55 protein-coding genes and 3 pseudogenes (1 of these 58 running past the window's edge) are annotated in these 54800 nt (G+C 72.2%); 36 read left to right on the plus strand and 22 right to left on the minus strand.

The window, feature by feature from the left end; all coding sequences use genetic code 11:
- Nucleotides 1-83 precede the first annotated feature (83 nt).
- Together ACZ6SD_RS00600 and ACZ6SD_RS00605 are read left to right on the plus strand one after the other, a co-directional pair.
- Nucleotides 84-1139, plus strand: coding sequence for a zinc metalloprotease (locus ACZ6SD_RS00600; RefSeq protein ID WP_465314747.1), 1056 nt, complete (start codon nucleotides 84-86; stop codon nucleotides 1137-1139).
- 109 nt (nucleotides 1140-1248) lie between these two features.
- A complete protein-coding gene (locus tag ACZ6SD_RS00605; RefSeq protein ID WP_465314748.1) occupies nucleotides 1249-2427 on the plus strand; it encodes a trypsin-like peptidase domain-containing protein in 1179 nt (392 codons plus the stop codon).
- Between the two features lie 10 nt (nucleotides 2428-2437).
- On the opposite strand, the gene ACZ6SD_RS00610 is transcribed toward ACZ6SD_RS00605, so the two are convergent.
- Together ACZ6SD_RS00610 and ACZ6SD_RS00615 are read right to left on the minus strand one after the other, a co-directional pair.
- Nucleotides 2438-3547: an alpha-hydroxy acid oxidase gene (locus ACZ6SD_RS00610; RefSeq protein WP_465314749.1), complete on the minus strand. Its 1110-nt coding sequence runs from the start codon at nucleotides 3545-3547 to the stop codon at nucleotides 2438-2440.
- Between the two features lie 49 nt (nucleotides 3548-3596).
- On the minus strand, nucleotides 3597-3746 hold the full coding sequence (locus ACZ6SD_RS00615) for a hypothetical protein (protein WP_465314750.1): 150 nt from the start codon (nucleotides 3744-3746) through the stop codon (nucleotides 3597-3599).
- Between the two features lie 129 nt (nucleotides 3747-3875).
- Between ACZ6SD_RS00615 and ACZ6SD_RS00620 the strand changes: the two genes are divergently transcribed.
- The 5 genes from ACZ6SD_RS00620 (at nucleotide 3876) to ACZ6SD_RS00640 (ending at nucleotide 8816) form a co-directional block, all read left to right on the plus strand.
- Nucleotides 3876-4661, plus strand: a complete 786-nt coding sequence (locus ACZ6SD_RS00620) for a hypothetical protein (RefSeq protein WP_465314751.1) — start codon at nucleotides 3876-3878, stop codon at nucleotides 4659-4661.
- Nucleotides 4658-5863, plus strand: a complete 1206-nt coding sequence (locus tag ACZ6SD_RS00625; protein WP_465314752.1) for a beta-ketoacyl synthase N-terminal-like domain-containing protein — start codon at nucleotides 4658-4660, stop codon at nucleotides 5861-5863. Before ACZ6SD_RS00620 ends, ACZ6SD_RS00625 begins: the two co-directional genes overlap by 4 nt.
- 58 nt (nucleotides 5864-5921) lie before the next feature.
- Entirely contained in the window at nucleotides 5922-6992 is a 1071-nt protein-coding gene (hppD, locus tag ACZ6SD_RS00630; protein WP_465314753.1) for a 4-hydroxyphenylpyruvate dioxygenase, read from the plus strand.
- 208 nt (nucleotides 6993-7200) lie between these two features.
- Nucleotides 7201-7863 (plus strand): LppX_LprAFG lipoprotein, encoded by a 663-nt coding sequence (locus ACZ6SD_RS00635; RefSeq protein ID WP_465314754.1) that lies wholly within the window; start codon nucleotides 7201-7203, stop codon nucleotides 7861-7863.
- 23 nt (nucleotides 7864-7886) lie between these two features.
- Complete coding sequence (locus ACZ6SD_RS00640; protein ID WP_465314755.1) at nucleotides 7887-8816, plus strand: pentapeptide repeat-containing protein; 930 nt, start codon at nucleotides 7887-7889, stop codon at nucleotides 8814-8816.
- A 153-nt stretch (nucleotides 8817-8969) separates the two neighbouring features.
- Here the strand turns inward: ACZ6SD_RS00640 and ACZ6SD_RS00645 are convergent.
- Nucleotides 8970-9059, minus strand: a pseudogene (locus ACZ6SD_RS00645).
- A 387-nt stretch (nucleotides 9060-9446) separates the two neighbouring features.
- Here ACZ6SD_RS00645 and lanKC point away from each other — a divergent pair.
- Entirely contained in the window at nucleotides 9447-12020 is a 2574-nt protein-coding gene (gene lanKC, locus ACZ6SD_RS00650) for a class III lanthionine synthetase LanKC (RefSeq protein WP_465314756.1), read from the plus strand.
- A 52-nt stretch (nucleotides 12021-12072) separates the two neighbouring features.
- Nucleotides 12073-12201: a SapB/AmfS family lanthipeptide gene (locus ACZ6SD_RS00655; RefSeq protein WP_465314757.1), complete on the plus strand. Its 129-nt coding sequence runs from the start codon at nucleotides 12073-12075 to the stop codon at nucleotides 12199-12201.
- An 84-nt stretch (nucleotides 12202-12285) separates the two neighbouring features.
- Here ACZ6SD_RS00655 and ACZ6SD_RS00660 read toward each other — a convergent pair.
- A pseudogene (locus tag ACZ6SD_RS00660) lies at nucleotides 12286-12375 on the minus strand.
- Nucleotides 12376-12516: 141 nt separating this feature from the next.
- On the opposite strand from ACZ6SD_RS00660, the gene ACZ6SD_RS00665 reads away from it, so the two are divergent.
- Nucleotides 12517-12975 (plus strand): DnaJ family domain-containing protein, encoded by a 459-nt coding sequence (locus tag ACZ6SD_RS00665; RefSeq protein ID WP_465314758.1) that lies wholly within the window; start codon nucleotides 12517-12519, stop codon nucleotides 12973-12975.
- A gap of 4 nt (nucleotides 12976-12979) precedes the next feature.
- On the opposite strand, the gene ACZ6SD_RS00670 is transcribed toward ACZ6SD_RS00665, so the two are convergent.
- From ACZ6SD_RS00670 to ACZ6SD_RS00695, 6 genes are all read right to left on the minus strand, one after another.
- A complete protein-coding gene (locus tag ACZ6SD_RS00670; RefSeq protein WP_465314759.1) occupies nucleotides 12980-13912 on the minus strand; it encodes a TAXI family TRAP transporter solute-binding subunit in 933 nt (310 codons plus the stop codon).
- Between the two features lie 124 nt (nucleotides 13913-14036).
- A complete protein-coding gene (locus tag ACZ6SD_RS00675; RefSeq protein WP_465314760.1) occupies nucleotides 14037-15404 on the minus strand; it encodes a sensor histidine kinase in 1368 nt (455 codons plus the stop codon).
- Between the two features lies 1 nt (nucleotide 15405).
- Nucleotides 15406-16065, minus strand: coding sequence for a response regulator transcription factor (locus tag ACZ6SD_RS00680; protein ID WP_465314761.1), 660 nt, complete (start codon nucleotides 16063-16065; stop codon nucleotides 15406-15408).
- Between the two features lie 2 nt (nucleotides 16066-16067).
- Nucleotides 16068-17375, minus strand: a complete 1308-nt coding sequence (locus ACZ6SD_RS00685; RefSeq protein WP_465314762.1) for an MFS transporter — start codon at nucleotides 17373-17375, stop codon at nucleotides 16068-16070.
- A 160-nt stretch (nucleotides 17376-17535) separates the two neighbouring features.
- Nucleotides 17536-17709, minus strand: a complete 174-nt coding sequence (locus ACZ6SD_RS00690) for a hypothetical protein (protein ID WP_465314763.1) — start codon at nucleotides 17707-17709, stop codon at nucleotides 17536-17538.
- Nucleotides 17710-17834: 125 nt separating this feature from the next.
- Entirely contained in the window at nucleotides 17835-18815 is a 981-nt protein-coding gene (locus tag ACZ6SD_RS00695) for a LacI family DNA-binding transcriptional regulator (protein ID WP_465314764.1), read from the minus strand.
- Nucleotides 18816-19075: 260 nt separating this feature from the next.
- Here ACZ6SD_RS00695 and ACZ6SD_RS00700 point away from each other — a divergent pair, with 260 nt between their 5' ends.
- The gene (locus tag ACZ6SD_RS00700) at nucleotides 19076-20221 is read left to right on the plus strand and encodes a carboxylate-amine ligase (protein WP_465314765.1); all 1146 of its coding nucleotides are present in this window, start codon (nucleotides 19076-19078) and stop codon (nucleotides 20219-20221) included.
- A 3-nt stretch (nucleotides 20222-20224) separates the two neighbouring features.
- Nucleotides 20225-21289, plus strand: a complete 1065-nt coding sequence (locus ACZ6SD_RS00705; protein WP_465314766.1) for an iron-containing redox enzyme family protein — start codon at nucleotides 20225-20227, stop codon at nucleotides 21287-21289.
- Between the two features lie 9 nt (nucleotides 21290-21298).
- On the opposite strand, the gene ACZ6SD_RS00710 is transcribed toward ACZ6SD_RS00705, so the two are convergent.
- Genes ACZ6SD_RS00710 through ACZ6SD_RS00720 form a run of 3 tightly spaced genes read right to left on the minus strand, consistent with a single transcriptional unit; the run spans nucleotide 21299 to nucleotide 22977 of the window.
- Nucleotides 21299-21973, minus strand: a complete 675-nt coding sequence (locus tag ACZ6SD_RS00710) for a HemK2/MTQ2 family protein methyltransferase (RefSeq protein WP_465314767.1) — start codon at nucleotides 21971-21973, stop codon at nucleotides 21299-21301.
- Nucleotides 21974-22019: 46 nt separating this feature from the next.
- Nucleotides 22020-22265: a CDGSH iron-sulfur domain-containing protein gene (locus tag ACZ6SD_RS00715; protein WP_465314768.1), complete on the minus strand. Its 246-nt coding sequence runs from the start codon at nucleotides 22263-22265 to the stop codon at nucleotides 22020-22022.
- A gap of 58 nt (nucleotides 22266-22323) precedes the next feature.
- Complete coding sequence (locus ACZ6SD_RS00720) at nucleotides 22324-22977, minus strand: TetR/AcrR family transcriptional regulator (RefSeq protein WP_465314769.1); 654 nt, start codon at nucleotides 22975-22977, stop codon at nucleotides 22324-22326.
- 133 nt (nucleotides 22978-23110) lie between these two features.
- On the opposite strand from ACZ6SD_RS00720, the gene ACZ6SD_RS00725 reads away from it, so the two are divergent.
- From ACZ6SD_RS00725 to bla, 7 genes are all read left to right on the plus strand, one after another.
- Nucleotides 23111-23455: a YciI family protein gene (locus ACZ6SD_RS00725; protein ID WP_465314770.1), complete on the plus strand. Its 345-nt coding sequence runs from the start codon at nucleotides 23111-23113 to the stop codon at nucleotides 23453-23455.
- A 1-nt stretch (nucleotide 23456) separates the two neighbouring features.
- On the plus strand, nucleotides 23457-24674 hold the full coding sequence (locus ACZ6SD_RS00730) for an RNA polymerase sigma factor (protein ID WP_465314771.1): 1218 nt from the start codon (nucleotides 23457-23459) through the stop codon (nucleotides 24672-24674).
- Between the two features lie 7 nt (nucleotides 24675-24681).
- Nucleotides 24682-25476: a HipA family kinase gene (locus tag ACZ6SD_RS00735; RefSeq protein WP_465314772.1), complete on the plus strand. Its 795-nt coding sequence runs from the start codon at nucleotides 24682-24684 to the stop codon at nucleotides 25474-25476.
- Nucleotides 25460-25849, plus strand: coding sequence for a DUF3037 domain-containing protein (locus ACZ6SD_RS00740; protein ID WP_465314773.1), 390 nt, complete (start codon nucleotides 25460-25462; stop codon nucleotides 25847-25849). The genes ACZ6SD_RS00735 and ACZ6SD_RS00740 overlap by 17 nt, the downstream gene beginning before the upstream one ends.
- Before the next feature lie 48 nt (nucleotides 25850-25897).
- Nucleotides 25898-26938 (plus strand): TIR domain-containing protein, encoded by a 1041-nt coding sequence (locus tag ACZ6SD_RS00745; protein ID WP_465314958.1) that lies wholly within the window; start codon nucleotides 25898-25900, stop codon nucleotides 26936-26938.
- An 81-nt stretch (nucleotides 26939-27019) separates the two neighbouring features.
- The gene (locus tag ACZ6SD_RS00750) at nucleotides 27020-27649 is read left to right on the plus strand and encodes a nucleotidyl cyclase domain-containing protein (protein WP_465314774.1); all 630 of its coding nucleotides are present in this window, start codon (nucleotides 27020-27022) and stop codon (nucleotides 27647-27649) included.
- Between the two features lie 61 nt (nucleotides 27650-27710).
- Nucleotides 27711-28616 carry a class A beta-lactamase gene (gene bla / locus ACZ6SD_RS00755; RefSeq protein ID WP_465314775.1) on the plus strand — a complete coding sequence of 302 codons (906 nt, stop codon included), beginning with the start codon at nucleotides 27711-27713 and terminating at the stop codon, nucleotides 28614-28616.
- Nucleotides 28617-28675: 59 nt separating this feature from the next.
- On the opposite strand, the gene ACZ6SD_RS00760 is transcribed toward bla, so the two are convergent.
- A complete protein-coding gene (locus tag ACZ6SD_RS00760) occupies nucleotides 28676-29731 on the minus strand; it encodes an alpha/beta hydrolase (RefSeq protein WP_465314776.1) in 1056 nt (351 codons plus the stop codon).
- A 70-nt stretch (nucleotides 29732-29801) separates the two neighbouring features.
- On the opposite strand from ACZ6SD_RS00760, the gene ACZ6SD_RS00765 reads away from it, so the two are divergent.
- Nucleotides 29802-30710 (plus strand): LysR family transcriptional regulator, encoded by a 909-nt coding sequence (locus tag ACZ6SD_RS00765; protein WP_465314777.1) that lies wholly within the window; start codon nucleotides 29802-29804, stop codon nucleotides 30708-30710.
- A gap of 3 nt (nucleotides 30711-30713) precedes the next feature.
- Here the strand turns inward: ACZ6SD_RS00765 and ACZ6SD_RS00770 are convergent, their stop codons facing one another.
- Nucleotides 30714-31160, minus strand: a complete 447-nt coding sequence (locus ACZ6SD_RS00770) for a hypothetical protein (RefSeq protein ID WP_465314778.1) — start codon at nucleotides 31158-31160, stop codon at nucleotides 30714-30716.
- A 120-nt stretch (nucleotides 31161-31280) separates the two neighbouring features.
- On the opposite strand from ACZ6SD_RS00770, the gene ACZ6SD_RS00775 reads away from it, so the two are divergent.
- The 3 genes from ACZ6SD_RS00775 to ACZ6SD_RS00785 all read left to right on the plus strand — a co-directional run bounded on the left by ACZ6SD_RS00775 (nucleotide 31281) and on the right by ACZ6SD_RS00785 (nucleotide 33682).
- Nucleotides 31281-32177, plus strand: coding sequence for a prolyl oligopeptidase family serine peptidase (locus ACZ6SD_RS00775; RefSeq protein WP_465314779.1), 897 nt, complete (start codon nucleotides 31281-31283; stop codon nucleotides 32175-32177).
- A gap of 100 nt (nucleotides 32178-32277) precedes the next feature.
- Nucleotides 32278-32550: a hypothetical protein gene (locus ACZ6SD_RS00780; protein ID WP_465314780.1), complete on the plus strand. Its 273-nt coding sequence runs from the start codon at nucleotides 32278-32280 to the stop codon at nucleotides 32548-32550.
- Nucleotides 32551-33046: 496 nt separating this feature from the next.
- Nucleotides 33047-33682 carry a class I SAM-dependent methyltransferase gene (locus tag ACZ6SD_RS00785; RefSeq protein ID WP_465314781.1) on the plus strand — a complete coding sequence of 212 codons (636 nt, stop codon included), beginning with the start codon at nucleotides 33047-33049 and terminating at the stop codon, nucleotides 33680-33682.
- On the opposite strand, the gene ACZ6SD_RS00790 is transcribed toward ACZ6SD_RS00785, so the two are convergent.
- The 3 genes from ACZ6SD_RS00790 to ACZ6SD_RS00800 form a co-directional block, all read right to left on the minus strand.
- Entirely contained in the window at nucleotides 33679-35622 is a 1944-nt protein-coding gene (locus tag ACZ6SD_RS00790) for a GTP-binding protein (protein ID WP_465314782.1), read from the minus strand. The two genes, ACZ6SD_RS00785 and ACZ6SD_RS00790, sit on opposite strands and share 4 nt — an antisense overlap.
- A gap of 300 nt (nucleotides 35623-35922) precedes the next feature.
- Complete coding sequence (locus ACZ6SD_RS00795) at nucleotides 35923-37005, minus strand: sugar ABC transporter substrate-binding protein (protein ID WP_465314783.1); 1083 nt, start codon at nucleotides 37003-37005, stop codon at nucleotides 35923-35925.
- 174 nt (nucleotides 37006-37179) lie between these two features.
- On the minus strand, nucleotides 37180-37830 hold the full coding sequence (locus ACZ6SD_RS00800; RefSeq protein WP_465314784.1) for a DUF2278 family protein: 651 nt from the start codon (nucleotides 37828-37830) through the stop codon (nucleotides 37180-37182).
- A gap of 341 nt (nucleotides 37831-38171) precedes the next feature.
- Here ACZ6SD_RS00800 and ACZ6SD_RS00805 point away from each other — a divergent pair, with 341 nt between their 5' ends.
- From ACZ6SD_RS00805 to ACZ6SD_RS00865, 13 genes and pseudogenes are all read left to right on the plus strand, one after another.
- The gene (locus tag ACZ6SD_RS00805) at nucleotides 38172-39761 is read left to right on the plus strand and encodes a phage tail sheath family protein (RefSeq protein WP_465314785.1); all 1590 of its coding nucleotides are present in this window, start codon (nucleotides 38172-38174) and stop codon (nucleotides 39759-39761) included.
- A 31-nt stretch (nucleotides 39762-39792) separates the two neighbouring features.
- A complete protein-coding gene (locus tag ACZ6SD_RS00810; protein WP_465314786.1) occupies nucleotides 39793-40224 on the plus strand; it encodes a phage tail protein in 432 nt (143 codons plus the stop codon).
- Nucleotides 40221-40577: a hypothetical protein gene (locus tag ACZ6SD_RS00815; protein WP_465314787.1), complete on the plus strand. Its 357-nt coding sequence runs from the start codon at nucleotides 40221-40223 to the stop codon at nucleotides 40575-40577. Before ACZ6SD_RS00810 ends, ACZ6SD_RS00815 begins: the two co-directional genes overlap by 4 nt.
- A 17-nt stretch (nucleotides 40578-40594) precedes the next feature.
- A pseudogene (locus ACZ6SD_RS00820) lies at nucleotides 40595-40747 on the plus strand (DUF6760 family protein); the annotation flags it as partial.
- Entirely contained in the window at nucleotides 40737-41216 is a 480-nt protein-coding gene (locus ACZ6SD_RS00825; RefSeq protein WP_465314788.1) for a phage tail protein, read from the plus strand. The pseudogene ACZ6SD_RS00820 and the gene ACZ6SD_RS00825, both read left to right, overlap by 11 nt.
- A gap of 1237 nt (nucleotides 41217-42453) precedes the next feature.
- Nucleotides 42454-43200, plus strand: a complete 747-nt coding sequence (locus ACZ6SD_RS00830) for an eCIS core domain-containing protein (RefSeq protein ID WP_465314789.1) — start codon at nucleotides 42454-42456, stop codon at nucleotides 43198-43200.
- Nucleotides 43201-43887 (plus strand): CIS tube protein, encoded by a 687-nt coding sequence (locus ACZ6SD_RS00835; protein ID WP_465314790.1) that lies wholly within the window; start codon nucleotides 43201-43203, stop codon nucleotides 43885-43887.
- Entirely contained in the window at nucleotides 43884-45539 is a 1656-nt protein-coding gene (locus tag ACZ6SD_RS00840; protein WP_465314791.1) for a VgrG-related protein, read from the plus strand. Before ACZ6SD_RS00835 ends, ACZ6SD_RS00840 begins: the two co-directional genes overlap by 4 nt.
- Before the next feature lie 16 nt (nucleotides 45540-45555).
- A complete protein-coding gene (locus ACZ6SD_RS00845; RefSeq protein WP_465314792.1) occupies nucleotides 45556-45945 on the plus strand; it encodes a PAAR domain-containing protein in 390 nt (129 codons plus the stop codon).
- Nucleotides 45946-45950: 5 nt separating this feature from the next.
- Nucleotides 45951-46361, plus strand: coding sequence for a GPW/gp25 family protein (locus ACZ6SD_RS00850; protein WP_465314793.1), 411 nt, complete (start codon nucleotides 45951-45953; stop codon nucleotides 46359-46361).
- Nucleotides 46362-46431: 70 nt separating this feature from the next.
- Nucleotides 46432-48393, plus strand: coding sequence for a putative baseplate assembly protein (locus ACZ6SD_RS00855; RefSeq protein WP_465314794.1), 1962 nt, complete (start codon nucleotides 46432-46434; stop codon nucleotides 48391-48393).
- Nucleotides 48390-48944, plus strand: coding sequence for a phage tail protein (locus tag ACZ6SD_RS00860; RefSeq protein ID WP_465314795.1), 555 nt, complete (start codon nucleotides 48390-48392; stop codon nucleotides 48942-48944). Before ACZ6SD_RS00855 ends, ACZ6SD_RS00860 begins: the two co-directional genes overlap by 4 nt.
- Nucleotides 48941-49402: a zinc ribbon domain-containing protein gene (locus ACZ6SD_RS00865; RefSeq protein WP_465314796.1), complete on the plus strand. Its 462-nt coding sequence runs from the start codon at nucleotides 48941-48943 to the stop codon at nucleotides 49400-49402. Before ACZ6SD_RS00860 ends, ACZ6SD_RS00865 begins: the two co-directional genes overlap by 4 nt.
- A 10-nt stretch (nucleotides 49403-49412) precedes the next feature.
- Here ACZ6SD_RS00865 and ACZ6SD_RS00870 read toward each other — a convergent pair whose 3' ends face one another.
- The 4 genes in view from ACZ6SD_RS00870 to ACZ6SD_RS00885 are tightly spaced (at most 29 nt apart) and all read right to left on the minus strand, a layout consistent with a single transcriptional unit that may run on beyond the window.
- Entirely contained in the window at nucleotides 49413-50900 is a 1488-nt protein-coding gene (locus ACZ6SD_RS00870) for an eCIS core domain-containing protein (RefSeq protein WP_465314797.1), read from the minus strand.
- 4 nt (nucleotides 50901-50904) lie between these two features.
- Nucleotides 50905-52215, minus strand: coding sequence for a COG1470 family protein (locus ACZ6SD_RS00875; protein ID WP_465314798.1), 1311 nt, complete (start codon nucleotides 52213-52215; stop codon nucleotides 50905-50907).
- Between the two features lie 29 nt (nucleotides 52216-52244).
- Entirely contained in the window at nucleotides 52245-54596 is a 2352-nt protein-coding gene (locus tag ACZ6SD_RS00880; RefSeq protein ID WP_465314799.1) for a PKD domain-containing protein, read from the minus strand.
- On the minus strand, nucleotides 54593-54800 hold the 3' end of the coding sequence (locus ACZ6SD_RS00885; RefSeq protein ID WP_465314800.1) for a PASTA domain-containing protein. The gene runs 2144 nt beyond the window's last position; the window shows 208 of its 2352 coding nt (coding positions 2145-2352); its start codon lies off the right edge, out of view; it ends in the stop codon at nucleotides 54593-54595. The genes ACZ6SD_RS00880 and ACZ6SD_RS00885 overlap by 4 nt, the downstream gene beginning before the upstream one ends.

Genomic DNA, 54800 nt, shown 5'->3' on the forward strand with positions numbered 1-54800 from the left:
CTAACCGGTCGGGCGGGCGCGGCGATGAGAACAGGTACGGCAAACAACGGCCCCGGTCGCGTTGGGGCCGGAAAGTAGGAAGCATGAACGCACCGACGAACAGCCGCGGCTCGACGCGGCCCCGAGTGCTGGAATCCCTCCCGGACGAACTCGTCGCGGCCCTTGAGGTGCGCGACCAGTGGCGCGCGCAGGCCGCCGCCGCTGGCGACGGCCTGGAGTTCCTCGTCTCCGACATCGCCCGCTGGCGTCCCGGCTCGACCGTGCGGGTCGCCTTCCTCGACGGCGACACCGCGCTGCACGCCGACGTCGCCGAAGCGACCAAGCAGATCACCGACGCGGCTAATCTGACCCTGGACTTCGGCTTCGACGCCGCCACCGGCGAGTTCCGCCGCTGGCACGAGTCCGACACCGAGCACGCCGCCGAGATCCGGGTCAGCTTCGACCTGGGCGGGTTCTGGTCCCTGGTCGGCACCGACAGCAACGACCCCACCATCGGCTCGCCCGGCGGCCCGGTCGGCGGCGGCCCCGGGCAGCGCAGCCTCAACCTCGGCGGGTTCACCGACGAGCGCCCGGACGACTGGGAAGGCGTTGTGCGGCACGAGTTCCTGCACGCGCTGGCCTTCCACCACGCGCACCAGAACATGCGCGGCCCGTGCGAGACCGAGTTCCGCTGGGACGACGACACGGGCTACAGCCTGACCAAGAACCCACGCGGCGTGTTCATTCCGGACGCGGCGGGCCGCAGACCGGGCATCTACACCTACCTGGCGGGCGCCCCCAATCACTGGCCCAAGGCGAAGGTCGACCACAACCTGCGGGTCAACGAGTCGCCGGAGGTGATCGCGGGGCCGTTCGACAACGACTCGGTCATGCTCTACGCCTTCGAGTCGTTCTTCTACAAGACGAACCCGAGTTCGTGCGCGCCCAGCGGCAACGGGATCGATCTGTCCGAAGGGGACAAACGCGGGCTGGCGCTGCTCTACCCCGAGGCCGAAGAGGACATCTCCGACGTGGTGGTGCGGGCAGAGAACGCGTTGAGCAGGCTGGAAAGCGGCCTTGAGGCCGACACCGGACCGGTTTCGGATTACCAGCGGCGGGTTGTCGAGCTGCTCAACGAGATGGTCGGCACGCGCGCATAGCGGGCGGCGGCCCGACCCGGGCCGCGCGCTCGACTCCGGCCAGGCACGGGGCTGTGGCCGTGGACAACCTGGTCCGTCGCCGGACGGGCCCGCGGGGCAGGAGGCTGCCATGACATTCGCCCATCTCACCCCGAGCGCGCTCAAGGAGGTCCAGCACGCCGCCATCGAACTGGGCTTCGCCGACGACGGCATGCTGGCCGCGCTCACCAGCGGCATCCCGCCCGCGTTCGTGGCCAGCGCCATGCAGGGCGGGCACGGCGTGGCCAAGCTGATGACGCTGACCAGCCGGATGAACTGCACCCGGGTCCTGCTCTCCGGGCAGGTGCCGCTGTTGCAGTGGCTGGACAACGCGGTCCTGCTGGCGGCGGGGCGGCCGGAGGAACTGGTGTTCCGCCGGGCGTTGGAGATCGCCTCCGTTGACGGCGACGCGCCGCCGACGACCTCGCCGGTGGACGAGCCCGCCGCCCCGGTGCCGGACGTGGAGTCGATGCTCGACGCCCAAGGCGCGCTGGAAGTCGTGATCGCCGAGGACGACACGCTCGACGTCGGGTTCCTGCACACCGGGGCGGCGGTGTCCCGCTCGGTGGCGAAACTGGTGGTGCAGCGGCATTTCCATGGCGTGCCCGCCACCCTGGCGGGCAACGCGCCGGACGTCGTCCTCGGCACCGGCTGGATGATCGCGCCGCGGCTGCTCGTCACCAACCACCACGTGGTGAACGCCCGATCGCCCCGGGAGCCGAAGGCGAGCGAAGCCGACTTCGCGCTCCAGGGCGCGTCGGCCACGGCGCTGTTCGACTACTACAGCGCCGCCGCCACCGGCCACAGCGTCGCGGCGGTCGGCTGCGTCGCCCACGACGCGGAGCTGGACTTCGCGATCCTGCGACTGGCCGAGGACGACTCGCCCCGGCCGCCGCTGCGGCTGCGGGCCACCCCCATCGTCCGGACGCCGGATCGCGAGTTGAGCGAGCGGGTGAACGTGCTGCAGCACCCTGGCGGGCACCCGATGCGGCTGGGGTTCCGCAACAACTTCGTCGTCAGCGGTTCACCGGACCGGCTCAGCTACCTCACCGACACCGCGGGCGGGTCGTCCGGCTCGGCCATCTGCGACGACGCCTGGCACGTCGCCGCGCTGCACCGCGGTTTCCAGACCATCGTCAACGGCGCGGTGCACGTATGGGGGCGCACGATCAACCAGGAGAACTACGGCACCCCGATCGGCGCGATCCTCGCCCATCTGGCCGCGCGCGATCCGGAGGTGCACGCCGAGGTGATGGCCGGACAGAGCTAGAAATTTCGTCCTAAGGGGACAGTGTGCTTTCGTTCGGGGGTCGGCAAGCGAGGACTGAGCGGTCGATATCGGCGAGGGTCGGGCGGCCGGTGAGGGCCATGGCCTCGTCCAGTTCTTCGCGCAGGATGGCGAGCACGTCGGCGGCGCCCGCCGCGCCCGCGTGGGCCAGGCCCCAGAGCACCGGGCGGCCGACGAGCACCGCGCTCGCGCCGAGGGCGACGGCCTTGAGGACGTCGGTTCCGCTGCGGACGCCGCCGTCGACCAGGATCGGCACGCGGCCCGCCACCCGGTCGGCGACCTCGGGGAGGGCGTCGATGGCGGCGGGCACACCGTCGAGCTGCCTGCCGCCGTGGTTGGAGACCACGATCGCGTCCATGCCGTGCGTCACCGCGAGCTCGGCGTCCTCGCCGGTGAGGATTCCCTTGAGCGCAAGGGGAAGCGCGCTGCGCTCCCGCAGCCACGCCAGGTCGGCCCAGGTCAGCGACGGGTCGAACCGCTCGCGGGAGTGGCGTTCGATGGCGGAGGTGCCGTCTTCGGCGATGTGGCTGGCGGCCATCACCGGGGCGTCGATGTTGACCGCGCGGATGTCCGCGGGCACGGTGAAGGCGTTGCGCACATCGCGGGGCCTGCGGGCGACCCGCGGCGCGTCGACGGTCAGCACGAGCGCGGAGACGCCCGCGTCCTCGGCCCGGCGCACCACGTCGAGCAGGGCCGCTCGGTCGCGCAGCCAGTACAGTTGCGTCCATAGTGGACCTTTCGCGGCCGCCGCGATGTCGGCGTAGCTCGCGCTGGCGAACATGCTCACCACGAACAGCAGTCCGTTCGCGCCCGCCGCCGCCGCGGTGGCCCGCTCGCCGTCGTCGTGGGCCAGGCGGTGGTAGGCCATCGGGGCGACGCCGATCGGCGCGGCCAGGTCGGCGCCGAGCACGCTGGTCCTCGGGTCGCACGTCGTGACGTCGGTCAACACCCTGGTCCGCAGCGTGATCCGCTCGAACGCCGAGCGGTTCTCCCGCAGTGTCCACTCCGCGCCCGACCCGCCGTCGAAGTAGTCCCACACTCGCGCGGGCAGGGCGGCCCGGGCGAGGTCCGCGTAGTCCGGCACCCGAACTGGTTTCATCATCGGACTCCGTGGTCGTCGGTGAGCCATTCGGCGGAACGATAGCGGGGAATTACGCGGCCACTCGCGCCGTCACCGGAAAGCCGCCGAGAGAATTGTCACGCAGCGCGTTTCCGGTTGCCTTTTCCTGCGCGGGCGGTGACGGCCGACCCGGGTGAATCCCTTCACGGACAGCGAGTTGCGGCCGGATGCGTTCGTCCATGCGAACCAAATTAGCCCTTTCGGGTGACCTTGACGGGCGGTGCGGGATATGTGACTGTTTCAGTCAGTCAGGGTGGTGATCGGCAGCTCATACGGCATTCGGCGTAGCAATCGACGCGAAGGGTCGGCGATGAAGCGCACCCCGGTTTCCGAAGTCGGCCCGGTCGATGCTCATCGAAAATGGGTGGACGAGGTCCTGCCCGACCACCGGCTGACCCAGCGCGAGGTCGACGCGGCGCTGGACCGGATGGCCGCGCGGTTCGCCGTGGCCGCCGCGCGCCCGCGTGGGCACGCCGATGTGGTGGCGCGAGTGTCCGCGCGGGACGGCGACCCGCACGCGCTGGTGCGGTTCAGCCCCGGCTTGACCGGCGCGGCCAAGATGATCGGCCGGACCGCGGCCGACCTGGCGGCCGAACTCGACCGCGACGACCGGCTGGCCGACTACCCGCGCCGCGGCGGGCGGGTCGTGCTGCTCGCGTCCGCGGCGCACATGCTCGGCCTCGTCGGCGGCCTGCTCGACGCGCTGCACGCGGGCGGGAAGCTGGTCATCCCCGAGCGGGTCACCGCGGAGTGTGTCCTCGCCGCGGTCGCCACAGGTGAGACCTCCGCCACCGTGCCGGTCCACGCCAAGCCGCTCACCACGGCTGCGTCCACCGCGCCCCGGCTGCGCCGCATGGTGGTGGCGGGCGAGCTGGTGCGGCCCGAGGTCTCGGTCACCACCGTGCCGCCGACCCGCACCGCGACCATGGTGCGGTCGGCGGGCGACCCCGGTCTCGACCGCGCCGCGCCGGGGCCGAAGGTCGCCGCCGTGCGCGCGGTGGTGGTCGGCGACGACCAGTTTCCGCTGGACCCCACCGGAAAGGTGCGCGAGGTCGCCCTGCGGGAACGGCGCCCGCACGCCCTGGGCAGCCGATGAGGCCCGCCGCGGCGATCACCGGGATCGGGCGGGCCATCCCGGTCGGCCGCGAGCCGGGCGCGGTGTTCGACGCCCTGTGCGCCGGACGCTCCGGCCTGGCCGCCCCGCCGCCGGGGCACCCGCTCGACGCCCTGCTCAACACCGCGGGCATCGACCCGGCCGAGGTGCTGGACGTTTGGCAAGGCCGCGCGGTCGACCGGTTCGCGCCGCCTGCGATGGCGGCCGCGGACGACGCGCGGAGCGCCGTCGGGTCCGACGTGGCCCACGATCGGGTGGCTGTGGTCGTGTCCACCGGCGGCGCCGGATTGCCGACCTCCGAACACTTCTCCACTTTGCGCAGGGAGCACGGCGGACAGAAGGCGAATCCGGACCCGCTGCCCCGGATGCTGGACAACAGGGCGGCGGCCAGAACCGCCATACGGCACGGGATTCGCGGGTACAGTGGGTGTGTCACCACGGCCTACGCGGCGGGTGCGCAGGCCATCGCCGAGGCGCTGCGGCTCGTCCGCGCGGGGGAAGCCGATGTCGCGGTGCGCGGCGGCAGCGACACCGCGCTGCGTCCGATGGTGGCCGCCGCGTTCGCCAACGCAGGGGCGCTCGCCCGGGGCCGGGGCGCCGAGCCCACCGCGGCGAGCAGGCTCTTTGGCAAGCGTCGCAACGGTTTCGTGCTCGGCGAGGGGGCAGGGGTGGTGGTGGTCGAACGCGCGGATTTCGCCGACTCGCGCGGCGTGGCGGCGTACGCCGGGCTGCTCGGGTGGGGCGGCACGACCGACGCCTGCCACCCGGCCACGCCCCGACCGGACGGCGCGGGCACGGAAGTGTTGATACGCAAAGCAATTACCGACGGATTGGGGTTGTCCGATGTGGACTATGTGACTGCGCACGGAACATCGACGCCGTTGGACGATGCCGCCGAGGCGACCGCGCTGCGGGCGGGGTCCGGTGCGGACGGCCCGCCGGTCAGCTCCATCAAGGCCCTGAGCGGCACCTGCTCGGCGGCTCCGAGGCGGTTGAGGCGGCGGCGCTCGCGGTCAGCGCGGGAGTCCTGCCGTCCACCCACAATCCCGAAGACCCGGACCGCGCGCTCGACCACGGGCGCGGCGGGGTGCGGGTCCGCGAGGTCCGCGCCGCGCTGTCGACCTCGTTCGCCTTCGGCGGACCCGATGCCAGCCGCGTCATCGGCGGCCCGAACACCCGACTGACTTCCACCACCACACCCAGCGACGCGACCAGCCCACTCCGGCACACCAGAGGTTGACCATGCACGTATCCGCCATCGAGTATGTCGAGTTCCATGTCGCCGACGCCGAGCAAACCGCCGCCCGCCTGCGCGCCGAATACGGCTTCCGGGCGGTCGGGCGGCTCGCCGACCGGCCGGACCGCCACGGTGTCCTGCTCGCCCAGGGCGACATCCGAGTCCTGGTCACCGAGGGGCGGACCGCCGCCCACCCGGCGTCGGCGTACGTCGCCCGGCACGGCGACGGCCTCGCCACGATCGCGCTGCGCACCGACGACCCGGACGCGGCCCTGGCCGAGGCGGTCGAGCGCGGCGCGGTCGTGGTGGCCGAGCCCGACACCGGGCCCGAACAACCCCGCCGGATCACCGGATTCGGCGACGTCACGCACTCCTTCGTCCGCCCGGACGCGTTGTTGTCCGAGCTTGAGCCGGTCGACCGGAAGCCGGGGGACGACGGGGACGCCCCGCTGGACCTGCTGCTCGCCATCGACCATGTGGCCGCCTGCGTGGAGGCGGGCCAACTGGAGCCGACGGTCCGCTACTACGAGCGGGTGCTGGGCTTCAAGGAGATCTTCGAGGAGCACATCGAGGTCGGCGGCCAGGCGATGAACTCCAAGGTGGTGCAGAGCGTCTCCGGCGCGGTCACCCTGACGCTGCTGGAGCCCGACACCACCGCCCTGCCCGGCCAGATAGACGACTTCCTCGCCGCGCACTCCGGCCCCGGCGTGCAGCATCTGGCGTTCCTGACCGACGACATCGCCACCACGGTGCGCACGCTGTCCGCCCGCGGCGTCGGATTCCTCACCACCCCCTCGGCGTACTACGACACCCTCGCCGAGCGCTTCGCGCACGTCGCGGTGCCCGTCGAGGTGCTGCGCGAGCTAAACGTCTTGGTGGACCAGGACAACGAGGGCGAGCTGTTCCAGATTTTCACCCAGACCACCCACTCGCGACGCACGATCTTCTTCGAGGTGATCGAACGGCTGGGCGCGTCGACCTTCGGCAGCGCCAACATCAAGGCGCTCTACCAGGCCGTGGAACGCGAGCGCACCGGGACGCGAGTGGCCGAGCAGGTCCAGGAGGCCGCCGGATGACCGCTTCCAGCCCGGTTTCGGGCAACTGGCGGAGCACACTCGGATCACTGCCAGGGAAGGCATTCCCTGGTCGACATCGGGTGACCGCCACGCCGCTGGAAGGACATCCCATGTTCCGATAATCGCCCGGGGGCGTGCCGCGATGTGTCGATGAATGCACCCGCTCAGGCGACGGCGGGCGGACAGCCCAGGCCAGTAAGATCGACTTATGCCGTCCTTCTTACGCGTCGTCGCGGCACTGACGGTCGCCGCCGTCACGGTCGCGGGTTGTTCGGCGCCGTCGTCGGCTCCGCCCGAGGCCCAGCGACTCCTTGCCGCCGCCGGTGACGCGATGGCGTCGGTGAAGACGTTTCGGTTCACCGTCGACGTGACCGGTGACCTCACGTCATTGGAATTGCGCCATGCCGACGGTGTGGTCTCCCACGTCGGATCGGCGGAGGGAACGGCCACCCTAGCCGGGGGAGTCACGGCGCGCTTCGTGATCGTTGACGAGCAGGTGCACGTCAGCTTCGACAATGGCCCGTACAGCAAAATGCCGCTGCAGGCCTCGAAAACAGTCTATGACCCGAGTGCTCTTCTCGATCCGAACCGAGGGATCGGGGAAATGCTGCGCACCGCGCGCGACACGCGAGTCGAGGGTCGGGAGAAGATAAGCGGAGAAGAAACGGTCAGGGTCGCCCTTGAACCGACGAAGCTGGCGCTGGCCGCGCTCATTCCCGGCAGCGGTCGAGTGGGTCCGAGTCATGTGTGGCTCGACGTCAAAACCAATCGAATCGTCAAAGCACGGTTCACCTACCCCGACAACGGATTGGCTCTCACCGCGTTCTGCCACGACTATGACGTCCCGGTGACCATCGTCGCGCCGTCCTGATTCGCGAGCACCGGGAGCCATTGATGAGTCCGACCCGAAAAGAACGCGGCAAAACCGACTGGCCGCAACTGATCGCCGCGATCGGCAGTATCCTCGCCGTGGTCGTCGCCGTCTTCGCGGTGCTGGAGAGCAGCGCGGCCAACCGCGAGCAGCAGAGCCTCAGCGAACGAGGCCAGGTCACCGACCGGTTCGGCAAATCGGTCGAACAACTCGGCTCGGACATCCTGAGTGTCCGGCTGGGCGGGATCTACGGCCTGGAGCGCATCATGAAGGACTCGAAGCCGGACGAGCCCGCGATCATCGAGGTGCTGTGCGCCTTCGCCCGCGATCAGTCCCGCGGCCAGTCCCCGGTCACGATCGACATCCAGGCGATCCTCACCGTCCTCGGCCGCCGTCCGCACCCTATGGACCAGGGAAACCGGGTCGACCTGTCCGGCGCCCGCTTGCCCGGAGCCGCACTTGACGGCGCGAACCTGCACGGGGCCAGGCTCAAAGGCACGGTGCTGACCGACGGGACATCGCGCGAAGTGAACCTGGAGAACGCCGACCTCACGGGAGCGACGCTGGACGGGACGAACCTCGGCGCCGCGAACCTGGGGAAAGCAAGACTCGTCAACGCCCGCCTGGTGCGGGCGAACCTGGCGAATACAACCTCGCGGGAGGCCCAATTCAACGATGCGGTGCTCACCGAAGCGGTCTTCAACGACAGCGTGCTGACTGGAGCGATCCTATTCCGAGCCGACCTGAGCGGCGCCCGCCTGATCGGAGCCCGCTTGGACGAGGCCACCCTTGAACGCGCCAACCTGACCGGGGCCAACCTCCGCGGCGCCGATCTCACCAGAGCGAAACTCAACCACGCCGACTTGAGCGGTGCCGACCTCACCGGCGCCAACCTGACCGATGCCGACCTGACCGGGATCATCACCAGTCCGACGACGAAGTTTCCCCGGTGACGCACCGGCATCAGGATTTTCGGCAGGGCAGGCAGATGCTCCCCCGCGCTGCCGAGACCACGGCGACTCGGACCCGCTGACCCGACCGACTGCCCGTCAAGCACCTGCGGCGCTATGGCTCCCCAAGCTTGTGCGCGATCTTCGTTGTCCGTGTGGCGGAGAGGGCAGGATTCGAACCTGCGTGGGCCGAAGCCCTTCCTGACTCGCGTTAGGAACCCGATAAGCCGCTCCGGGCACCTCTCCTTGTTCTCGCTGAGACCAGGATGGCAGGGGTCGTTGACACTTGGCTGAGATCGTCCTGACGGGCGATGACGACGAGCGTTCCCCGCCACACCGCCGCTGATACCCCGTTTGGCGTAGCTGAAATTACTGCGATCGGACTAGTTTAGCGCTGATCGGACGTGCTCGCTTCGTCAAGCGTAGCTCGTCGGGCGTGCGCCACCAGGCGAGACCGCCGGTCGCGCGAAATTGTTGGCGAGATTCGCCAACAATGCGCACAGTGATCATGGTGGCGTATCTTGACACCCTGATGGCGGTTAACGCGCATCGCGTTCCCCATGAAAACTAGGCATTGTTCTAAGCGGTTGAAGGCAGGCGTCAGAGCGATGTCGAAAGGGTCTTTTGCTCCTCATGTCAGCGCAATACGAGGAATACTGTCTCGTTGACCCGGTGTTCTTCGACGTGCCTGCCAGCGTGAACCCCGCGGACAGTTCATACGCCGCCGAGCTGCCGCGCCTCCCGGACGGCTGGGGGTCGCATGAGCGTGATGCCTGGCAGATCGTGTGCCCGCTGGAGTGCGGGCTTCCCAGTCAGGGCTGGAAAATCCACGTCTCCGCCGGGCTGGACAGCGCGTCGCGGGTGATCTGGACGGTGTATGACTATTGCGTCGGCGCCGGGGTGGCGTTCAAGTTCCTGCGAAATCGGCACATCCATCTGTCGAAAAACTCAAAGTACGCGGCCCGGGAATCCAGCGGCAAGCTGGTCACGATCTACCCCCGGGACGAGGCCCAACTCGCCGTCATACTGGCCGAACTGGGCGACCGGCTCGACGGGGAAACCGGCCCCTATATCCTGTCCGACCTGCGCTATGGCTCCGGCCCATTGTATGTGCGGTACGGCGGCTTTCTGGAACAGCCGGTGGTCACCGAGCGCGGCGCGCTGGTGCCCGCCCTGCGGCGGCCGGACGGCGAGCTGGCGCCGGATCGGCGGCGGCCGGGGTTCCACGTGCCGGACTGGGTGCGGCTGCCCGAGTGCCTGGTCCCGCAGCTGGCCGCACGCAACGCCGTCGACTCGGCGGATTTCCCGTACCGGGTGCGCCGCGCGCTGCACTTCTCCAACGGGGGCGGGGTGTATCTGGCCGAGCGGTTGGCCGACGGCGCCGAGGTGGTGCTCAAGGAAGCCCGCCCGCTGGCCGGGCTCGACCGGGACGGGACGGACGCGGTCGCCCGCCTGGAACGGGAGTGGAAGACGCTGCGGCGGCTGGCGGGCGTGGCGGGTGTGCCCGCCGCCCACGACCTGCTCACCTATGGCGAGCACCGGTTTCTGGTGATGGAGAAGATGCCGGGCAGGCCGCTGGGCAAGTGGCTCGCGGGGAACTACCCGCTGAGCCGGGGCGCGGTGACCGACGCGGACCTGGCCCGGTACACCGAGCGCGCGCTCGGGGTGGTCGACCGCGTGCGGCGGCTGGTCGGGGACCTGCACGAGCGCGGCGTGGTGTTCGGCGACCTGCACCCGCACAACCTGCTGGTGGACGACGACGACACCGTGTCGCTGATCGACTTCGAGCTTGCTTCGGACGTGCGGGAAGGGCGACGGCCCGCGCTGGCCGCGCCCGGGTTCGCCGCGCCAGCGGACCGCGCCGGGGTCGCGATCGACGACTACGCGCTGGCCGCGCTGCGGCTGTGGCTGTTCCTGCCGCTGAACGTCATGCTCACCCTGGACGGCGGCAAACTGGACGACTACCTGGACACGGTGGCCGCGCGGTTTCCGGTGCCGCCCGGGTACACCGAGGAGATCCGCGCTGTCCTGCGCCCGGCCGACGGGCCGTCCCCGCGCAGGCGGAGCGTGCTGGACGGGCCAGACCCGGACTGGGCCGCGGTGTGCGACTCGATCGCCGAAGCCATCGTGGCCTCGGCCACCCCGGACCGGCCCGACCGCCTGTTTCCCGGTGACATCGCGACTTTCCACGTCGGCGGGGCCGGTTTCGGGCACGGTGCGGCGGGCGTGCTCTACGCCTTGGCCGCCTGCGGGTTCGGCCGGTTCGAGCGGTGTGAGCAGTGGCTGCTGGACGCAGTGCGGCTGCGGCCACCCCGGCAGGCGGGGTTCTTGGACGGCGCGCACGGCATCGCCCATGTCCTGGCCCGCTTCGGCCACCGCGAGGCGGCGGGCGCCCTGGTGGCGGAGTTCGCCCCGGCGCTGCCGCGGATCACCGAGCACAGCCTGGCCACGGGCCTGGCTGGGATCGGGCTGAACCTGTTGTCCCTGGCCGAACTATGGCCGGACGAGGATCACCTGGCCGCCGCGACGCGGATCGGCGCCCGGCTGGCCGATGCGCTGGAGCACGCGCCGGGCCCCGGCGCGAAGGGCGCGGCCGGGCTGCTGCACGGCTGGTCCGGGCCCGCCCTGCTGTTCCTGCGGCTCTACCAGCGCATCGGCGATCCCGCCTGGCTGGGCTTGGCCGATCGCGCGCTGCTGCGTGATCTGGCCGAGTGCGTGTCCACTCCGGACGGTGCGTCACAGGTGAGGGACGGCGGTCGCACGCTGCCCTATCTGGGCGTGGGCAGCGCCGGTGTGGCCGTGGTCGTCGGCGAACTGGCCGAGCACTTGCCAGACGCGGGGTGCGTCGAGCGGCTGCCGGACCTGCACCGGGCGTTGCTTGGCGAGTTCGTGATCCAGCCGGGACTGTGCCACGGCCGGGCGGGGCTGCTGGCTGTCCTGGCCGGGGCGGCGGCCCGGACCGGCGACCCGCGACTGGCCGCGGGCGTGCGGCAGCACCTGGCCCGGCTGTCCTGGCACGCCGTTGTCCACAATGGACGTATCGCGTTCCCGGGCAACCGGTTGCTGCGCCTGTCGATGGACCTGGTCACCGGTGGCGCCGGGGTGCTGCTCGCGGTCACCGCGGCGACCCGAGGCGGGGTTCAGGTGCTGCCGTTCCTCAGCGAGACTCCCCACCCGGCGGGCATGCGACTCATGCCTGCCCCCTAAACGCCAGGCTCCACCTGGAACCGGCGGGACAACAATGAGTAAGGAGAGTGCGATGAACAATGTGCTGGAACTTCAAGAACTGGCCATCGACGACCACGAGGGCCCGCACGCCGCGCCTGCCTACAGCGGTCTCAGCCTGCTGTCTTGTGACAGTGCGCTATCGCTCCTCATGTGCGATTGACGCTTGACTAACCGCTGAGTGAAAGGTGGGGGCGGCGTGGCGTCACACGCCACCCCCACCTACGCCGTGTTTCGCACCCCGGTCTGGCGGAGAGGGCAGGATTCGAACCTGCGTGGGCCGAAGCCCTTCCTGACTCGCGTTAGGAACCCGATAAGCCGCTCCGGGCACCTCTCCTTGTCCTTGTTGAAATCAGGATGGCAGAAGCCGTTGACACTCGGCTGAGATCGTCCTGACGCGCCACGGCTTCCAGCGAGCGAAGCGCCCCGGTGAGACTTCGGCCGTATCATGGGACTGAAGCGCGGGACGGGGGCGACGATGACGAAACGCAAGCCGCCGGGCATGCCGATGGAGACCTGGGTGGAGTCGCAGATCCGCCACGCCGCCGTCCGAGGCGAGTTGGACGACTTGCCGGGCGCGGGGAAGCCGTTGGCGAACCTCGACGCGGACACCACGGAGCAGTGGCTGACCGGCTTTCTCCGCCGCGAGGGGTTGTCCGCCGATCCGCTGCTGCCGGAGCCGCTGCGGCTGCGCAAGGAGATCGAGCGCCTCCCCGACCTGGTTCGCCCGCTGCGGTCCGAGGAGCGGGTCCGTGCCGTGGTCGAGGAGCTGAATGACCGGATCAGGGCGTGGATGCGGTCGGGCACCGAGCCGTTCCATGTCCCGCTGGTGGATGAAGAGGCCATTGTGGACGGTTGGCGGGCTGCCCGGCCCGAGCCGGAGCCGGAACCGCCCGCGCCGGTGGCGCGCCGCCGCCGATGGTGGCGGCGGTGGTGACCGGTCAGCCGTGCAGGTCTCGGTAGGTCGCGGCGGCGGCCGGGTGCAGCGGGGCCGAGCCGGTGTCGATCAGGGCGCGGACGTCGAGGTACTGGGTGCCGACCGCCTGCTGGGGCACGAGGCGGTCCGCGCGGGTGGCGAGCACGCGAACCACGGCGCGCACGACGTCGTCGGGCAGGGTGGGGGAGCAGACCAGCAGGTTCGCCACCCCGACCGTGACCGTGTCCGCGGTTGAGCGGTAACTGCCTCCCGGGACGACCACCTGGTCGTAGACCGCGCCGTGTGCGGCCCGGAGTCCGGCGACCTGGCCGCCGAGGTCGAGCAGTCGGATGCCCACCGCCGCGTCGAGGTCGGCCAGCGCCGGGGTTGGGACGCCGCCGGACCACAGCAGCGCGTCGGCCTGCCGGTCCCGCAGGGCGCGGACGGCGTCGGCCAGCGGCCGGTGGTCGGCCGCCACCGCCACCCCGGCCGAGGCCAGCAGCCGCGATCCGAACAGCGCCGCCCCCGATCCCACCGCCCCCAACGAGATCCGGCGACCCGCCAGGTCGCCGAGCGTGGTCACCGGGCTGTCGGCACGCACGACGAGCTGCATGTAATTTTCGTAGACCCGCCCCAGCGCCCGCAGCGGCAGCGCCGCCCGGAACGGCTCGCCGCCCGACCGCGCCACGTCCATGGCGTCGGCCAGGGTCAGTGCCAGTTCGGCGTGGCCGTCGCTCACCCGCTGGAGGTTCCGGACACTGCCCGCCGTCTCCACCACCTCGCCCCGCAGCCCCGGCTCCGCCCTGGCGATCTCGGCGGCGAGCAGTTTGGCGAACTCCACATAGAACCCGCCTGGCTCACCCGCGGCCACCCGCACCACCCCCTCGGGACCACCCGCGCCGCACCCGGCCCCGATCACTGCCGCCGCGACCAGAAACCCCCGTCGTGACAGGCTCATCCGGCCCCTCCCGCCCAGGTCGGCCGCGACTCGCGTCCTGACAAGCTCATGCGGCTTCTTCCGCCAAGATCGGCCGCCCGGTCCCGATCTCGCGGGAAACCGCGCTGTGTCGGTCTTTTCCCGGTCATTCGTCGTCTCCCGGCAAGTCGACCACCACGGTCAGCCCGGTCGGCTCGCCTCGGCGCAGGACCAGGCCGCCGCCGCGGGCGGTGACCAGGCGGTCGGCGATGGCCAAGCCGAGGCCGGAGCCGGGTTTTCCGCTGGGCACGCGCCAGAAGCGGGCGGTGAGGTTGGGCAGGTCGGTTTCCGCCACCCCGGGGCCGGTGTCGGCGACGGTGATCCGCGCCCGTCCGTTCTCCGCCGTGACCGACACGGTGACGGCGCTGCCCGCCGCGTATTTGACGGCGTTGTCCAGCACCGCGTCCAGCACCTGGGCCAGCTCGGAATCCGCGCACGCCACCGGAACCGGGCCCGGCGCGTCCGCCAGGGACAGGTCGACGCCGGAGTCGGCGGCGGCGGCCGACCACGCGTCGATCCGGTCGGCCACCACCGACCGGGCCTCGCATGAGGACTCCGCACCGCGTCCCGCCGCCAGTTCGGTCGCCGCGGTGTCGGCCGAGGCCAGCGCCAGCATGCCGTCCAGCAGCGTTTCCAGCCGTTCCAGCTCCGCGGCCATCGACGCGTAGGTGCCCTGCCCCGCTGGCTCGACCCACCCCGCCAGGGAATCCATTCGCAGCCGCAGCGCCGCCAGCGGATTGCGCAGCTGGTGCGAGGTGTCGGCCACCAGCGCCCGCTGCCGCCGCTCGGACTCGGCCACCGCGTCGGACATCCGGTTGAACGACCCGGCCAGGCCGCGCAGCTCCGGCGGGCCCAGTTCCCGGGTGACGTGCGCGCCCGGCTCGCCAGCGCCCACCGCCTGGACCGCGCGGTCCAACTCGGCCACCGGCCGCAGCACCCACCGGGCCAGCAGCAGCGCCAGGGCGACGAAGGCCGCGGCGACGCCCAGCGCGCCGAGCAGGATCAGGCTCCACTGCGTGGCCACGTCCGCGGCGGCCCGGTCGACCGACGCCCGGATCAGGACCGCGCCGCTCACCCGGGTGCCGCTGCCGATCGGCCGGGCGAACAGCGCCGTGCCCGACGACCACGGCCGCAGGTCGGCGGGTGCCGCGGCGGGCTGGTTGCGCAGCGCCGCGTCCAGGGCGGCTCGCGCGGCGGGGTCGTCGGCGCGCAGCCCGGCCTCGACCAGCGGGGTGTGCCGGGCGTCCACGACGACCACCGCGTCCCGGTACAGCTCGACGTAGGCCCGGACCTCCGCGGCCAGCCGGTCCCGGCCGCTTCCGGCGAGTTCGGCGAACCGGTCGATGTCGGCGGTCCGGGAGATCGCGAACCGCTGGGTCCGCTCGGCCGAGGTGCTGGCCAGCAGCGGCACGGCGAACCCGGTCAGCGCGGCGAGGGAGAGCCCGAGCAGGACCAGCAGCAGGCGTCGCCGCACGTCAGCCGCCCAGGCGGAAGCCGAACCCGCGGATGGTGCGCAGCAGCCCTGGCCTGCCGAGCTTGGCGCGCAGCTGCGCCAAGTGCACGTCCAGCGACCGGGACACCGCCAGGTACGCGTCGCCCCACACCTCGTCCAGCAACTGCTGCCTGCTCACCGCGGCGCCCGGGTGCCTGGCCAGCACCGCCATGATCTCGAACTCCTTGGTGGTCAGCTCGATCGCCGTCCCGGCCACCGCGACCCGGCGGGCGCCCAGGTCGATGGAGACGTCCTCGATGTCGACCACCCCGGGCCGCGCGCCCGCGCTCGCGATCGCCCGGCGGGTGACCGCGTCGATCCGGGCCAGCAGCTCGATCATCCGCACCGGCTTGACCAGGTAGTCGTCCGCGCCCAGCCGCAGCCCGCGCACCACCGTGCGCTCGTCCCCGCGCGCGGTGAGCACCACGACCGGGGTCTGCGCGAGTTTCCGCAACCGGCGCAGCACATCCAGGCCGTCGATGTCGGGCAGCCCCAGGTCGAGCAGGACCAGATCGGCGTCGCGGTGGCGGATCAGCGCGTCCGCGCCCCGGGTCACCCGCTCCACCGGGTGCCCGTGCGCGCCCAGCACCTCGCTGACCGCGCCCGCGACCCCGTCGTCGTCCTCGACCAGCAGCACGCGCATCGTCAGTCCCGCTCTTCCAGCGGCGAGTCGTCCGAGGTCTCGCCCATGAGGAAGTAGACCACCAGCGACACCAGCACGCACCCGGCCACGTAGTAGAAGAACAGCGTCTCGTGCCCGGCCTGCTTCAGCGAGAGCGCGACGAGTTCGGTCGTGCCGCCGAAGATCGCCACCGTCAGCGCGTAGGGCAGGCCGACGCCGAGCGCCCTGATGCCGGTGGGGAACAGCTCCGCCTTCACGATCGCGCTGATCGAGGTGTATCCGGTGACGATGACCAGCAGCACGACCATCAGCGCGAACGCGCCCACCGGATCGCTGGTGCCCGCCAGGATCGTCAACAGCGGCACCGTGAGCAGCGCGCCGAGCAGGCCGAACCCGATCAGCAGCGGCCTGCGCCCGACCCGGTCCGACAGCGCGCCCGCGACCGGCTGGATGACCACGAACAGCACCAGGGCGAGGAAGTTGATCCAGGCGACCGTGCCCTTCGGGATGCCGCTGGTGTTCACCATGAACTTCTGCAGGTAGGTCGTGTAGGTGTAGAACGCCACGGTGCCGCCGATGGTGAGGCCGACGACCACCAGACACGCCTTGGGGTGCCGCAGGAGCGCGCGCAGCGTCCCGCGCGAGTTCGCGCTCCTCGCCGACTCCCGCTCGAAGCTCGCCGACTCGTCCATGGTGCGCCGCAGCCGCATCACCACCAGCGCGCCGAGCGCCCCGACGGCGAACGCGATCCGCCAGCCCCACGACGCCATCTGCTGCTCGGAAAGGACCTGCTGCAACACGATCTGCAGGCCGAGCGCGGTGAGCTGGCCCGCGGTGAGCGTCACGTACTGGAAGCTGGAATAGAATCCGCGTTTTCCGCTGGACGCCATTTCCGACAAATAAGTCGCCGAGGTGGCGTATTCCCCGCCGACCGAGAGCCCCTGCAACAGCCGGGCCAGCACCAGCACGATCGGCGCCAGCACGCCGATCGTCTCGTAGCCCGGGGTCAGCGCGATCATCAGCGACCCCAGCGCCATCAGGGTCACCGACACCGTGAGCGCCCGCCGCCTGCCGAACTGGTCGGCGAACCGGCCGAGCAGCCAGCCGCCGAGCGGGCGCATCAGGAACCCGACCGCGAACACGGCCGCGGTGTTGAGCCATTGGGCGGTTTGGTCGCCCGCGGGGAAGAAAGTCGCGGCGAAATAGATCGAGAAGGCCGTGTAGGCGTACCAGTCGTACCACTCGATCAGATTCCCGATGGAGCCTTTCGCGATGTTCGACACGACCCGGCGTTCGTCGCCGGGTGCTCGGGTTTCCTGCCGTAACACCATGTCCCACTCCTCGACCGATCGACGGTGATCGGGATTACAGTGGGGCCCATTTCCTGGCGTAACAAGGACTTCACGCTCGAACTTACAGTCCCTTAGGAGAACTCCCGGAGGCTACCGGACAATCACGACAGTAGGCCGAAATGGCTCAGCGGCGGCGGGCTCAGTGCCTGCGCGCGGGCATCGCGGCGCGCGGGAAGCCGTGCTTCTCCATCGGCTCCATCGGCTGCTGCAGCGGGTCCTCGCTCGTCGGCGGGTACGGGCTGATCACCCGGGGTTCCAGGCGCTGCATGCCGATCGCGGCCAACATCAGCAGTAGCGGGAGGGCCAGTGCCATCCACATGGGAACATCCCCTTGTGCTCGTGCCCTTGGTCTCTAGGTCCGTTCACTGGGTACGTACCCGGGTGGCGTGATCGTCACACCCTGGATTCGGCGCCGTCGGCCCGGTGCCCGCGGGCCCGTCAGGTGTCCCGCCGCCGCAACAGGGGCCGCCGGGAAAGCGTGGCCAGCGCCGGGTCCCACTCGTCGGCGATGGCGGCGAGCACCGGGGCGGCCAGCGCGGCGCCCGCGGCGGCGGCGTCGTAGCCGACCGAGGTCAGCCGGGGCCGCACCATCTCGCACAGCGGCTCGTCGTCGATGCCGACCACCGCGACCTCGCCGGGGACGGCGACCCCCCGGTCGACCAGCGCGCCCAGCACGAGTCCGGCGAGCGTGTCCGAGGTGCCGACCACCCCGTCCGGCGGGCCGGACCGCAGCCACTGGTCCACCACCCGCGCCGCGTCGGCCGGGGTGGGGTCCATCGGCACCGGCCGGATGCCCGCGGCCGCGTCGCGGATGCCGGTGAGCCGGTTGGCGGCCAGGTCGTCCTCGGCGATCCCGGACGGCACCAGCGCGACCAGGTTCCCCCGGCCGCGCGCGACCAGCTCCGCCGCCGCGGCGCGGCCGATCGGCCCGTCGTCCAGCACCACCGTCGGGGCCAACTCGGAGGCGGCCCGGCCGACGCCGATCACCGTGCCGCCGCCGCGCCGGACCGTCTCCACGATCTTCTCGGTGAGGGTCGCCACCGGGACGACCACCGCGGCGGGCCGCAACTCGGCCCACTTCTTGGCCTTGTCCGGGGCCTGCCCGCCCATCGCGACGGTGAAGCCCGCCGTGGCCAGGCACCGGACGAAGGCGGCGAAGCCTCGGGTGATCGAGCGGGTGAGCGGGGACTCGCCCAGCGCGAGGATCACCAGGTCGCCCCGGCCGTTGCGCAGCGCCCGCGCGTGCGCGTGGGTGACGTAGCCCAGGGCCTCGACGGCCTCCTGCACCCGGAGCTGGGTGGCGGCCGAAACCCGCCCTTCCGCGCGCCCGTTGAGCACGAAGGACACGGTGGCGGTCGACACGCCCGCCCGCCGCGCGACGTCGCCGAGGGTGGGCGCTCGGGAGGTGCCTGGGTCCATGGGCTCAGATGGTGCCATCCGTACTCACTACGACACCGGTTATGAACCAACTCAGGAGTAGGTTAACCGTTTTACTTGCCGCATCTGGCTAGTTTTTGACCGCTTCCCGTCCTGCTGTGACAGCAGGGGCAGGGGCGAGACCCGGCCGCCGAGCGGCGGGCCCGGTCACCGGGGCGAAACACGTGGGCCGGTCGTGCGGTTGAGTTCGGTCCGCCGCGGGAACTACACCGGCGCCCGGGTCGCCGATCACGAGGAGTTCTGTGCTGCCCAGTCACGACGTCGGGGTGACCATCGGCGTCGAAGAGGAGTTCCTGCTGGTCGACCCGGCGACCGGGCTGCCGGTGGCCGCCGCGGCCGAGGTGCTCGGCGCGGCCAGGGCGGCGGGCGGGACCCCCGCGCTGCACGCGGAGCTGCTGGGCACCCAGGTCGAGGCGGCGACCGGGGTGTGCCGCTCGCTCGCCGAACTCGGCGCCCAGGTGCGCGACGGGCGGCGCGTGCTGGCCGTCGCCGCGGCCGAGCGGGGGCTGCGGCTGGTCGCCAGCGGGGTCCCGGTGCTGGACGGGTCCCCGCCCGCGCGGACCCCGGGGGCGCGGTTCGACGAGATGCACGCCCGCTTCACCACACTCGTCGCCGACTACCAGGCTTGCGGGTGCCATGTGCACGTCGGCGTCCCGGACCGGGAGACCGGGGCCGCCGTCCTCAACCACGTGGCGCCCTGGCTGCCCACCCTGCTCGCCCTGTCGGCCAACTCGTCGCTGCGGGACGGCCGCGACCACGGCCACGCCAGCCTGCGGATGGTCGACCAGTCCCGGTTTCCCGGCTCCGGGCTGCCGCCCTGGTTCTCCTCGGCGGCCGACTACGACCGGCAGGTGGCCCGGCTGGTTGACTGCGGCGTTCTGGTGGACGACCGGATGACGTTCTGGCTGGCGCGCTGCTCGCCGCACCTGCCGACGGTGGAACTGCGCGCGGCCGACACGGTGGTCGAGCCGTGGGAGGCGGTGTTGCAGGCCGCGCTCAGCCGCGCCCTCGTGCGCACCGCCCTCGCCGAGCTGGCGGTCGGCCGCGAAGGCCCTCGGCTGGACCCGCAACTCGCCGCGGCCGCGGTGTGGGCCGCGGCCCGCTACGGCCTGCGCGGGCGGGCCGTCGACCCGGTCCTCGGCGCGCCGACCACGGCCGCCCGCCTGGTCGACCGGCTGGTCGCCTGGGTCGAGCCCGCGCTGCGCGAGATGGACGACCTGGACCGCGCCCGCGCCGCCATCGCCGCCCTGCGCCGAGGCGGCACCGGAGCCGACCGCCAGCGCGCGGCGGTCGAGCGGGGCCCGGCCGCGGTGCTGGACGCGGTGACCGCGCGCGTGTGGGAGACCACCCCGTCGGGTAATCGGCCCGAGTCACCCGAAAGGACTTGAGAGATGACCCTGGCCGACCCCGCCGCCGCCCCCGATTCCGGTCCGGCGCGCTCCACCCGCCCGACGCTGCCCGCCGCCCGCGGCGAGCTGTCCTCGGCCGTCTGCCGCGCGCTGGCAGGCGAGCCGGGCGCGCTGCCGGTGGCCGAGGCGCTCAGCGCCGACCCGCACGGGGAAGACCTGACCATCGCGCTGCACCTGCTCTACGAGCTGCACTACCGCGGTTTCCCCGGTGTGCGGCCGGAGTTGGAGTGGGACCCCGAACTGCTGCGCCTGCGCGGTGCGCTGGAACGCCGGTTCCTGCACGGCCTGCGCGCCGGAACGCGCGCGGGCACGGACATCGACGCCACGGACATCGACGCGGTGCTGGCGGACCTGCTGGTCGAGCACGTGCCCGGCGACGGGGTGTCGCACTTCCTGCGCGACGAGGGCCAGTGGTGGCACGTCCGCGAGCACTTCGTCCACCGGTCGGTGTACCACCTCAAGGAGGCCGACCCGCACGCGTGGGTGATCCCTCGGCTGCGCGGCCGGGCGAAGGCGGCGCTGGTCGCGGTCGAGTTCGACGAGTTCGGCGGCGGGCACGCCGACCGGATGCACTCCCGGCTTTACGCGGATCTGCTCGCGGAAACCGGGTTGAGCAACGGGTATCTGCACTACCTCGACGTCGTGCCCGCGCCAGCGATCGCGGTGGTCAACCTGATGTCGCTGTTCGGCCTGCACCGCGCGCACCGGGGCGCGCTCGTCGGGCACTTCACCGCCGCGGAGATCAGCACCCCGCCCAGCGCGCAGCGCATGATCTCGGCGCTGCGTCGGCTGGGCGCGGGCCCCGCGGCCATCCGGTTCTTCGCCGAGCACGTCGAGGCCGACGCCGTGCATGAGCAGGTGATGCGCCGCGACGTCGTCGGCGGGCTGCTCGCGGACGAGCCGGAGCTGGCCGGGGACGTGGTTTTCGGTGTGCTGGCAACGGAACTGCTGGAAAGCAGACTTGCCGAGCACCTGTTGGGCGCTTGGCGCTCTGGGCGGTCGTCGCTGCTGTCGCCACTGACGGAACTGCCGGACGACCGCCCGTGAGCAGCGGGGTCACACCGGTGTGAGGAGGCGGTCGGCCCGGACCACCACGAGTTCTTCGTGCCGCTGGCCCGGGGCGATCAGCCCTTCCCGTTCCAGCAGGTCGATCCGGCTGTTCATGACCGGCCCGAACGGCTCGTCGGCGCGGGCGACCACCGCGGCCTTGAGCCCGCCGCCGCGCAGCACGCGCACCGTCTTGTCCACATCGCACAGTGTCGAGTGGACGATCAACATGACGCCGCCGGGGTTGAGCAGGTCGGGTGCCCTGGCGCACAGGCGATCCAAGAAGGCCCGGCCGTCGCGGCCCGCGTCCCACGCCCTGGCCGGGCCGCTGGTGGGCGGCGTCGGCGACGCGCACGGAACATAGGGCGGATTCGACAGCACGACGTCGAAGCTGTCGAAACTCTTGCCTGCCACCACATCCAGCGCGTCGCCGTGCTTGACCTGGATCGGGAGCCCGCGCAGGCGCGCGTTCGCCCTGGCCGTCCACACCGCCCGGCGCGACACGTCGACCGCGGTCACGTGCCGCGCGCCCGCGCGCGCCGCGACGATGGCCATCGCCCCGGTTCCGGTGCCGATGTCCAAAACCGTTCCCCCACGGGGGATTCCCGCGGTCGCGAACGCGGTGCGCAGGAGCTGGGTGTCGCCCTGCGGTCTGTACACCCCAGGGGCTCTCAGTAGCAGCATGAGCGGCGAATACCTCAGCGGCGACCGCCCAAACCGTGGGTTTCGCCTATGTTTCGGCTGTGTCGTCGCTGTCGTCGCTGTCGCGTTCGGATCGGTCCGCCGTCACGCGCTTTCGCGTCCGGTGGCTGGCGTCGCACAACGGGTAAATCTTGCTCCGCCGACACGTGCACACCGCCGTCACGAAGCGGTCGGACCGCACGGTCGACCCGTCCGCGCCGCGCACCACGACCGGCCCGTCCACCAGCATCGGCCCGTCGTCGGTCATCCGCACCTGTCCCACCGCGTCCGCCATGGCGGCCGAGTACCTCGCGGGCGACCCGCCAAACTCGTCGCTTGACCGGCGTCGCGGGTCAGGTTGAACGGAGGCGGGCGAGCCGGGCGGCCATGCCGTCCAGCATGCGCTCGACGGCGTAGTCGTAGCAGCCCGGAACCGGCTCGGGGCAGCCCTGGGCGAGGTCCGCCGAGACCAGGCCGCGTGGGTCGACGCGGGCGGCCTCGGCCCGGCGGTCGTCCTCGGTGGCGACGAACTGGCACGCCGTGCCCAGCAGCGTGGCGTAGGCGAGCGCGCTTTCCCCGCCGAATCCCGCTTCCCGCAGCAGGGTCACGCCTCGCTCGGCGACCGGCGCGGCCCGCTCGACGCCGGGACCGCGCGCGGCAAGGCGCCGGGCCGCGCCCGGGTACCGGCGCAGCACGGCGCGCGTCTCGGCGAGCAGCACCCGGAACCAGTCGCGCCAGGGCAGGGCGGCGGGCGGGAGCGGGATCATGCCCGCCACCCGGTCCAGCACGGCGGCGACGACCGCGTCCCGGCCGCCGACGTGGTGGTAGACCACCGCCGGGTACGCCTCGACGGCCGCGGCGAGCTGCCGCAGCGTCCAGTTCTCCAGGCCGTGTTCCTCGGTCAGCCGCAACGCCTCGTCCACGATGCGCTCGGCGGTGATGGCGGGCAGCCCCGCCGCGAGGCGCGAGCGCGGGCGGGTGTCGGGCATGGGGACTCTGCCAGCCATGGCGGAAGCCTAATTGAACCGCGTTCAGGACGTGGGCGCGGTCACAACGGAGGTTTTTCCCGGTCGCTGTCGATTCGGGCGCGGACCGTTCGTGTAGAGGGCGGAAGTACCGTCTGCCCTAGGAGGACATACCATGCCGCGCTACCTGCTCAGCTTCTACGAGCCCGCCGGGCCGCCCCCGCCGCCCGAGGTCCTCGACCCGATCATGGCCGACACCCGGGTCGTGATGGACGACCTCAAGGCCAAGGGCGAGTGGGTGTTCGACTCCGGCCTGCACGAGCCGGACACCGCCACCGTCGCCCGGGTGCGCGACGGCGACGTGCTCATCACTGACGGCCCGTTCACCGAGGGCAAGGAGCACATCGGCGGGTTTGTGATCATCGAGTCGGCCGACCTGGACGCCGCGCTGGACTGGGCCGCCCGGCTCACCCGCGCGAGCACGCTCCCGATCGAGGTGCGGCCCATGCGGGCCGGGTGAGATGAGCGCGCCGCCCGAGATCGCGCGGGTGTTCGCCCAGGAGCACGGCCGGGCGGTCGCCGTCCTGGTCCGCGTCTTCGGCGACATCGACATCGCCGAGGACGCGGTCCAGGACGCCTTCGCCGAGGCCGTGCTGCGCTGGCCGGAGACCGGGCCGCCGCCGAGCCCGGCGGGCTGGATCATCACCACCGCCCGCAACCGGGCCGTCGACCGCCTGCGCCGCGAGGCGTCCCGCGCCGACCGGCACGCCCAAGCCGCCCTCCTGCACGCCCGCGACGAGCCCGCCGAGGAGGGACCCGTGCGTGACGACCGACTGCGGCTGATCTTCACCTGCTGCCACCCTGCCCTCGCCACCGGCGCCCGGGTCGCGCTGACGCTGCGGCTGCTCGGCGGCCTGACCACCGCCGAGATCGCCCGCGCCTTCCTGGTTCCCGAGCCGACCATGGCGCAGCGCGTCGTCCGCGCCAAAGCCAAGATCCGCGCCGCCAAGATCCCCTACCGGGTGCCGCGCGACGCGGACCTGCCGGACCGGCTCCGGGCCGTCCTCGCCGTGGTCTACCTGATCTTCACCGAGGGCCACACCGCGAGCGCTGGCGACCGGCTCGTCCGCGACGACCTGCGCGCGGAGGCCATCCGCCTGGGCAGGCTGCTGGCCGAGCTCATGCCAGACGAGCCGGAGGTGCTGGGCCTGCTCGCGCTGATGCTGCTCATCGAGGCGCGCACACCGGCCCGCACTGGCCCGGCGGGCGAACTCGTGCGGCTCGCCGACCAGGACCGCGGCCGGTGGGACCGCGCCCTGATCGCCGAGGGCCAGGGCATCGTCCGGCGGTGCCTGCGGCGCGGGCGCCCCGGCCCGTACCAGGTCCAGGCCGCGATCAACGCCGTGCACAGCGACCCGCCGCCCACCGACTGGGGCCAGATCCTGCGGCTCTACGACCACCTCATGGCCCTGGCCCCCAGCCCGGTCGTGGCCCTCAACCGCGCGGTCGCGCTGGCCGAGGTCGAGGGGCCCGCCGCCGCGCTCGCCGTGGTCGACGGCCTCGACCTGGCCGCCTACCACCTGTTCCACGCCGTCCGCGCCGACCTGCTGCGCCGCGTCGGCAGGCGCGACGCCGCCGCCCTGGCCTACGACGCCGCCATCGCCCGCGCGGGCAACGCGGCCGAACGCGACCTGCTGCGCCGCGCCCGCGCGGAACTCGGCGCGCCGCCCACGGCATGATGCTCGGGTGTCCACCGAGAACGGGCTGCGTGCCGTCGCCGCGACCCGCTACGTCACCCCGCTGCGGGAGGGCGGCTCGCTGCCGGGCCTGGTCGAGGCCGACGACCTGGGCATGTACGTCCTCAAGTTCCGCGGCGCGGGCCAGGGTGTCAAGGCGCTCGTCGCCGAGGTGATCGTCGGCGAGCTGGCCAGGGCGCTGGGTTTCCGGGTGCCCGAGATCGTGCTCGCCGACCTCGACCCCGAGCTGGGCCGCGCCGAGCCGGACGAAGAGGTGCAGGAGCTGCTGCGCGCCAGCGGCGGCCGCAACCTGGGGTTCGACTACCTGCCCGGCTCGTTCGACTTCAACCCGCTGGTGCGCGACCCCGGTCCGGGCCTGGCGGCCCGGGTGCTGTGGCTGGACGCGCTGGTGCTCAACGTGGACCGGAGCTGGCGCAACCCGAACCTGCTGCTGTGGCACCGGGACGTGTGGCTGATCGACCACGGCGCCGCCCTGTACTTCCACCACCGCTTCGGCCCCGGCTGGCGGCCCGCGGCCGACTACCGCTACGACGCGGGCGACCATGTGATGCTGCCCGTCGCCGGTCCCGTCACCGAGGCGGACCGCGCACTGCGGCCGCTGCTTACCGGCGACCTCTTGCGCCGGACGCTCGCGCTGGTCCCCGACGAGTGGCTTGCCCAAGACGGCGCGTTCGCGGGCCCGGACGACGCGCGGGCCGCGTACACCGCGTTCTTCGACGCCCGCCTGGCGAACGCCGCGGACTGGGTCGACGCACTGGAGGCGACTCGTGCCGCACGTGTTTGAGTACGCCCTGCTGCGCGCGGTGCCGCGCCAGGACCGGGGTGAGGCGATCAACGTCGGCGTGCTGCTCTACTGCGCGCCGCTGGACTACCTGCGCTGCCGCACCCATGTGGCGCCGGAGCGGCTGCTCGCGCTCGACCCGGCGCTGGACCTCGATGTCCTGGCCGACGCCCTGCGCCACCTGTGCCGGTCGTGCGACGGCGCGGTAAGCGACCCGGTAACCGGCATCTCGCCTGGCCAGCGCTTCCGCTGGCTGACCGCGCCGCGCAGCACCCTGGTGCAGACCTCGCCGACCCACACCGGCCTGACCGACGACCCCGAGGCCGACCTGGAGCGGCTGTTCCGGCTGCTGGTGCTGCCGCCCGGCGACCGGTAACGCCGACCCCGCCTCGGGTGATCCACAGGGCGGGAGAGGCGGGTGTCCATGGCGCTGGTGTTCATCAATTACCGCGAGCGGGATCAGGCCCACCTCACCCAGACCCTCTACGCCCAGCTCGCCCGCCGGTTCGGCGACGAGCAGGTGTTCGTGGACTCGCGGTCGCTGCCCATCGGGCGCAGGTACTCGCCGGAGATCCTGTCCGCGCTGGCCCGCGCCGACGTGGTGCTGGCCGTCATCGGCCGCGACTGGGAGACCGCGCGCGACGAGACGGGCGCGCGCAGGCTCGACAACCCGAGGGACTGGGTGCGCCGGGAGATCGCCGACTCGCTCGCCCGGGGCGTGCCGGTGGTGCCGGTGCTCGCCGAGCACCGGGCGCCGCCGCGCCCGGACGACCTGCCCGGGGAGTTGCGCCCGCTGCTGAGCGGCCAGTGGTGCGAGATCCGCCCGCACCGCCAGGACGACGACATCGCGGACCTGATCCGCCGGATCGAGCGGCTCGTCCCGGCGCTGTGCCCGGCCGCGTCGCCGTGGCGGCGGTGGGTCGCGGTGGGAGCCGTCCTGGTGCTGGTGGCCGCGGTCGTGGTGTCGCTGTGGCTGGCGTCGGCGTGGCGCGACCAGCCCGGTGGCGCCGGGCCGACGCCGACCGGCGAGCAGCCGCGGTCGCGGTGGCCATGGGACGAGTCCCCGCCGGACGAGCAGCCGGACGAACCGCCTCAGGAGGAGGCGCCGCGGGAAGAGCCGCGGGTGTGGCAGCAGGCGACCGTGCGGGTCGAGCGGGGAATCGACCTCGACCGCGAGCCGCCCGCGCCGAGCGCTCGGGGCAACGACGTGCTGATCACCCTGCCGAGCCAGATCGACGCGGCCGCGGACTCCGCGCTGGCGTGGTGGGTGAACCCGACTCGGCCGACCGGACTGGACTGCGCGCGGCACGTGACAGGCGTGCTCAAGGGGTTGCCGGTCTTCACTTACACCCCGGGGACATTGGTCTGCGTGCGCACCACCGAGGACCGCGTCGCGCTGATCGAGTTCGTGGAGATCGACGCTGGGGGCCGGTCGGTGTTCGAGGTCGTCGTCTGGGCGAACTGACCGTTTCGGCTGTGTAACGGGGATCACGCGGCCCCTGACCCGGCGATGCCGGATGATCTACACGGCCGATCGGGGACGGGGATGACGAGGACACCGGAGTTGTTGACAGACCTGACAAAACTGGCCGCGCTGGGCCTGTGGCCCGCGACGGTTTACCGCGATCTGCTCGACGTCGAACGGGGTTCGCTGTCCGAGGCGGACTTCCGCGCCCGCCACATCCACCGCAAGGCGGTCCTGGAAATCGACTCCATCGGCCTGACCTCGACCAGCCTGCGCCTGGGCGAAGTGGCCGCCCTGCGCCGAATCCTGCGCTTCCAGCAGGTGTGCGCCCCCGTCTTGGCCGACTTCGGCGCCGAACTCACCCATGCCTTCGCCGACAACCTGACCGTCCTGTTCGATTCCCCGACCCAGGCCCTCGACGCCGCCTTCGCCCTGCACACCCACCTCGCCGAGGCGAACACCGACGACCAGATTCCCCAGTGCGGCATCGGCATCGGCTACGGCGACGTGTTCGCCATCGGCCCCAACCTCGCCATGGGCGACGAGATGAACAAGGCGTCCAAACTCGGCGAGGACACCGCGGAGTCCGGCGAGACCCTGCTGACCGAAGCCGCTTTCCAAGCGGTGCAAGACCATCCGGCCGCCCGCTTCACCGTGGTCACCGAATCCGACCTGCCTTTCCCTTACGCCAGAGCGGAACCCGCCCGCTGACGGTCCGCCGCGCCATTGGGGCCGCGGGCGGGCGCGGGCGCCAGTCCGTATGCTCGGGCCAATGGGGATCGATCTTTCACGGCGCGCCGTTCTCGCGTCCATGCTGGCCGTGCCGACGCTGTTCGGGCTGGCCCACGCCGGGAGCGCGGACGCGGGCCCGGCCGCCCGCTCGGACAAGCGGCACCGGCTGCGCGAACTCGAAACCGACTATCCGGGCCGGATCGGGGTGTCGGCGTTCAACACCGGCGACGGCCGCGCCATCGCCTACCGGGCGGGGGAGAGGTTCGCGATCGCCTCGACGTTCAAGGTGCTCGCCGCCGCCGCGATCCTGCGCAAGGCCCGCCGCGACGAGCCCGGCCTGCTCGACCAGGTCGTCCACTACACCCGCGCCGACCTGGTGCCCAACTCGCCGATCACCGGGAAGCACGTGGACACCGGGATGACGGTCGCCGCACTCTGCGAGGCGACCATCACCTACAGCGACAACACCGCGGGCAACCTGCTGCTGCGCGAACTCGGCGGGCCGGGCGCGATCACCGCGTTCGCCCGCACGCTCGGCGACTTCCGCACCCGCCTCGACCGGTGGGAGACCGACCTGAACTCGGCCATCCCCGGCGATCCGCGCGACACCACGACACCCGCGGCGATGACCAGGAACCTGCACGCGCTCACCGTCGGCCACGGCCTCGTCCGCCCGGACCGCGAGCGGCTCACCGGCTGGCTCCTGGCGAACACGACCGGCGGCGGTCGCATCCGCGCCGGGGTGCCCGCCGACTGGAAGGTCGGCGACAAGACCGGCACCCCGGCCTACGGGGGCGTCCACGACGTCGCCATCGTGTGGCCGCCGGACGCCCGTCCCCTGATCATCTCCGTCTACACCACCCGCACCGACCCGGACACCCCCGGCGACGAGCGCGTCGTCCGCGACATCACCCGGGTCGTGGTCGACGCCATCGGCCCCCGCTGACCGCGTCCTCAAGTTGGGGGCGGCCCGCGGTCGGGCATGGCCCGGAGCCGGGAAGCGGCTCACCCGGCCAGGAAGGCGCGCAGTTCGGCCAGCAGCCGGTCCCGGCCGTGCTCGGGGCGGTCGAGGTGGGCGTAGTGGGTGGCCCCGGCCAGGGTCACCGCGCGGACCTCGGCCGCGTGCACCAGGTCGCGCCGCAGGTCCGCCACATCCTCCGGACGGCTCCAGAAGTCCCGCTCCGAGCGCAGGATCAGCACCCGCGCGCCGATCGCGGAGCCGTCCCACAGTCTGCGGCCGGTGGCCAGGTAGAAGCTGTCCTCCAGCGCGCCGGACGGCGCGCGGAACGCGGGCGGGTCCAGCTCGGCCGACCGCGGGTCGCTGGCGAGCGCTTCCCGCTGGTAGGCGGCGACGATCTCGGGGTCGCGCCAGCGGGACTTGTCCGCGTCCGGGATGCCCGCGTCCCAGGACGGCAGCAGCGAGGCGGCGGTGTTGTGCCGGTAGCCGCCGAAGGCCGCGAAGTGGAACCGGCCGGGGTGGTCGGGGTCCTCGAACGGTGAGCCGTGCCCGATGCCGGGGTGCTCGGCGCTGCCGCCGTAGAGGCTGTTGAAGAGGACGAGCTCGCCGACCTTGTCCGGGTGCAGCGACGCGTACAGGCCCGCCCACTGCCCGCCGGTGGCCCAGCCGAACAGCGCCACCCGGCCTGCCCCGGTCCGCCGCCGCGCCAGGTCGACCGCCGCGTCGAGGTCGCGGACCACCTCGGCCCCTCGGACCAGCGGCGCCGACCGCTCCGGCGGGCGCTCCATCGCCTCGGGGCGCTGGGAGAGCCCGTATCCGCGCGCGTCGACCAGGTACACCGGGTGCCCGGCGCGGGCCAGGTCCTCGGCCAGCGAGCCGTGCGGCACCGGCAGGTCGAACGAGGCCGCGCTCGGCACCCGCGCCCCGTGCAGCAGCAGCACCGGGACCCGCTCGGCGCGCCGCCCGGCCACGATTTCCCGCACGGCGATACGGAAGCCGTCGACGGTCCGCGCGACCAGGGCGCGCCGCCGCGGCTCGGTGTCGGCGGGCGGGGCGAGCGCGGCCAGCAGCGTGGTGACTATCAGGGCGAGGGTGACGCGCATGCCTCCACGATCGGGGAGATCCAGTGCGGTGTCCAATACCGGTCCGCGGCCCCGGCGATACTCTCGGCGTATGGCCGCGATCGATCTCCGGCTGCTGGGGCAGTTCGTCGCCGTCGCCGAAGAGGGCGGGTTCGGGCGGGCCGCGGCCCGCCTGCGCATGGCGCAGCCGCCGCTGAGCGCGGCCATCCGCAGGCTGGAGCGGGAGCTGGGCGGCCCGCTGTTCGTCCGCACCAGCCGGGGCGCGCGGCTCACCGCGGCGGGCGCGGTGTTCCTCGACGAGGCGCGGGCGGTGCTGGCCCGCGCCGACCGGGCCACCGACACCGGCCGCCGCGCCGTCGCCGGGCTGGCCGGTCGGCTGCGGCTCGGGTTCGTCGGGTCGGCTGCCTTCGACCTGCTGCCCCGCCTGCTCGCCGCGTTCCGCGCCCGGCACCCCGACGTGCGGCTCGACCTCACCGAGGCGCCGACGGCGGCGCAGGTGCGGTCACTGCTCGCCGACACCGTCGACGCCGGATTGGGCTGCCCGCCCATCCACGACGACGACGGCCTGCTCACGGTCGAGGTCGTCTTCCGCGAGCCGTACGTGGCGGCGGTCCCGGCGGCGCATCCGCTGGCGGGCCGGACCGCGATCGGGCTGGCCGAGTTGGCCGACGAGCCGTTCGTGCTCTTTCCCCGCGACCTGGGCCCCGGACTGCACGGCCGTGTCCTGGCCGCGTGCCAGGCGGCCGGGTTCACCCCGAAGGTCGCGCAGGAGGCCGTCGCGCTCCAGACGATCGCCGCGCTGGTCGCGGGCGGCATCGGCGTGGCACTGCTGCCCGCGTCGGCGCGCGCCGTCCCCCGCGTCGGCGTCGCCTACCTCGATCTCGCCCGCCCTGACCCGCTCACCCACGACCTCGCGCTGATCCACCGCCGCGACGACACCTCGCCCGTGCTGGCCCGCTTTCGCGAGGTGCTGGCCGACCTGACCGACCCGCCGGGGTGAGCGTCAGGCAGTGGGGCTGATCCGCAGGACGGCCGCCCCGTCCGCCACCGACAGCACCTCGACGGCCACCCCGTTCGCGGTGACCCGGCCGCCGGGGCGGGTGCTGGCCTGGCCGGTGGTCCGCCCGTCCTCGGCCGCGCCGGTGAGCGTCGAGGAGCAGTCGGGGCCGACGCAGCCGAAGCCCGCGCCGCCGATCATCGGGATCCGCAGGGTGACCACGTTCCGGTCGATCGAGCGCACGGTCAGCTCGCCGACCCGCAGGCGCGGCTCGAACGCGATCACGGCGGCGGCGGTCACGGTGACCTCGCAGTCGCCGTCGGCGCAGGCCGCGAGGTCTGGACCGGGCGCGCTCGGGGACGGCGCGGAAACCGGGGTACCAGGGACAGGGGACGTGCACGCGCTCGCCGCCACGATCACCGCCGCCACGCACCCGATGCGCCCGCGCCTCATGCCACTCCGCTTCCTTGCCCAGTAGTCCCGCCGTCGAAAAATTGGATCTTGATTCGGCCCGCTGTTGTCTACAGTGGCCCCGTGGCGACGAGACGGCCACTTGGGGGAAGGAGCGATGCCATGGGGAAGCAGCACACCGGGACCATCAGCGCGGTGGCGGCGGGCGTGCCGTTCACCGCGCTGCCGCCGAGCGCCCCGGTCGAGGGACCCGCGCCGCTGGTCGTGACCTGGCACATGATCGACGCCCCGCGCACCGACGCGGCGTTCGCCGCCGCGCTGCCGCTGGCCGGGGTGCCCGCCTGGCGGGTGCACCTGGGGATGCCGCTGTGCGGGGCGCGAATGGTCGACGGATCCATGGACGCGGTGGTCGCCCGCGCCATCGAGGACGCGGTGCTGTCCTACGCCGACCCCTTCGTCCGGCAGGCCGCCGACGAGCTGCCCGCCGTGCTGGCTGACCTGCGCGAGCGGCTGTCGGTGGACGGCGGGCCGATCGGCGTGGTCGGCGGCTCCCTCGGCGGGTCGGTGGTGCTGCGGGTCCTGGCCGAGCGCCGGATTCCGGTCGCCGCGGCGGCGGTGGTCAACGCCGCCGTGCGGGCCCGGTCCCTGGTCGCGCTGATCGAGGGCCTCACCGAGCAGCCCTACCGGTGGACCGACAAGGCCGCCGCTGCCGCCGACGCCCTGGACTTCGTCGCCCGGTCGGGTGACATCGCCGGTGGCGCCGTCCAGCCGCCGCTGCTGCTGGTCAGCGGCGAGCAGGACTACCCGACATTCCGCGCGGACACCGCCGACCTGGCCGCCGCGCTGCGCGGCGAGTACCGGCGGCCCGACGACGTGCGGCTCACGACGGTCGCCGACCTGGCCCACCCGCTGGCCGAGCCGCCCGGCGTCGAGCCTGCCCCGCAGCTGCCCCAGGCCAAGGCCGTCGACGACGCCATCACCGCGTGGCTGTGTCACCACCTGGTCTCCAATGGACGCACGGACCGCCCGGATGGGTCCGTATCGGACGGGACTACGTAGCCGTCCGTAGCCGGTTTCGGTATCCGGATAGGTAGTTCTCCCGATGTTCGCCAGGCCACAGGAGCGCAGTCTTGACACAACCCGAGATGTGAGGTGTGACATGACCGAACAGGAAAGACAAGCTCTCCGCCACGTCGCCGCCGGACAGCTGCTGTACCACACCGGACTGTGGGGCGGCCCCGCCGGTTACCGCTGGCGCGGTCCGGACGGCTCCGAGGCGGGCGTGGTGTCCCCTTGGGAGACTCAGGCCCTCTACTCGCTGACCTCCGGCGGCCTCATCGCCGTCGAGGCCCGCACCGACCCCTTCGCCCGCCGGGTCCGGATCACCGCGGCCGGAATGTCCATGCTGGGTGAAGTGGCCCAGGCAGCCTGACCGGTCCGCGTGAGCCGGGGTCGCCACCGACGACCTTTCTCCACCAGCCCCTGGTGACCTCCGCGCTCCCCGGACCCCTCGTGCTCGCGGCGCGGGAATCCCCCACCCGCGCCAGCCTGGACGAGCGGCCCGCCTCGCCACCCGCGCTCCCGTGACTGAACCCGCCCGCCGACCAGGCGCCCCGAACGCCTGTGGACGGCCGGGTTCTCTGGAGCGGACCTGCCGGAACCCGCGGCCCCTCGTGGTCGCTCTGGCCTGGACGCACCCCCCGCCGTCCGTGCCTGTCCGCACCTCCGCCCCCACCGCCACGGGCATCGCGGAGACCCTGGTCGACACCCGCGACCTCGGCCCGCCCCCGACCGCTGACTTCCGCGCCCGCGCTCCCCGCTCGATTTCCCCCGAGCCCCCGACCGGGTGGCCCATCCTGCCGTGGGTCACCCGGTCGGCCCCCGATCTTTTCCTGACCCGACCTCCTGGTCGCCCTTAGATTGACCGCATGGCCGACGGCACCCGGAGAAGCTACGACCTGGTGGCCGACCGCTACGCGACGGAACTCGGCGACGAACTGCGGACCAAGCCGCTCGACCGGGCGCTGCTGGCCGCCGTCGCCGAACTCGCCGAGGACGGGACGGTGGCCGACGTGGGCTGCGGCCCCGCCCACGTCGCCGCGCACCTCGCCGACCACGGCGCCCGCGTCGTCGGGCTGGACCTCTCACCCGCGATGTGCGCGGTCGCCCGCCGGAACACCGCGGTCCCGGTGGGCGCGGCGGACATGACCGCCCTGCCGGTCCACTCAGGAGCGTTGGCCGCGGTCGTCTGCCTGTACGCGGTGATCCACCTCGATCCCGCGTCCCGCGCTGCGGCCTACCGCGAGTTCGCCCGGGTCCTGCGCCCCGGCGGCCACGCCCTGCTCGCCTTCCACGTCAGCGACGCCGACGTTCCTCCGGGCGGAGCCAGAACCCTCGACGTCTGGTGGGGCCACCAGGTCGACCTGACCTTCCGTTTCCTCGACCCCACCGAGGAAACGCGGTCGCTGGCCGAGGCGGGCCTCCGCGTGGTCGCCCGCCTCGACCGCGATCCTCACCCCGTGGAGCACCCCAGCAGGCGGTGCTACCTCCTGCTTCAACGCTAGACGCGGCGAAGTGTGCGCATCAGGTATTCCTTGCGGTCGAGCGGATTGTTGTCCGACCGCGCCCGAGTGGGGACCGGTCCCTGAACCGGCCGGTAGTGGTCGAAGGCGCACTCCAGGACGGCCTCGCCGCGGGTCAACCCGGGCAGCAGCGACTCGAACTCGTGCACCCGGGCCGCGGGGAGCACTCCCTCGACCAGGCACGACGACCCGCGCGGCGACTGGTCGCGGGGGACGCCGCGCAGCCGGGCGACCACGGGCAGGACCGCGCCGAGCGTGTCGGCGGGGATGTCGAGGTGGAAGCGGTGCAGTGGCTCGTGCACCACGGTCCCCGCCTGCCGCAGCGCGCTCATCAGGACCAGCGGTGTGAGGCCGCGGAAGTCCCCCGCGGTGCTGGACATGCTCTTGTCGAAGGTCGCGCCGGAATGGCTTTGCCTTGCGGCGTAACCGGAATGCGTCATCGTGACCACGCAGTCGGGGATCTGCCACCCGTGCACCCCTTGGTTCAGCGTCTCCCGCACGGTCTCCTCCACCGCGGTGAAGAACGCGAACGGCATCGACCCGAGTTCGACGCCCAGCCGGAAATCGACGCCCGCGCCCGCCGGAGCCGGGTCGACGCGCAGCCCGACCGTCGCGAGGAACGGGTTGGGCTCCTTGCCGATCAGCTCCACGGCCGCGCCGGAGCCGACGAGCCGTTCGATGTGGACGGTGGTCGTCTCGTGGAAGGCGACCTCGACGCCGAAGTCGTCGGCGAGGGTCGCCTGGATGACTTCCTTCTGCACCTCGCCGTAGAGGGACACGGAGAACTCCCGCCGGGCCCTGTCGTACCGTAGGTTGATCAGCGGGTCCTGCTCGGCGAGTTGGGTGAGCGCGACGTGCAGCGCGCCCCGGTCGGCCGCGCGGCGCGCGACGACCACGGTCTCCAGCGTCGGCGGAGCGAAAAAGCCGTTGCCCTGAGCCGTTTCCGCCTCGCCGATCGGGTCGCCGACCCGGACGTCGTCCAGCCCCCAGAGCTTCCCGATCCGCCCCGCCTCGACCGAGTCCCGCCGCACGGCCGAGCCCCGCTCGAACACGCTGATCGCGGTCACCTTCGCCGCCGTGTCCCCGACCCGCAGCCGATCCCGCGTCCGCACCGTGCCCGAGAACAGGCGGGCGTAGGCGATTTTCTCCCCGGCCGGACCCCGCTCGACCTTGAACACCGTGCCCCCGACCGCCCCGTCGGGGTCGCTTTCCTTGGCGGGCAACAACTCCGTGACCCCGGAGACCAACTCGGCCACCCCCGCGCCAGTGATCGCGGAACCGAAGAACGCCGGGAACGCCACCGCCCGCCCGACCTGCGCCCTGAGTTCGTCGCGCACCCGGCGAGCGGAGACCTCGCCGTCGACATAGGCGGCCAGGAACGCGTCATCGTTCTCGGCGAGCACCTCCGCCGCCAGTTCCCCCGCCCCGAACGGCAGATACCGCGCGCCGCGCGTGCCCAGCCCCGCCACTGAGCCCATCGGGACAATGGCCCCCAACGCCTCGGCGGCGTCACACCGCGCTCCCCGCCGGTCGATCTTGTTCACGAAGACGAGCGTAGGAATGCGCAGCCGCCGCAAAGTCCGCATCAGCACCCGGGTCTGCGCCTGCACACCCTCCACAGCGGACACGACCAAGACGGCCCCGTCGAGCACCGTGAGCACCCGCTCCACCTCGGCGATGAAATCCGGATGCCCCGGCGTGTCGATCAAATTGACCGTGACCCCGCCCACCACAAACGACACCACCGCCGACTTGATCGTGATCCCCCGCCGCCGCTCCAACGCCAGCGTGTCCGTCCGCGTGCTGCCCTCATCGACGCTCCCCAACGCGTCAATGACCCCGGCGGCGAACAACAGCCGCTCGGTCAAACTCGTCTTACCGGCGTCGACATGCGCCACAATCCCCAAGTTCACCGTACGCATCAAGCCTCATGTCCTGTGGATGGGTGTGTGTTCCTTCCTGAATGGACACAAAAGCTCGACGCATCTGCTTCTCCTACTCACTCGACATCGGCTGACCGCCCACCAGCACAGCAGCAACCCCCACCACCCGGCAACCGATTTGCGCCAACGGGTGAACCCATGGACTGAGACAGACGTGATCCGCGCAGTGAGGGCCAGCATTTCCCGGTGATCTTTGCGCCTCTCCCTCGGGAAGGCGAAACGGTCGCGCGCATGACTTCGATGTGCAGCTCTCGGACGGAACGCGCGACACGGTGGCGCTCACTTTGTCTGGTAGACCTCCGGGGCGAGGATGGTGCGTCTGGTCGTATTGCGATGGTTGTGCATCTTTTCCAGGACATGGACGACGCTCTCGGCAAGGCGGTGAGGGTCTTGGACCACGGTGGCTCGTAGGGGGCTGGCGCCGGTGTCGATCAAGGTTCGGGCCTCGGCGGTGCCGTCCACGCCGATGACCACGGCGTCCGCCGTGCCTGGGGAAGTCGTCGCCCGTAGTGCGTCGACCGCACCCAGCGCCATCTCGTCGTTGGTGCAGAACACGGCGTCCAGGCGACCGTTTCGCGAGGCGAGTAGGCGCGTGTGGGATTGCACGGCGTCATAGGCGCGTGAGCGATCGAAGGCGCAACTGTCGTTGACGATGATCGAAACGCCGGTCAACTCCGCCCGTAGGACCTCCGCGCAGAGGCTTTGCCGGGTTTTGTGCTCCTGGCTGGCTATGATCAGCACGTGCGGCCGCCGCTGGTCGTGCTGTCGCAGGTGTGCCACCAGCCAGCGACCCGCGAGCGTTCCGACATCGGAGCTGAGGTATCCGACAAAGGCGGCGTTGTCGGGGTAGTGGTTCTCGTCGTCGAACGGCTCGATGTCGGTGAAGACCACGGGCAGGGCCAACTCCGTGCAGAACTCGGTCAGGTCCGTCCGCAGGCGGTGCACCTCCGTCGCGACGATGATCCCGCCGATGTAGCCGCGGCGCGCGGTCAGAATCCTGCGCAGATGGTGTGCCTGCGCCGCGGCGTCGTAGTCCCGGGCGGGCACCTTCAACACCAGGTCGATGCCGCCGCGGTCCAAGACGACGTGCATGTGTTGCACAAACCTGGCGACCCAGTACTTCTGGCTGAAAGCCGACGTCACCAGAAATGCTTGCCGTGTGCGTCTGGTCCACGGCGTCCGCCGCGCCAGCAAAGGCGTCGCGACCAGCATGCCTACGACCACGACCGTCCATGCGGGCAACTGCGTGACCAGCACGCCGCTGCGGATCACCGCAAGGACTCCGGCCAGCGTCAGACCACCGGCGACCGAGGTCAGGATAGTGAACCGCACCGGGGTGCGATCGCGGTCGAGCCTCTTCATTGCGACGCCCTCTCGAACGGACGGGATCGCAAGAGTCCCACCTGCCCCGTTGACGCCAGGCACAGGGCCGACACTTCGTCGTGAACTCGCGGCATGCGAGCGGATGAGCCGACTTGGCCCGCGTTCATGTGACGCGGGCTCTATGAAGTCTCTCAATCGCTTGCCGACTCGGGGTCAGATCGGGTGGCCGTCGTGGCCGTCGTGGCCGGTGTTGTCGGATTGGGAGGAGAATTTCGAGACGAAAGCGTCCAGGGAGCCGTCTGGGCGGGTCACGAGGACGCCGCCGTCTTGCCAGATGGCGTTTTCTGGCCACCATTGGGAGCCTGCTGGGTCGCCTTGGTTTTGGTGGATGTTGTGCATTCCGAAGCCGGTGGTGAATGGTTCGCCGAATATATGCGCCGGGGCGCCTGCGGTGAGGATTGATTCCAGGGCGGTGGACGCTTGGAGGTGCGAACCGGTGGTCCAGGGGCGGCCGAGCCAGCGGCGCAGCGGGGCGAGCAGGCAGCCGGTGGTGTCGCGGATGGCGGGGTGGCGGATGTGGTCCAGCGCGCCCGAAGCGCTGGTCGACACGAGGGGGTGGTAGCCCGGCGCCAGGTTCGCGGGCGGGCCGAGTGCGGTTGGGGTGAAACGGAGAACTTTCCACCGCACACCGGTGTCGGTTTGGTGGCTGTCGACATCCACCGCGCAGCGGAACGACCGGTCGGCGCCTTGCGCGGGGGCGGTGACCCGCAGCGTCACGTGGTACCACCGGCCCTGCTCGTCGGGGGTGTCCCTGGCCCACTGGGTCAGGGTGCCGACCAGCACTCCGTAGGCGTCCAGGGCCATGGCGTCCTCCCGTGTCGGGGACCAGGTCGTCCATGGTGCGGGCCGGGGGCGTTCGGCGAGGGGCGGGAGACAGGGCGGTACCCGAACGTGCGAACCGTGGGGGAGGTCCGTGCAAAACGCTAGGCCGAATGGGGGAAGGGGGGTGCGCCGCTTCCGGCCGGGGAAAGAGACCGTTGTGGGGACGGTCCAGAGTGGGCACTATTACGCCCATCCAAGCCCGGGGGATGGTTGACCGCACATCTTGTCCGCGCCCGTAGCGGCGCGGGTCGTTGGTGCGATCACCATGGCGAAGGTCTGGCGATCAGCGGCCGTGGCACGCGGCCAAGGCGAAGGAGCGGTGAATGGCGGCGACCTACGGCGCGCCCGGGGTATACGTCGAGGAACAGCCCAGCGGCTCCATGCCGTTGCAGGGGGTGAGCACCGCGGTCGCGGCGTTCATCGGCTTCACCGCGACCTACAACCCGGACGAGGGGGACCCGGTCGACCCGACCGGCACCCGGCCCCAGCTGATCACCAGCTGGCCGCAGTACGAGCGGGTCTTCGGCGGGTTCGCGCCCGGCATCCTGCTGCCGTTCGCGGTGCGCGGGTTCTTCGAGAACGGCGGCGGCGTCTGCTACGTCGTGCGCATCCCGCGCCCCGACGGCGCGACCACGGCGCGGCGGGTGCTAGCGGCCGCGGGCAACGCCGAGTTGGAGGCGCTGACCGTCGAGGCGCTCGAAGGCGTCTCCTGCGAGGTGCAGATCGACCCGGGCGCCACCGAGGAGGGCCAGGAGCCCAGCCAGGAGTTCGCCCTGCGGGTGATCGTCGACGGCAAGGTCGTCGAGGACTACCCCGGCGTCAGCGTCGGCCGCGGGCAGCGCGGCGTCGAGCGGGTCGTCAACGAGCGCTCGAAGCTGATCCGCGTCGAGGTCCGCAACACCCCCGGGGTGTCGCTGGCCGGGCGGACGCCAGCGCCGGGCCGCTACGCCATCGAGCCGGTGCCCGCCGTGTCCGGCGCGGTCGTGCCCGCCGACCTGGAGGGCTCCGAGACCGAGCGCACCGGTTACCAGGGTCTCGCGATCGCCGAGGACGTCTCCATGGTGGCGATCCCCGACCTGATCACCGTCGCGACCAACGCGGACGGCTCGTTCGACCGCGATCTCTACCTCGCCGCGCAGGGCCGCCTGGTCGACTGGTGCGAGCGCAGCCGGACGAAGATGGCCATTTTGGACGCCCCGCCCGGACTGGGCGCCCAGGGTGCGCTGGACTGGCGCAACGACCTCGCCCGCGACAGCGCGTTCGGCGCGGCCTACTACCCGCACCTGGTCGTGGCCAACCCGCTCGCCCGCCCCGGCGCGACCGCGGCGGACAAGTTCGTCACCGTCCCGCCCAGTGGCCACGTCGCGGGCGTGTGGGCGCGCACCGACGCCGCGCGCGGCGTGTGGAAGGCCCCGGCCAACGAGGTGTGCCGGGGCATCGTCCGGCTGGCCGCCGACGTCACCACCGGCGAGCAGGACCTGCTCAACCCGGCCCAGGTCAACTGCATCCGCTCCTTCGGCGCCAACGGTTTGCGGATCTGGGGCGCGCGGACCCTGGCCGCCTCCGACCAGAGCTGGCGCTACATCAACGTCCGGCGGCTGTTCATCTTCATCGAGGAGAGCATCCGGCGCGGCACCCAGTGGGTGGTGTTCGAGCCGAACAACTCCGACCTGTGGGCCCGGGTGCGCCGCACCGTCGGCGCGTTCCTGCACCAGTTGTGGATGCAGGGCGCGCTTGTCGGCAACACCCCAGAGCAGGCGTTCTTCGTGGCGTGCAACGAGTCGAACAACCCGGCGTCCTCAGTGGACGACGGCAAGTTGATCGTCGATGTGGGACTCGCCCCGGTGAAGCCCGCCGAGTTCGTGATCTTCCGCATCAGCCAGTGGCAGGGCGGCGCGGAGACCGCGGAGTGAGTAAGACCCAAGGGACTGTGAGGAGAGCCGCATGCCGGATTTGACGACCACCGCCGTCTTCGTGCTGGAGATCGACAGCGTGGAGATCGGCAGCTTCCGCAAGGTCTCGGGCATCGAGTCCGAGACCGAGGTCATCGAGTTCAAGGAGGTGAACAAGGAGGGCCGCACGATCATCCGCAAGCAGCCCGGCAACATGAAGTGGTCGGACATCACGCTGGAGCGCCGCATCGATAACACCCAGAAGCTGTGGGAGTGGCGCAAAGAGGTGATCGACGGCGATATCGACAAGGCGCGCAGGCACGGCTCCATCGTCGCCAAGAACTCGAAGATGGAAGAGGTCGGCCGGTGGAACTTCACCAACGGCTGGCCCTCCAAGTGGAGCGGAGCCGACTTCGACGCTGGCGCCAACGACGTCGCGACCGAGAAGGTCGTCATCACGCATGAGGGACTTGTCCGGGCATGAGTCTTAGCACTGAATATCCGTTCACGCTGCCCAAGGGGTATGTGGACGACGAGGGCACGCTGCACCGCGAAGGCGTGATGCGCCTGGCGTGCGCGCGTGACGAGATCGAACCCCTGCGCGACGCGCGGGTGAAGGACAACGAGGCGTACGCGACGGTGATCGTCCTCGCCCGGGTGATCACCGAACTCGGCACGGTCGGCCGGGTGACGACCAAGGTCGTCGAGGGCCTGTTCGCTGGCGATTACCAGTACCTGCAAGACCTGTACCGGATCATCAACTTCGGCGACCCTGGCCTGCTGGACACCGTGGAGCCGGGCACCCCTTTTCCGCGGGAGGTCGTCGGGGTGGACTAGGCCGGTACGCCGCCGACGCGCTGTGGCGGGAGATCGCGTACCTGGCCTACCACCTGCACTGGGGGATGGACGACCTGCTCGACCTCGAACACGGCGACCGGGTCAGGCTGCTGGAGGAGGTCGGGATGTTGAACGAGCGGTTCATGCGGGGGATCGACGGTGACGACTAGTCCGAGCAGGCCCGCGCGCACCGTCGACCCGCCGTTCGCCGGGCGGTTCAAGCTGATCATCGACGGGGTCGAGATCGGCGCGTTCACCGAGATCTCCGGGCTCTCGGTGCAGATCGACGTCGAGGAACTGGCCGAGGGCGGGCAGAACCAGCACACGCACAAGCTGCCCGGCCGGATGAAGTGGCCCAACCTCGTCCTCAAGCGCGGGATCACCGACACCGACAGCCTGTTCGCCTGGTTCGCCCGCTGCTCCGGCGACGGCCTCGCCGCCGCGGACGACAAGGTGGAGCGGCGGCACGGCTCGGTGTCGCTGCTCGACGCCAAGGGCAAGGAGGTCCGCAAGTGGAACTTCGCGGACGCCTTCCCGGTGAAGTGGAGCGGGCCTCGGCTGGCCGCCTCGTCGCGCGACCTGGCCGTCGAGGAACTGGAGGTGTGCCACAGTGGCTTCAAACCCGAGAAGGCCAAGTAGGCGCCGCGGCCTGATCGCCGCGGCCCGCTCGCTGGCGCCCGCGTTCCGCCGCGGACCGGTGGTCGCGGGCCCGAGCGTGCGCGACCTGCCGGTGCGCGCCCCGTGGTGGCGGGTCGCGATCCAACGCCTCGCAGACGGTCTGGGCTTTCGCCGGACGTCCGCCGCCGTGCCGGAGGCGGCCGGTGGGGGGTCGGCGAGCAGGCAGGCGAGCCTGGTGCGGGTGGGCAAGCCGTTGGGGGACACCGCGCGGAACAGGCCGCTCGGTCGGGCGGCCACGCCGCCACTGGTCTCCGTGGCCAGAACGGCGGCGGGCGCACGCGTGCCTGCCCTGGGCGGTGTGGCGGGCCGAGCGTCGGCAAGCAGGACAACGGCTCGCGGCGCGTCGGCGACTGGCGTGGTGGCGGGCGGGATGTCTGCGGGCGCGGTGGTGGCGGGCGGCGCGTCGGTCGCGAGGATGATGCTGGGGCGGGCGTCTGCCGGTGGGGCGGCGGGTGGCTCGGCTGGAATGGCGCAGCGTCGGGCATCGGCTTCCGGCGGGCCGGTGGGCCGTGGTTCGGCGGGATCGTTGACAGGCGGGGCGTTCGCAGGCGGGGGGCCGGTGGGACGTGGTTCGGCTGGACTGTTGGCAGGTGGGGCGTCCGCTGGCGGGCTGTCGGTAGGTAGTGGTTCGGCTGGAACGTTGGCCCGCGGGAAGTCCGCTGGGCCGGTGGTGCGTAGGTCTACTGGAACGTCGGCAGGCGGCGGGTTTGCTGGCGAGGGGCCGGCGGGCGGTGGCTTGGCTGGAACGTTGGCAGGTGGGTTCGCTGGTGGGGTGCCTGCGGGTGCTGGATCGTTGGTGGGTGGGGCATCCGCTGGCGGGGGGCCGGTGGGCGTTGGCTTGGTGGGCGGGCTGTCGGCTGGTGGTGCGTTGCCGGGCGGGGGAGTGTCGGTAAGCCGGGCGGCGCTGGGCAGGGCGGCGCGTCGAGTTTCGGCGCGCGGAGTGTTCGCGGGCGGGTCGTCCGAAGGCCACCTTCGGGATAGCGCGGGTATCGCTGGGGCTGCTCGACAGGCCACTAGTCCGGTTCGCGCGGGGGTGGTGGGGCGTGGGGCGGTCCAGCGCCAAGTCTCTGGTGGCTCGGACGCGTCTGTCCTTAGTGGACAAGCTATCTCCACGCGGACGGCGGAGCAGCGGTGGCGGGCGGCCGTCGCCTCGGTTCCGCTTGAGGCGCCGCAACGGTTCCCGGCCGCGCTGACGCCCTTGGTCCGCCGCTACGCGGGCAACGCCGAACGCCCCTCGTACACCACCGGACCGCGGACCCGGCGCGCGCTGGCGGAGGCGGGCGCGCTCGGCGCGACGACCGGGACGGTGGTGCACCTGCCCGAGGCGCCCAGCACCCGGCCGTCGGTGCTCGGGGTGCTCGCCCACGAGCTGACCCACACCCGCCAGCCGGTCACCCGGCCGCGGTTCCTGCTGCGCGCATCGACCGGCGCGGTCGACTCCGACGAGCACGCCGCGCGGACGGCGCAGGCCGCGAGCGTGCGGCGGCTGCCGGACGACCCGACCGGCCCGCTGAGCACGGCGGCCAGCGCGGTCGACCGCCTCCCAGTCGGCGGCGCGGGGGCCGCGGGCGTGCTGGCGGCCGCGGCGAGTGCCGCGCGGGCCGCGGTCGCGGACACCCTCGAATCCCTGCCCGGCGGCGGCGCGGCGTTCTCCGCCGCCCAGTCCGCGCTTACCGGCGGTGCGGGCCAGGTGCTCAGCCAGATATCCGGCGCCGCCGGGATGGTGGGCAACACGGTCCAGGGACAAAGCGTGCCCCCGGTCCCAGGCGCTGTGGTCGACCAGGTGAGCGCGGCGGGCCAGCAGGTCGTCGGGCAGGCGGGCGCGGCGCTCGCCGGGGCCGGGCAGGCCGCCGGGATCGATCTCGACAAGCTCACCCGGGATCTGGAGCAGCGGCTGCTGCGCCAGCTCGAACGCCGGGGCGGACGCTATGCGGGGGTGTTCTAGATGTCGGCTCCGGTCAAGGCGCTGCTGCTCATCGAAGGCGACGAGAACAACCCGATCACCTGCATGTTCAACCCGTCCGAGCTGACCATCAGCAAGTCGAACAGCTGGAACGCAGGCGAGGCCAAGGGAAAGAACGCCCCCGAGCTGCGGTTCCAGGCCGGGCAACCCGCGACCCTGACGATGAGCATGACCTTCGACACGACCCGCGACGGCAAACCGGTCACCGAGTACACCGACCGGCTGCTCAAGGTGATGAAGGTCGACCCGACGCTGCCGGGGTCCGACAGCGCCAGCAACTCCGCGCGCCCGCCGTGGGTGCAGTTCCGCTGGGGTGACACGTCCTCGTTCAAGGCCGTGCTGGAGCGCCTGCAGATCCGCTTCACCTACTTCGCCGCCAGCGGGAAACCGTTGCGCGCCAAGGCGGATCTCTCCCTCAAGCAGTGGCAGGACGAGGAGCTGCTGCCGCTGCAGAACCCGACGTCGTCCACGCCCGCCCTGCACACCGTGCACCAGGTGCGCCCTGGCGAGACCCTGGACCGGCTCGCCGCCCGCTACTACGCCGACCCGACCCGCTGGCGGCAGATCGCGGAGGCCAACGACATCCTCGACCCGCTGGACCTGCCGGACGGGGCCATCGTGGTCATCCCGGAGCCCGCGGTCCGCGGCCGAGGGAACGTGGTCACGTGACCGACCCGCGCCGCCTCGATGGCGCCATCCTCACTGTCGACGGCTCGCCGCTGCGCACCGAGCTGTACGGGCGGCTGACCCTGGTGCACGTCGAGGAGTCCGTGCAGCTGCCCGACTCCTTCGAGGTGCGCTTCGACGACCCGCACTTCGAGTTGTTCGACGAGGACCGGTTCAAGTTCGGCACCCGGCTGGAGATCGCGTTCCGCGCCGAGGGCGACCCGGTGGTGGTCACCTCCGGGGAGGTCACCGCGATCGCCGTCGAGCCGGGGGTTTCCGGCAGGCACGAACTGGTGATCACCGGGCTCGACCTGACCCACCGGATGGCGCGCGGGGCGAAGACGCGCACCTTCACCAACATGACCGACGGCGACATCGCCCGCCGGATCTCGGGCGAGTACGGGCTGGAGCCCGACATCGACGCCACCAGCGAGGTCCGCGAGCACACCATGCAGCACGGCGAGACCGATTACGCGTTCCTGCGTCGGATCGCGGGCCGGATCGGGTTCGACTTCTGGATCACCGAGCAGACCTTCCACTTCAAGCGCAAGCCCGGCGGGCGGGGGCAGCCGCCGACCCTGACCTGGGGGCAGAACCTGCGCGAGTTCGACGTGCGGTTCTCTTCCGCCGAGGCGTGCGACGAGGTCGTGGTGACCGCGTGGGACCCGGTCGACAAGCGGGCCATCACCGGCCGCGCCGACACCCCCGACCACGGCACGGACGCGCCCGCCGCGGCCGAGATGGCGAGCGCGGCGCGGCGGGGCTTCGGCCGGGTCACCCGCACCGCGGGCCAGTTCCCGGCGGCCAGCCAGGCCGAGGCCGACGCGCAGGCGCGGGCGCTGCTGCTCAAGGCGTCCGGGGGGATGGTGGTGCTGCGCGGCGAGGCGGCGGGCAACCCGTGGCTGGGGGCGGGCAACGAGGTCCGGCTCGACCGGGTGGGCCGCAGGCTCGCGGGCAAGTACCGGCTGACCAGCGTCGAGCACCGCTACGGCGCCAACACCCCTTATGTGACCCGGTTCGTCGCGGGCGGCAAGGACGCCGACGGCCTCGTGGACCTGCTCGGCGGCGGGGGAGCGGACCGCGCCCGGGAGAACCGGGCGTGGGGGAGCCTGGTCATCGGCCTGGTGACCAACAACGACGACCCCGAGGGCCAGGCCCGGGTCAAGGTCAAGTTCCCGACGCTGTCCGACGACGAGAGCACCTGGGCCAGGGTCGCCGCCCCCGGCGCGGGCGCGGAGCGCGGCGTGCAGTGGCTGCCCGAGGTCGGTGACGAGGTGCTGGTCGGCTTTGAGAACGACGACAAGGCGCGGCCGATCGTGCTTGGCGGATTGTGGGGGCGGCAGGACAAGCCGCCGGAGTCGTCGTCCACACAGGACGGAAAGGTGAACCAGCGGGTCTTCGCGACCCGTAAGAACCACCGCCTGGTGTTCACCGACGACCCGGAAACCTCGATCGAACTCAAGCTCGGCGACGCGGATTGCCTGCTGCGCCTGGCCGAGTCGGAGTCGGCGCTGGCGGGCGTGCGCAAACTTGTGCTCAGCGCGGAGGAAATCGAGATTTCCGCGGAGCGCAAGCTGGTGCTCAAGGCGCAGCAGATCGATATCACCGCGGACGCGGGCCTCACCGCGTCCGGCAAGCCCATCAAGCTCAACTGAGAAGGCCGGATACGCCATGGCGCAGCCCGTCGCCCGACAGAACGACCCGGTCAACGGGACTGACATGCACCTGGTGGTGACCGCCTCCGGCGCGCCCGCCACGGTGCCGCTGCCGTTCGCGGGCAAGCTCATGTCGGCGTTGTCCGCCGACGTGTTCGTCAACGGCCTGCCGGTCGCCACCACCGACAGTGTGGCGCAGAACCTGCCGCCGCATCTGCCGCCGCCGGGTGCGTCGTTCTCCAAGCCGCCGTCGAACTCCGGGACGGTGCTCATGGGTTCGGCAACGGTTTTGGTCAACGGCAAGGGAATCGCGCGCGTCGGGGACCAGGTCAAGTCCTGCAACGACCCGGTCGACCTGCCGACCTCGGCCATCTCGTCCGGCTCGACCGACGTGCTGGCCGGGTGAGGGCGGTGACGCGGCCTGGCGACATGATCGGCACGGGGTGGAGTTTCCCGGTGCGGCTCACCCCCGGCGGCGGTGTGCGGCTCATCAGCGGCGGCGAGGAAATCGACGCGGCGCTGCGGATGATCCTGGCGACCGCGCCCGGCGAGCGGGTGATGCGACCCGACTTCGGTTGCGCCATGTGGGAACTGGTCTTCGCCCCGGTCAACGCCGACACGCTCGGGCTCATCGAGCAGCGGGTGCGCGAGGCGGTGGCCCGCTGGGAGCCGCGCGTGGAACTGGTGAATGTCTCCGCCCGGCCAGGCCAAGACGACTCGGTCGTCCACATCGACATCGCCTACCGGGTGAAGGCGACCAACGACCACCGCAACCTGGTGCACCCGTTCTACGTCATCCCGCGGGAGGAACCTGCTCCATGAGCGAGCTTGCGAGCGAATCATTGACACAGTGCGCAGGCACGCGAGGCCACCGAACAGGTGAGGTGGCCCGATGAGCCTGCCTGCGCCTAATCTCGACGACCGCCGCTTCCAAGACATCGTGGACGAGGCCAAACGTCGGATCACCACGTACTGTCCAGAGTGGACGGACCACAACGTCTCCGACCCCGGCGTCGCGCTGATCGAGCTGTTCGCCTGGATGACCGAGATGATCCTCTACCGGCTCAACCAGGTGCCCGACCGGCTGTATGTGAAGTTCCTCGAACTGGTCGGCATCGAACTCGCCTCGGCCTCGCCCGCGCGCACCGACCTGCTGTTCACCCTCGCCGCCCCGCCCGAGCAGCCGATCCGGGTGCCCGCGGGCACCCAGGTCGGCACGGTCCGCGCCCGCGACGAGGACCAGATCGTCTTCATGACCGACCGCGACCTGCTGTTGGTCAACCCGACGCTGACCGCGTGCCAGTCGAGCACCGGCGGGCGGTTCACCGACCACACCGACGAACTCGGCCTCGACGCGGCCCAGATCCCGGTGTTCCCGGCGCTGGTTCCCGGCGACGCGCTCTACCTCGGCTTCGACACCGGCATGGCGGGCAACCTGATCCGGCTCGACATCGCGGTGGCTGGCGCGGCTGGCCGCGGCATCGACCCGCGCAACCCGCCGCGGCGCTGGCAGAGTTGGGACGGGCGCGGCTGGCGGGACGCGACGATCCTGTCCGACACCAGCGACGGCTTCAACACCTCCGGCGAGGTCACGATCCTGCTCGTCGGCAGGCACGAGCAGTTGGCCATCGGCGCGATCCGCGCGCACTGGGTGCGGTGCGTGCTGGTCGAGCCGGACGACGGCCGCACCTACGACACGTCTCCGATGGTCGCGCGGGTCGCGGTGGCCGGTCTCGGCGGCGCGGTGCCCGCCCACCACGCCGAGCCCGCCCCGCGCGAACTGCTCGGCGTGAGCACCGGCCGGGCCGGGCAGGTGTTCGTGTGCAAGCGCGCGCCGGTCTTGCCGCGCCGCCGCGGCGAGACGATCGAGGTCGTGCGCACGCGCCGCGACCCGGGCCAGGACCCCGCGCCCGAGGTCTGGACCGAGGTCGCCGACTTCACCGACGCCGAGCCGGACGACCGGGTGTTCACCTGGTCCGGCGCGACCGGCGAGATCCGCTTCGGTCCCCGGGTGATCGGCCGCGACGGCCGCGCCCGCGACTACGGCGCCGTTCCCGAGGAAGAGGCCCAGATTTGGGTCACCGGCTACCGCTACGGCGGTGGCATCCGAGGCAACGTCGGCGCGGGCAAGCTGACCGTGCTGCTCAGCGCCATTCAGTCGGTCGACTCGGTGCGCAACCTGGAGCCCGCGACCGGGGGTGTGGACGCGGAGTCGGTGCACAACGCGAAGATCCGCGGCCCGCTGTACTTGCGCGGCGGCCACCGCGCGGTCACCGCGAAGGACTTCGAGCGGCTGACCCTGGCCGCGGCGCCCGGGGTGGCGCGGGCGCGGTGCGTGCCGCCGACCGCCGCGGGCGAGCCGGTGCGGGTGCTGGTGGTGCCCCGGGTCGACACCGCCCCGGAGGCGCTGCGGCTGTCGGACCTGGTATTGAAGCAGAATCTGGTCGACCAGATCAAGGTGTACCTCGACGACCGGCGGCTGCTGACCGCGCAGGCGCGCATCGATGTGCCGTCGTACCAAGGGATCACCGTCGTCGCGGAGGTCCACGCCGCGCCGACCGTCCGGCCGGAGACGGTCCGGGCGGACGCGGAGTCCGCGCTGTACCGGTTTCTGAACCCGGTGACCGGCGGCCCGGACGGCCAGGGCTGGCCGTTCGGGTTCGACCTGTCGATCGGCGACGTCTTCTCGGTGCTGCGCGGCGTCGCCGGGATCGAGCGGGCCGAGACGGTGCACCTGTTCCTCGCCGACCTCGTCGGGCAGCGCGAGCCGGAACCCGTGTCGCGGCAACGGGTCTCGCTCAACCCGGACGAGCTGTTCATGTCCGTGGCGCACCGGGTGGTGGTGCGGCAGTGACCGGCGACCCGGCGCGCGACGGCGGCTGGCTGCTCGCCCAGCTCCCGGCCGAACTCGGCCGGGACGAGGTGGTGGCCGGGTTCGTGCGGGCGTTCGAGGAGATCGCCGACTCGGTGCGCGACCAGATCGATGACATCGAGCACGAGCTCGACGTCAACCTGGCCTCCCCGGAGATGCTGAGCTACCTGGCGTCCTGGGTCGGCCTCGACGTCGACGTCTCCCGGATCTCCTCCGACGACCCGAACACCCGCGCCGCCCAGCGCCGCATGATCAAGTCGGTGGGCCAGGCGCTGGTGTGGCGCGGCACCCGGCGCGGCGTGGAGACCCTGCTGGAGGCCCTGACCGACAGCCGGGTCGACGTCTTCGACTCCGGCGGCGTGTTCGGGCCGGGGGAGGCCGCGCCCCGGGCCTCGGACGTCGTGGTGGTCGAGCTGGACCACACCGGCCTGCTGACCCGGGAGCAGGTGTTGGCGTTCCTGGCCGACGAACTCCCGGTCGGCGTCCGCGTCGACCTCCGCGTCCGGTCCGAACAGGACGGTGACCGCCGATGACCTGCCCCGAATGCGGAAGACCGGTCCCGCGCGCCGGAATGCCGCTGTGCCCGCACTGCGGCTACCCTCTGCTGCTCGACCGCCCACCCCCCGCGGACGACTCGGCCCGCAAGATCGTCCGCAAGCCCATGGCGGACCCGACGCCCCCGGCGCGGGCCATGCCCGCGGGCGGCCCGCCCCGCTTCCCGTCCGGCCCCATCGGCCCGCCACCGCCGGTCATGCGAGTCCACGGCCCACACTGCGTCTCGTGCGGCCGCGCCAACCCACCGCACCGCAAGCGCTGCGAGTCCTGCGCCCAGGAACTCTGGCCCGGCGCGGCTTTCCCGGCCCGGGTCGCCCCACCCGCGCCGCCGCCCGTGGTGGCGGTCCGGCCCCGGCGGTCGTGGTGGTGGCTCGTGGTGGTCCTGCTTACCGCGGTCGCGGTTGGCGCGGTCTGGCTGCTCGCCACGTTGCTCTGATCGCGTCCGGTCACCGCAGGGTCGGCGGAAACTCCTGTTGGGACTGTCTGTTGTAGACGATCGAGCGGGCGAGGTCGGCCGGGTCCTCGACCACGACGCCCGCGAACGGCGCCGTTGACCCGGTCGCGGCGGCGTACATGGCGCGGGCGAACGTGGTGCAGTTGTAGGTGTAGAGGTTGTACCGGTCCCGCGCGTGCGCCGCGGCGTAGGCCAGGGCGGCGGCGAGTTCCGTGCGGGTCACCATGGTCGAGTGCCGCTGTTCGGCGCGGTGCGCGGTGTCCGGGTGCATCAGGTGGCCCGCCACCGATCCGCCGCTGATCAGCGCGCCCTCGACCCCGGAACTGCCGTAGGCGCCCGGTCCGGCCCCGGAACTGCTGATCGGCGCGTTCGACCCCGCGGGCCAGAAGCCGTAGGAGTCATGGGAGCCGTCCGGGTAGTCGATCTCGATCCAGGTGTGCCCGATGCCCTCGGTCTCGACGCTGATGGTCAGGGTGATGTCCCGGGGTTCCGGCCCGGCGGGGGTCGGCGGCACCGCCACGGCGGCGCCGCCATCGGCCGCGGGCAGCGGCTCCAGGGTCAGTACCACCGCCCGGTTGGCCGCCCGGTCGGTGGCGGAGTCGTTGCCCGTGAGGAAACGCGCGCCCTCGGCGGGCGCGGCCGGGGCCGTCGCCTGCTCGGGCATCCCGGCCGCGACCAGGAAGACCCGGACCGCGTCGGCCCGGTGGGCGCGCAGCGCCTGGTTGGCGTCCGCGTCGCCAACGGCGTCGGTGTAGCCGAGCACTGTGACTACCCGCGCCCGCGCGCCCAGCGCCTCGCCGCGCAGCAGGTGGGTGAGCAGATCGCGGTGGGCGGGCTTGAGTTCGGCCGAGCCGACGCCGAACCCGGCGAGCACGACCAGGCTGGGCGGCAGCGGACCCGGCGGGTAGCGGACCGCCGCGCCGGGTGAAGCGGCCGCCGCCGCGCGCTCGGTGTCCTCGTAGCCCGGCAGCGGAACCCGGTGAACCGCGCCGGATCGCGCCTGCCCGACCGTCGTTGCTTGGTCGGCCGACAGCAAGTCCGCCACCCGGTCCGCTTCGCGCTCGGCGGGTGAGTCGATCGCGCCGACGACCAGGTCCGGCGCGGGTGCGGCCGGGTTCTGCAGTGTGTGCGCGACCTCGTGGGCCAGCAGGTGGAACCCGGTCGGGGAGTCCGGGTCGTACTGGCCCGCGCCGAAGTAGATGTCCGAGCCGACGGTGAACGCTCGTGCGCCCAGGTCCGCCGACATCGATGCGGCCGCGGCGTCGGTGTGCAGGCGGACCGAGGTCAGCGGGACGCCCAGGCCCGCCTCCAGCCGTGCCAGCGCCGCGCCTGGGATCGGGCTGCCCCCGGCGCCGCCGCGCAGCAGTCGCGCGATGGCCTGGTTTCCCGCGGCGGACAGCGCTGGCGCGGTGTCGGTCGACTCCTGCGCGCCGAGCACGGCGCCGTCCGGCGTGGGGGAGCGGCGGATGCGGCGGCGCACGGGCTCAGGCCGGGATCAGCGCGACGGACTTGATCACGGTGAACACCTTCTGCGTCGGATCGGCTGGCCCGAAGGTGATCGACTTGACCGGCGCGCCCGCCGGGGCCTCGTAAGGCAGTTGCGTGACGGCGTTCGGCGCCGGGGTGTGCCGCTGTTCCTCGACCTTGCCGTCAGCCAGGAGAACGCTGAGGACGTACTCGCCGCCGGTGCCGATCACGCTGAGGTTGAGCTGCCGCACCGGCGCGGCGAACTCCATCCGCACCGGCATGGTGTTGCACTTGTCCGCGCCCGCGGGCCGCGCGCTGGTGAGGAAACCGCCGAAGACACCGGTCGTGCGCAGCGCCGGGACGGTCGCGTCCTTGCAGTTCGGCGGCGCCTTCTCGACCACTGTGGACAGTTGGACGCCCTTGGCCGCGTACAGGTCGCCCTCGATGACGCGGTCGCCGACCGGCTGGTTGTCGGGCAGCCTACTGAAGTCCACAATGGACGAACCGGTCAGCGGCGCGGCCGTGGACGACGACGGCGGCGGCGTGGTCGGCGCGGGCGCGGCGCTGGACTGCGTCGCGCCCAACGGCTGCGGCGGGGGATCGGTCTTGAGCAGCAGCGCGCCCACGACCGCCGCGCCCGCGAGGACCGCTACCCCCGCCACCATCCCGCCGACCTTGAGCAGCCCGGCCGCCACCCTGGGGCGTTGCAGGAACGTCGCCTGCCGCTCCACGGTGACCTCGCCCGCGTGCGCGCGCAGGGTGATCGCCCGCCGCGCCTCCTGCCCGCTGAACGGCGCGTTCGCCCGCACCCGCGCCCGCACCCCGGCCGCCGTGCCCGGTTCCAGCAGGAGCTGCGCGGGCTCGAACTCGAACCCCACCCGGTTCTCCGGGTCGCCGCCCGCGAGGGTCACCGCCATCGGCGTGTTGCCCTCGTTGGTGAGCGTCACCGAGTACAGCCCCGACGCGCCGCCGGTCACCACCTCCGGCTGCACGCCCATGCCCAGCACCGGCGCCGCCCGCACCGCCAGCGGCAACTCCTCGCACCGCGACACGTCCCGCTGGTACGGCGACCGCACAAGCACCCCGAGCGTGTAGAGCCCGGCGACAAGCATTCCGCGCTCCGGCACGGTGATACGCAGCCGGACGACGCCGATCTCCTTGGGCCGCAGCTTCACCACGGCGGGCTCGCACTGGTAGAGGTCGTCCCTGGGCAGCCCGACCACCGTCGCGGCGAAATGCTCCACGACCGGACTGGCGTTCTGGATCGACACCTCGACCTCGCCCGTCTCACCCGGCCCCAGCATCAGCTGGGGTGGGGTGACGGTCACTTGCACCAGGGTCGCCAAAGAACTTCCTCCTAGCGCCAGAACTCAAGTTCGTCGCCCGCGCCGACGAAACACTGCCGGGTGAACCGATTGGCGAGCCAGGCACCGCGGAAGGCGTTGGCCTCGGTAGCGGTCTCCAAGAGCACGTGACCGCTTGCCCGCACCGAGAACCCACCGGGGATCTCGGCGACGGTCAGCGTCGCGCGATCGTAGGCGACACAGCGCTCCAACGGCACCGGGCCGGGATCGCCGATCCCGCCCTGCCAGTAGTTCGTGACTGTCCGCGCGGTGCCCGGGCGGGAGATGAAGCACTGGAAGGTGTAGCGGCTCGCGACCGCCAGTCCTGCCTCGGCGTCGGCGCGTGTGCTGAAGGACAGCATCGAGTGGTTGCCGCTGTCGATGAGCACGAAGCTCGACGGCCCGTTCTCCTGGATGGTCAGTCGGTTCGGGTCGTGGCCGTTGCAGTCCTCGGGCGCGGCCTGGCCGAACCGGACCGTGACGGTGGTGTCGGCGCTCACGGTCAGCCCGCACGGCGCGCCGAAACCTCCGCACGCGCCGCCCCACACCGCGAAGCCGCCCGCCGGGGTGGCGGTGAGGGTGAGGGTGGCGCCGCGTCGGACGTCGACGTCGCACTGCGGCGGGCAGGCGATCCCGGCCGAGGAGACCGCGCCCGCGCCGGTGATCCTGATCGCCAACCGGACGGTGGGCGCATTCGTGATCTCCACGCTCACCGCGGTCGTCGCGGTCTGGCCATCGTCCATCGTGGCTTGCACCGACACCTGATACGTCTTGGCGGCCGACCACGAGTGCGTGACGGTGGCGCCGTCGCCGGTCGTGGTGTCGCCGAAGTCCCAGCGCGCCTCGGCCGGTGTTTCCCCCTTGATCGTGGCGACCCGCAGAGTGACGGGCTCGCCGACCTCGGCCGTCGCCTTCGACAGCGTCACCCGCAGCACGGGCTTCTCCGGCGGCGGGGGTTGCGACGACGGCGGCGGTGACGAAGAGGGCGGTGACGAAGAGGGCGGCGGGGTTCCCGGAGCCGTGGTGTTCCCGGGCGTGCTTGGCGGGGGTGGCTGCGGGTTCGTCGTCGCGGGGGTGCTGGGCCGCGACGGCGGCGGCCGCTGACCGCTGGTGGGCGGGTTCTGTGTGTTCGGTGGGGCTGATGTGCGGGTGGTTGACGGCGGGGGAGCCGACGACGAAGCAGGCGTTGACGGCGGTGGGGTGTTCGGGTTGGTCGCGCTGGTCGGCTGGGCTGAGGTGCGCAGGCCCTTGTCCGGGTCGGCCGGGTCGTATTTGGCGGCCGGGCGGACGCTGCCGTCGAGGCGGAGCACGCCCGCGCGCTCGGAGTCGGGGTCGTTGTAGAAGACCACGCCGTCGCGGGCGAGCAGCTGGAAGTGCGCGGGCGGGGACATGACCGGCTGCGACGCGCGCACCTGGCCGCCCGCCAGGTCCACGATCCAGACCTGCCCGGTGCGGAAGTCCGGCACCAGCACGTGGTCGCCGACCTCGACCGGAGAGCCGAGCTCGCCCTGCGCGCCCAGCGGCACCACCCGGTCGCAGTTGGCCGCGCCCAGGTCGCACACGATCAGCACACCGCGCGAGGAGACCGCGTACAGCCGCGCCTCGTGCGGGGACGCGCTGACCGCGACGGCGTCCTCCGGCCGCAAGTCGATGGCGACCGAGGCGAGCGCGGCGCCCGAGTCGGGGTCGAGCGGGACGACCGTGCGGCTGCCGGTGTCGACCAGCACCGGCTGGTCGTCGGCCAGGGTCAGCAGGCCGAGGCCGGGCTGGCTCGCGCCGCGCCGGGTCTCGCGCTTGCCGTCGGTGACCCAGGTCAGGTCGCCGGTGGCGCTGTCCACGACCCACAGCCGTCCCGCACTGTCCACAGTGGCCCCACCGGCTTCCAGTCGCGCGGCCAGCGACAGCGGCGGACCCTGGGCGGCGAGCGTCCGACCGTCCGCCGAGGCCAGCACACCGCGCTCGGTGTCGAGGGCGTGCACGACGTCCTCGCCCGCGAACGCGGTCAGCCCGGCGCGCGCGTCCAGGATCGGCGCGGCGGGCTCCGACGCCTCGAAGGTGGCGCCGTCGACGCGGCGGATCGTGCCGGTGCTGCGGTTCACCGCGTAGGCGGTGGTGCCGTGCTGCACCACGTCCACCGCGTCCCCCGGCGCGGCGATCCGGACCTGGGCGGCGACCTCCGCCGACGACCCGTCGAGCAGGGTGACCTGGCCGATCTGCGCCGAGGCCAGCCACGCCGACCCGGACAGCAGGCGCACCTCGTCGGTGGGATGGGCGTTGGTCGCCCCCCACAGCATCGCGCCGACCGCCGCCGCCGCGCCGAAGGCGAGCGACCCGGCCTGCCAGTGGCGGCGTCTCATCCCCGTCATCTCCCCAGGGTCGGATCGATCCAACAAGCCCAGTCCTGCGTGGCCGTGGCCCCCGCCTCCGCCCGCAGCCGCACGCCGGTGGCCCCGACGTACGGGGTCAGGTCGACGTCGATCGAGCCCAAGATGCCGTCCGGCCCGATGTTGCGCTCGCGGTGGACCTCGATCACCCCGCCGCCGGGCATCACGACGCTGACCACGAACACG

The organism is Actinokineospora sp. NPDC051303 (assembly GCF_055586285.1).

Excerpts from the sequence above, each read along its gene's own strand:
- ACZ6SD_RS00600 (WP_465314747.1), top strand. The coding sequence starts at position 84 with ATGAACGCACCGACGAACAGCCGCGGCTCGACGCGGCCCCGAGTGCTG.
- ACZ6SD_RS00605 (WP_465314748.1), top strand. The coding sequence starts at position 1,249 with ATGACATTCGCCCATCTCACCCCGAGCGCGCTCAAGGAGGTCCAGCAC.
- ACZ6SD_RS00610 (WP_465314749.1), bottom strand. The coding sequence starts at position 3,547 with ATGATGAAACCAGTTCGGGTGCCGGACTACGCGGACCTCGCCCGGGCC.
- ACZ6SD_RS00615 (WP_465314750.1), bottom strand. The coding sequence starts at position 3,746 with ATGGACGAACGCATCCGGCCGCAACTCGCTGTCCGTGAAGGGATTCAC.
- ACZ6SD_RS00620 (WP_465314751.1), top strand. The coding sequence starts at position 3,876 with ATGAAGCGCACCCCGGTTTCCGAAGTCGGCCCGGTCGATGCTCATCGA.
- ACZ6SD_RS00625 (WP_465314752.1), top strand. The coding sequence starts at position 4,658 with ATGAGGCCCGCCGCGGCGATCACCGGGATCGGGCGGGCCATCCCGGTC.
- hppD (WP_465314753.1), top strand. The coding sequence starts at position 5,922 with ATGCACGTATCCGCCATCGAGTATGTCGAGTTCCATGTCGCCGACGCC.
- ACZ6SD_RS00635 (WP_465314754.1), top strand. The coding sequence starts at position 7,201 with ATGCCGTCCTTCTTACGCGTCGTCGCGGCACTGACGGTCGCCGCCGTC.
- ACZ6SD_RS00640 (WP_465314755.1), top strand. The coding sequence starts at position 7,887 with ATGAGTCCGACCCGAAAAGAACGCGGCAAAACCGACTGGCCGCAACTG.
- lanKC (WP_465314756.1), top strand. The coding sequence starts at position 9,447 with ATGTCAGCGCAATACGAGGAATACTGTCTCGTTGACCCGGTGTTCTTC.
- ACZ6SD_RS00655 (WP_465314757.1), top strand. The coding sequence starts at position 12,073 with ATGAACAATGTGCTGGAACTTCAAGAACTGGCCATCGACGACCACGAG.
- ACZ6SD_RS00665 (WP_465314758.1), top strand. The coding sequence starts at position 12,517 with ATGACGAAACGCAAGCCGCCGGGCATGCCGATGGAGACCTGGGTGGAG.
- ACZ6SD_RS00670 (WP_465314759.1), bottom strand. The coding sequence starts at position 13,912 with ATGAGCCTGTCACGACGGGGGTTTCTGGTCGCGGCGGCAGTGATCGGG.
- ACZ6SD_RS00680 (WP_465314761.1), bottom strand. The coding sequence starts at position 16,065 with ATGCGCGTGCTGCTGGTCGAGGACGACGACGGGGTCGCGGGCGCGGTC.
- ACZ6SD_RS00685 (WP_465314762.1), bottom strand. The coding sequence starts at position 17,375 with ATGGTGTTACGGCAGGAAACCCGAGCACCCGGCGACGAACGCCGGGTC.
- ACZ6SD_RS00690 (WP_465314763.1), bottom strand. The coding sequence starts at position 17,709 with ATGGCACTGGCCCTCCCGCTACTGCTGATGTTGGCCGCGATCGGCATG.
- ACZ6SD_RS00695 (WP_465314764.1), bottom strand. The coding sequence starts at position 18,815 with ATGGACCCAGGCACCTCCCGAGCGCCCACCCTCGGCGACGTCGCGCGG.
- ACZ6SD_RS00705 (WP_465314766.1), top strand. The coding sequence starts at position 20,225 with ATGACCCTGGCCGACCCCGCCGCCGCCCCCGATTCCGGTCCGGCGCGC.
- ACZ6SD_RS00710 (WP_465314767.1), bottom strand. The coding sequence starts at position 21,973 with ATGCTGCTACTGAGAGCCCCTGGGGTGTACAGACCGCAGGGCGACACC.
- ACZ6SD_RS00715 (WP_465314768.1), bottom strand. The coding sequence starts at position 22,265 with ATGGCGGACGCGGTGGGACAGGTGCGGATGACCGACGACGGGCCGATG.
- ACZ6SD_RS00720 (WP_465314769.1), bottom strand. The coding sequence starts at position 22,977 with ATGGCTGGCAGAGTCCCCATGCCCGACACCCGCCCGCGCTCGCGCCTC.
- ACZ6SD_RS00725 (WP_465314770.1), top strand. The coding sequence starts at position 23,111 with ATGCCGCGCTACCTGCTCAGCTTCTACGAGCCCGCCGGGCCGCCCCCG.
- ACZ6SD_RS00730 (WP_465314771.1), top strand. The coding sequence starts at position 23,457 with ATGAGCGCGCCGCCCGAGATCGCGCGGGTGTTCGCCCAGGAGCACGGC.
- ACZ6SD_RS00745 (WP_465314958.1), top strand. The coding sequence starts at position 25,898 with ATGGCGCTGGTGTTCATCAATTACCGCGAGCGGGATCAGGCCCACCTC.
- ACZ6SD_RS00750 (WP_465314774.1), top strand. The coding sequence starts at position 27,020 with ATGACGAGGACACCGGAGTTGTTGACAGACCTGACAAAACTGGCCGCG.
- bla (WP_465314775.1), top strand. The coding sequence starts at position 27,711 with ATGGGGATCGATCTTTCACGGCGCGCCGTTCTCGCGTCCATGCTGGCC.
- ACZ6SD_RS00760 (WP_465314776.1), bottom strand. The coding sequence starts at position 29,731 with ATGCGCGTCACCCTCGCCCTGATAGTCACCACGCTGCTGGCCGCGCTC.
- ACZ6SD_RS00765 (WP_465314777.1), top strand. The coding sequence starts at position 29,802 with ATGGCCGCGATCGATCTCCGGCTGCTGGGGCAGTTCGTCGCCGTCGCC.
- ACZ6SD_RS00770 (WP_465314778.1), bottom strand. The coding sequence starts at position 31,160 with ATGAGGCGCGGGCGCATCGGGTGCGTGGCGGCGGTGATCGTGGCGGCG.
- ACZ6SD_RS00775 (WP_465314779.1), top strand. The coding sequence starts at position 31,281 with ATGGGGAAGCAGCACACCGGGACCATCAGCGCGGTGGCGGCGGGCGTG.
- ACZ6SD_RS00780 (WP_465314780.1), top strand. The coding sequence starts at position 32,278 with ATGACCGAACAGGAAAGACAAGCTCTCCGCCACGTCGCCGCCGGACAG.
- ACZ6SD_RS00785 (WP_465314781.1), top strand. The coding sequence starts at position 33,047 with ATGGCCGACGGCACCCGGAGAAGCTACGACCTGGTGGCCGACCGCTAC.
- ACZ6SD_RS00790 (WP_465314782.1), bottom strand. The coding sequence starts at position 35,622 with ATGCGTACGGTGAACTTGGGGATTGTGGCGCATGTCGACGCCGGTAAG.
- ACZ6SD_RS00795 (WP_465314783.1), bottom strand. The coding sequence starts at position 37,005 with ATGAAGAGGCTCGACCGCGATCGCACCCCGGTGCGGTTCACTATCCTG.
- ACZ6SD_RS00800 (WP_465314784.1), bottom strand. The coding sequence starts at position 37,830 with ATGGCCCTGGACGCCTACGGAGTGCTGGTCGGCACCCTGACCCAGTGG.
- ACZ6SD_RS00805 (WP_465314785.1), top strand. The coding sequence starts at position 38,172 with ATGGCGGCGACCTACGGCGCGCCCGGGGTATACGTCGAGGAACAGCCC.
- ACZ6SD_RS00810 (WP_465314786.1), top strand. The coding sequence starts at position 39,793 with ATGCCGGATTTGACGACCACCGCCGTCTTCGTGCTGGAGATCGACAGC.
- ACZ6SD_RS00815 (WP_465314787.1), top strand. The coding sequence starts at position 40,221 with ATGAGTCTTAGCACTGAATATCCGTTCACGCTGCCCAAGGGGTATGTG.
- ACZ6SD_RS00835 (WP_465314790.1), top strand. The coding sequence starts at position 43,201 with ATGTCGGCTCCGGTCAAGGCGCTGCTGCTCATCGAAGGCGACGAGAAC.
- ACZ6SD_RS00845 (WP_465314792.1), top strand. The coding sequence starts at position 45,556 with ATGGCGCAGCCCGTCGCCCGACAGAACGACCCGGTCAACGGGACTGAC.
- ACZ6SD_RS00855 (WP_465314794.1), top strand. The coding sequence starts at position 46,432 with ATGAGCCTGCCTGCGCCTAATCTCGACGACCGCCGCTTCCAAGACATC.
- ACZ6SD_RS00865 (WP_465314796.1), top strand. The coding sequence starts at position 48,941 with ATGACCTGCCCCGAATGCGGAAGACCGGTCCCGCGCGCCGGAATGCCG.
- ACZ6SD_RS00880 (WP_465314799.1), bottom strand. The coding sequence starts at position 54,596 with ATGACGGGGATGAGACGCCGCCACTGGCAGGCCGGGTCGCTCGCCTTC.